The organism is Shewanella sp. SR44-4 (assembly GCF_014163715.1).
Classification (GTDB): Bacteria; Pseudomonadota; Gammaproteobacteria; order Enterobacterales; family Shewanellaceae; genus Shewanella.
In genome coordinates this window covers 57,672-103,180 of the sequence record NZ_JACJDU010000014.1, presented here as the reverse complement: position 1 = coordinate 103,180, position 45,509 = coordinate 57,672, and the positions used below count along the sequence as shown (strand labels likewise).

General features: G+C 42.7%; 39 protein-coding genes and 1 riboswitch (1 of these 40 only partly in view). Of the genes, 26 read left to right on the top strand and 13 right to left on the bottom strand.

Annotation, left to right across the window (positions count from 1 at the left end; genetic code table 11):
• The first annotated feature begins 189 nt into the window (after positions 1-189).
• The 3 genes from H5125_RS09185 (at position 190) to H5125_RS09175 (ending at position 4,195) form a co-directional block, all read left to right on the top strand.
• Positions 190-1,434, top strand: coding sequence for a hypothetical protein (locus tag H5125_RS09185; protein WP_182744079.1), 1,245 nt, complete (start codon positions 190-192; stop codon positions 1,432-1,434).
• 40 nt (positions 1,435-1,474) lie between these two features.
• Positions 1,475-2,602, top strand: coding sequence for a hypothetical protein (locus tag H5125_RS09180; protein ID WP_182744078.1), 1,128 nt, complete (start codon positions 1,475-1,477; stop codon positions 2,600-2,602).
• Between the two features lie 291 nt (positions 2,603-2,893).
• A complete protein-coding gene (locus H5125_RS09175; protein WP_182744077.1) occupies positions 2,894-4,195 on the top strand; it encodes an anaerobic C4-dicarboxylate transporter in 1,302 nt (433 codons plus the stop codon).
• 84 nt (positions 4,196-4,279) lie between these two features.
• Here H5125_RS09175 and H5125_RS09170 read toward each other — a convergent pair whose 3' ends face one another.
• The gene (locus H5125_RS09170) at positions 4,280-5,146 is read right to left on the bottom strand and encodes a LysR family transcriptional regulator (protein WP_162024128.1); all 867 of its coding nucleotides are present in this window, start codon (positions 5,144-5,146) and stop codon (positions 4,280-4,282) included.
• 121 nt (positions 5,147-5,267) lie between these two features.
• Here H5125_RS09170 and H5125_RS09165 point away from each other — a divergent pair, with 121 nt between their 5' ends.
• Positions 5,268-5,900, top strand: a complete 633-nt coding sequence (locus H5125_RS09165; protein ID WP_101088566.1) for a TetR/AcrR family transcriptional regulator — start codon at positions 5,268-5,270, stop codon at positions 5,898-5,900.
• 60 nt (positions 5,901-5,960) lie between these two features.
• On the opposite strand, the gene gorA is transcribed toward H5125_RS09165, so the two are convergent.
• The 3 genes from gorA to H5125_RS09150 all read right to left on the bottom strand — a co-directional run bounded on the left by gorA (position 5,961) and on the right by H5125_RS09150 (position 8,701).
• A complete protein-coding gene (gene gorA / locus H5125_RS09160; protein ID WP_182744076.1) occupies positions 5,961-7,316 on the bottom strand; it encodes a glutathione-disulfide reductase in 1,356 nt (451 codons plus the stop codon).
• Positions 7,317-7,392: 76 nt separating this feature from the next.
• Complete coding sequence (locus H5125_RS09155) at positions 7,393-7,938, bottom strand: hypothetical protein (protein ID WP_182744075.1); 546 nt, start codon at positions 7,936-7,938, stop codon at positions 7,393-7,395.
• A 79-nt stretch (positions 7,939-8,017) separates the two neighbouring features.
• Positions 8,018-8,701, bottom strand: coding sequence for a hypothetical protein (locus tag H5125_RS09150; RefSeq protein ID WP_259395426.1), 684 nt, complete (start codon positions 8,699-8,701; stop codon positions 8,018-8,020).
• A 449-nt stretch (positions 8,702-9,150) separates the two neighbouring features.
• Here H5125_RS09150 and prlC point away from each other — a divergent pair, with 449 nt between their 5' ends.
• The 4 genes from prlC to H5125_RS09130 all read left to right on the top strand — a co-directional run bounded on the left by prlC (position 9,151) and on the right by H5125_RS09130 (position 13,135).
• The gene (gene prlC, locus H5125_RS09145; RefSeq protein ID WP_182744073.1) at positions 9,151-11,190 is read left to right on the top strand and encodes an oligopeptidase A; all 2,040 of its coding nucleotides are present in this window, start codon (positions 9,151-9,153) and stop codon (positions 11,188-11,190) included.
• A gap of 281 nt (positions 11,191-11,471) precedes the next feature.
• Complete coding sequence (locus H5125_RS09140) at positions 11,472-12,047, top strand: DUF2975 domain-containing protein (protein ID WP_242445215.1); 576 nt, start codon at positions 11,472-11,474, stop codon at positions 12,045-12,047.
• Positions 12,047-12,256 (top strand): helix-turn-helix transcriptional regulator, encoded by a 210-nt coding sequence (locus H5125_RS09135; protein WP_011639279.1) that lies wholly within the window; start codon positions 12,047-12,049, stop codon positions 12,254-12,256. Before H5125_RS09140 ends, H5125_RS09135 begins: the two co-directional genes overlap by 1 nt.
• Before the next feature lie 15 nt (positions 12,257-12,271).
• Positions 12,272-13,135, top strand: coding sequence for an alpha/beta hydrolase (locus tag H5125_RS09130; protein WP_182744072.1), 864 nt, complete (start codon positions 12,272-12,274; stop codon positions 13,133-13,135).
• A 63-nt stretch (positions 13,136-13,198) separates the two neighbouring features.
• On the opposite strand, the gene H5125_RS09125 is transcribed toward H5125_RS09130, so the two are convergent.
• The 4 genes from H5125_RS09125 to ribB form a co-directional block, all read right to left on the bottom strand.
• Entirely contained in the window at positions 13,199-13,585 is a 387-nt protein-coding gene (locus H5125_RS09125; RefSeq protein ID WP_101088559.1) for a VOC family protein, read from the bottom strand.
• Between the two features lie 103 nt (positions 13,586-13,688).
• Positions 13,689-14,063: a DUF3703 domain-containing protein gene (locus tag H5125_RS09120; RefSeq protein WP_182744071.1), complete on the bottom strand. Its 375-nt coding sequence runs from the start codon at positions 14,061-14,063 to the stop codon at positions 13,689-13,691.
• A 2-nt stretch (positions 14,064-14,065) separates the two neighbouring features.
• On the bottom strand, positions 14,066-14,329 hold the full coding sequence (locus H5125_RS09115; protein ID WP_182744070.1) for a hypothetical protein: 264 nt from the start codon (positions 14,327-14,329) through the stop codon (positions 14,066-14,068).
• A gap of 358 nt (positions 14,330-14,687) precedes the next feature.
• Complete coding sequence (gene ribB / locus H5125_RS09110; RefSeq protein WP_182744069.1) at positions 14,688-15,344, bottom strand: 3,4-dihydroxy-2-butanone-4-phosphate synthase; 657 nt, start codon at positions 15,342-15,344, stop codon at positions 14,688-14,690.
• Between the two features lie 94 nt (positions 15,345-15,438).
• Positions 15,439-15,609: riboswitch (FMN riboswitch) on the bottom strand.
• Positions 15,610-15,884: 275 nt separating this feature from the next.
• Between ribB and H5125_RS09105 the strand changes: the two genes are divergently transcribed.
• Together H5125_RS09105 and H5125_RS09100 are read left to right on the top strand one after the other, a co-directional pair.
• Positions 15,885-16,415: a thioesterase family protein gene (locus H5125_RS09105; protein WP_101088556.1), complete on the top strand. Its 531-nt coding sequence runs from the start codon at positions 15,885-15,887 to the stop codon at positions 16,413-16,415.
• A gap of 97 nt (positions 16,416-16,512) precedes the next feature.
• Positions 16,513-17,199, top strand: coding sequence for a DNA-3-methyladenine glycosylase I (locus H5125_RS09100; protein WP_182744068.1), 687 nt, complete (start codon positions 16,513-16,515; stop codon positions 17,197-17,199).
• A gap of 17 nt (positions 17,200-17,216) precedes the next feature.
• Here the strand turns inward: H5125_RS09100 and H5125_RS09095 are convergent, their stop codons facing one another.
• Entirely contained in the window at positions 17,217-17,834 is a 618-nt protein-coding gene (locus tag H5125_RS09095; protein ID WP_182744067.1) for a TetR/AcrR family transcriptional regulator, read from the bottom strand.
• A 96-nt stretch (positions 17,835-17,930) separates the two neighbouring features.
• Between H5125_RS09095 and H5125_RS09090 the strand changes: the two genes are divergently transcribed.
• The 6 genes from H5125_RS09090 to H5125_RS09065 all read left to right on the top strand — a co-directional run bounded on the left by H5125_RS09090 (position 17,931) and on the right by H5125_RS09065 (position 27,086).
• On the top strand, positions 17,931-19,040 hold the full coding sequence (locus tag H5125_RS09090; RefSeq protein WP_182744066.1) for an MBL fold metallo-hydrolase: 1,110 nt from the start codon (positions 17,931-17,933) through the stop codon (positions 19,038-19,040).
• Positions 19,041-19,367: 327 nt separating this feature from the next.
• Complete coding sequence (locus tag H5125_RS09085) at positions 19,368-20,516, top strand: efflux RND transporter periplasmic adaptor subunit (protein ID WP_101088552.1); 1,149 nt, start codon at positions 19,368-19,370, stop codon at positions 20,514-20,516.
• A 9-nt stretch (positions 20,517-20,525) separates the two neighbouring features.
• A complete protein-coding gene (locus H5125_RS09080) occupies positions 20,526-23,681 on the top strand; it encodes an efflux RND transporter permease subunit (RefSeq protein ID WP_101088551.1) in 3,156 nt (1,051 codons plus the stop codon).
• Between the two features lie 418 nt (positions 23,682-24,099).
• Complete coding sequence (locus H5125_RS09075; RefSeq protein ID WP_162024116.1) at positions 24,100-24,639, top strand: hypothetical protein; 540 nt, start codon at positions 24,100-24,102, stop codon at positions 24,637-24,639.
• A gap of 337 nt (positions 24,640-24,976) precedes the next feature.
• Positions 24,977-25,633, top strand: coding sequence for a lytic transglycosylase domain-containing protein (locus tag H5125_RS09070; protein ID WP_310734192.1), 657 nt, complete (start codon positions 24,977-24,979; stop codon positions 25,631-25,633).
• A gap of 91 nt (positions 25,634-25,724) precedes the next feature.
• The gene (locus H5125_RS09065; protein WP_409085813.1) at positions 25,725-27,086 is read left to right on the top strand and encodes a M28 family peptidase; all 1,362 of its coding nucleotides are present in this window, start codon (positions 25,725-25,727) and stop codon (positions 27,084-27,086) included.
• Between the two features lie 355 nt (positions 27,087-27,441).
• Here H5125_RS09065 and H5125_RS09060 read toward each other — a convergent pair whose 3' ends face one another.
• Complete coding sequence (locus tag H5125_RS09060; RefSeq protein WP_101088548.1) at positions 27,442-28,287, bottom strand: 23S rRNA (adenine(2030)-N(6))-methyltransferase RlmJ; 846 nt, start codon at positions 28,285-28,287, stop codon at positions 27,442-27,444.
• Between the two features lie 130 nt (positions 28,288-28,417).
• Between H5125_RS09060 and H5125_RS09055 the strand changes: the two genes are divergently transcribed.
• The 3 genes from H5125_RS09055 (at position 28,418) to H5125_RS09045 (ending at position 30,839) form a co-directional block, all read left to right on the top strand.
• Positions 28,418-29,194: a class I SAM-dependent methyltransferase gene (locus H5125_RS09055; RefSeq protein WP_182744085.1), complete on the top strand. Its 777-nt coding sequence runs from the start codon at positions 28,418-28,420 to the stop codon at positions 29,192-29,194.
• An 11-nt stretch (positions 29,195-29,205) separates the two neighbouring features.
• Complete coding sequence (yddG, locus tag H5125_RS09050; RefSeq protein WP_182744063.1) at positions 29,206-30,114, top strand: aromatic amino acid DMT transporter YddG; 909 nt, start codon at positions 29,206-29,208, stop codon at positions 30,112-30,114.
• A gap of 176 nt (positions 30,115-30,290) precedes the next feature.
• Positions 30,291-30,839 carry an HPP family protein gene (locus H5125_RS09045; RefSeq protein ID WP_101088546.1) on the top strand — a complete coding sequence of 183 codons (549 nt, stop codon included), beginning with the start codon at positions 30,291-30,293 and terminating at the stop codon, positions 30,837-30,839.
• Between the two features lie 184 nt (positions 30,840-31,023).
• Here H5125_RS09045 and H5125_RS09040 read toward each other — a convergent pair whose 3' ends face one another.
• Positions 31,024-32,232: an MFS transporter gene (locus H5125_RS09040; RefSeq protein ID WP_182744062.1), complete on the bottom strand. Its 1,209-nt coding sequence runs from the start codon at positions 32,230-32,232 to the stop codon at positions 31,024-31,026.
• Positions 32,233-32,335: 103 nt separating this feature from the next.
• Between H5125_RS09040 and H5125_RS09035 the strand changes: the two genes are divergently transcribed.
• Positions 32,336-33,124, top strand: coding sequence for a helix-turn-helix domain-containing protein (locus H5125_RS09035; protein ID WP_162024111.1), 789 nt, complete (start codon positions 32,336-32,338; stop codon positions 33,122-33,124).
• Positions 33,125-33,334: 210 nt separating this feature from the next.
• Here the strand turns inward: H5125_RS09035 and H5125_RS09030 are convergent, their stop codons facing one another.
• Entirely contained in the window at positions 33,335-35,470 is a 2,136-nt protein-coding gene (locus tag H5125_RS09030; RefSeq protein WP_182744061.1) for a TonB-dependent siderophore receptor, read from the bottom strand.
• Positions 35,471-36,357: 887 nt separating this feature from the next.
• Between H5125_RS09030 and H5125_RS09025 the strand changes: the two genes are divergently transcribed.
• From H5125_RS09025 to H5125_RS09010, 4 genes are all read left to right on the top strand, one after another.
• Entirely contained in the window at positions 36,358-38,037 is a 1,680-nt protein-coding gene (locus tag H5125_RS09025) for a glucan biosynthesis protein G (protein ID WP_182744060.1), read from the top strand.
• An 11-nt stretch (positions 38,038-38,048) separates the two neighbouring features.
• Positions 38,049-40,232, top strand: coding sequence for a glucans biosynthesis glucosyltransferase MdoH (gene mdoH / locus H5125_RS09020; RefSeq protein WP_182744084.1), 2,184 nt, complete (start codon positions 38,049-38,051; stop codon positions 40,230-40,232).
• 172 nt (positions 40,233-40,404) lie between these two features.
• The gene (locus tag H5125_RS09015) at positions 40,405-40,668 is read left to right on the top strand and encodes a hypothetical protein (RefSeq protein ID WP_182744059.1); all 264 of its coding nucleotides are present in this window, start codon (positions 40,405-40,407) and stop codon (positions 40,666-40,668) included.
• Between the two features lie 48 nt (positions 40,669-40,716).
• Entirely contained in the window at positions 40,717-42,150 is a 1,434-nt protein-coding gene (locus H5125_RS09010) for an MFS transporter (RefSeq protein ID WP_182744058.1), read from the top strand.
• Between the two features lie 19 nt (positions 42,151-42,169).
• Here the strand turns inward: H5125_RS09010 and H5125_RS09005 are convergent, their stop codons facing one another.
• On the bottom strand, positions 42,170-42,970 hold the full coding sequence (locus tag H5125_RS09005; RefSeq protein WP_182744057.1) for a sulfotransferase family protein: 801 nt from the start codon (positions 42,968-42,970) through the stop codon (positions 42,170-42,172).
• Between the two features lie 233 nt (positions 42,971-43,203).
• Here H5125_RS09005 and H5125_RS09000 point away from each other — a divergent pair, with 233 nt between their 5' ends.
• Together H5125_RS09000 and H5125_RS08995 are read left to right on the top strand one after the other, a co-directional pair.
• Complete coding sequence (locus H5125_RS09000) at positions 43,204-44,310, top strand: Fic family protein (protein ID WP_182744056.1); 1,107 nt, start codon at positions 43,204-43,206, stop codon at positions 44,308-44,310.
• A gap of 115 nt (positions 44,311-44,425) precedes the next feature.
• On the top strand, positions 44,426-45,509 hold the 5' end (the start) of the coding sequence (locus tag H5125_RS08995; protein ID WP_182744083.1) for a DUF3427 domain-containing protein. The gene runs 2,072 nt beyond the window's last position; 1,084 of the gene's 3,156 nt are visible here — the first part of the coding sequence; the start codon lies at positions 44,426-44,428; the stop codon falls past the right edge of the window.

Sequence of the window (45,509 nt, the reverse complement as noted above, 5' to 3'; positions counted from 1 at the left end):
ATTTTAACTTATTAGGTTTTAAGTTATTAGAAATTTAAGGTTGAACGCCTACAGTTTTTTAATCACTTTTTAAGTATTAATTGTATTTTTGTTGTTTATATTTGTTGTAAGTATGTTGAATGTAATTTTTTGGAATTAATTCCAAGGGTAATATCCATCCGTCTTAAATAATAAAGAAAGATGGATGATATGAAATATAATACCTTGTTAGTTATGATGTTGTTATCTAGTTCTGCTATGGCGAGTGAAATACCTAGTTTTTTAGATAAGAACGATGTCGATAATGCTGAGATCACTTGTTTAGGAGCTGAATCTCAGTACGATAAAAATGATCAAAAATATGTCGATATTTTATGGAATGAAACACTGCAATATTTACAATCTTACGCGGTAGCATTAACCAATAGTGAAAATGGTCCATGTTTAAATTCAGACCAAGCAATGTACGATTCTACCGAAGGTGGTAAGAATATGTGCATCATGGATCGCAGAGACATGAAGCTATTAGTTAAAAACATTTATCAAGTTATTAATAATCCAGATAAAGCGAAAAAGTGTTTTGGTGCGCGCCAAGACGTCGATTGGATTTACAGTCCTGGTGGTCAATTAGCTGAAAAATCCCCAGTAGCTAAATGGCTTAAACGTGCAACATTCGATTCCTTTTTTGACACAAAAGTCACTAATAAAGACGTGCGTAAACTCGGCAAAGAGTTTACTAAAAACTTTACTAAAATGGTAACGGGCGATGAAGTGAAAATGCCCTCAGCTTTCCCAACAGATATTAGTGCCAACGCATTACCTAACTTATGGGCTGCAGCAGGTTGGTACCCAATGTATGCCGAAGAAAGTAAACGCAATGATAAAAACTTCAACAATATTCGTGGTGGTTATGCCTATGCCGAAATTTTTGGTCACTGGGGACTATTACGCATAGACGAAATTAACGGAGAAAAGGTTGGTGCAGAAGTCGGTATGACAGTGCAATCAGTCGATACCTTATATCCCTATCATAACCATGCAATATCTGAAATTTATTACAACATGCGCGTGCCTGCGTGTGCGAATGAGTTTAAGAGCTTTGCCGTGCGTGAAGATTCACCGTTAATTAACACCGTTAAAGACGACGACAACGTTAGACAAGTTCAGTTTGATGCAGGTCAACACAATGGGCAGACTATGTGGCTGTCGAGCAGTGCTGATATCGATCCGCTAATGTATTTTCATCAAAATACTATCCATGCCTTTGAAGTCGATGGCAGCTGCGAAGCTAAGCCAGAAGAGCGCGCTATCGTGTCTGTTTGGGCAAGAAGTAATGCCAACGACAAGCGTAATGACTATGGCACCACATTGCTTTGTGAGTCAGCTAAAAACCCCGGTACACCTGCTCATAAAGATGAAGTTATTCAATGTGACTTAACAAAAATCAAATGGTAACGGCCAAGTTATTAATTATCGAATTGGGAAATACAATAAAATGAAATTATTAAAGTTATCTTTATTATCTACTTTAGTATCGCTATGCATGGTGTCTTTTTACTCTACAGCACAAGATGTAGAAGATGGTATTAACGTGTCTGGTACGTTAAGAGCTAATTATTCATACAAACAATATAGCGAAAGTTCTAAAGATAAATCAGGTGATTTAACTTTTGAAATGGCATCCGTTAAATTTAATGGTAAATTAGATGGTTGGGGTTTATCTTCTGAATATCGCTTTTATGATGGTTGGGAAGCACTACGTTATGGTTATGCCTTTTATGATTACTCAGAGCAATTGCAAATTCAATTTGGTATAAATCAAGTACCATTTGGTAACCCGGGTTTTATTTCAAATAGTTTTTGGTTTGGCGTACCGTATTATTTAGGTTTTGAAGATGATTATGATGCAGGTATTAAAACGGTTTATTCAAATAATGGTTGGGGAACTGAGTTTGCGTTTTATAAAGGCGCTGAATATGGTGCCAGTCGTAATGAACGATATTCAACAGACTTATATTCTGGCCAAGTCAACGGCACTGACTATTACAATGAAGAAACTAACCAATTAAATTTACGCCAAACCTATGCGATGGAGTATGAAGGCGGTAAAACCGTGGTGGGTGCTTCGGTCGAGGTAGGGCAGATTTATAATAGTAATACTGGCAATAATGGTGACCGATATGCCGTCGCGTTACATCTCGACAGTAGTTATAAAGGTTGGGCGCTGCAGTTACAGGCAATGCAATATGAGTACAATGCTGCTGATGCGTTAGACGATAACAAGCTTGCGGTATCGGCTTACGATTGGCAGTACGAAATTGCAGCTAAAGCGCAAGCTTATAGCATAAACATTGCTAAAACGATCACTACCAGCTGGGGCAGTGCAAAAATCTATAATGACTTTGGCGTGGTAACCCCCGATGTTGACAATGAAGACTATGACAACAGCTATCAAAATGTTACTGGTGTTGCGTTATCTTCAGGACCAACATACACCATGATTGATTTTATTATGGGTAAAAATATGTATGCCTCTACGCGTGATAATGGTCATGTTGGCTTACCTGAAATGGGTGATAGCTGGGACCACCGCATCAATATCAACTTTGGTTACTATTTTTAATCGCTAGTTTATTCGTTAGATAGTCACGTTTCACTTTTATCTCCTCTTAAATGCCAATCCTTGGATTGGCATTTTTCTATTTTCATCCCCGTTAACATCTCTGCTCCATCACAGCTTTTTCAGTTAACTGGCCAATAAACCTGCAGACAAAACACCTCTTTTGGCTTGCAATGCAGTTAATTGATCCACGTCTACATTCGTAAAATCCCAACAGAGTACTATCACGATCTCTAAAGCAGTAATCCCTGCTATTTCATTCAAGACATTTAGGTTTTAAATAGAGTTAACACTATGATGATATTAGAAATAATTATTGTACTTGGGGCGATTTACCTCGGCGCAAGAATGGGCAGTATAGGGATAGGTTTTGCTGGAGGTGTAGGGGTATTAATTCTTACCGTTGGATTAGGGTTAACGCCAGGTGCTATCCCCATCGATGTAATGCTGATTATTATGTCGGTTATTACCGCCATCGCTGCGATGCAAGAAGCGGGTGGCATGGACTATTTGGTATCTATTGCTGAAAAATTACTGCGTAAGCACCCGAAACACATTACTTTTTTAGCACCAATAGTGACTTACACTATGACCTTATTTGCCGGAACTGGTCATACAGCATTTTCGACGCTGCCTGTGATTGCTGAAGTGGCTAAAGAGCAAGGTATTCGTCCATCTCGGCCTCTATCTATCGCAGTTGTCGCCTCACAAGTTGCCATTACAGCATCACCCATTTCTGCCGCTGTGGTGTTTTTTTCGGGTATTTTAGAACCCTTTGGTGTGGATTACTTAGTGTTATTGGCTGTGTGTATTCCATCGACGTTTATTGCTTGTTTGATGGGCGCTGCAGTTGCGTCGATACTCGGCAAGCCGCTAGCACAAGATCCTATTTATAAGCAGCGTTTAGCCAGTGGATTGGTGAAAACCCGTGGTGAAACTCAAGTGACGTTATTACCGGGTGCTAAGCGATCGGTTGCCATATTCTTGATTGCGATAGTGGCGGTGATGTCTTATGCCACTGCGATATCTGACAAAGTGGGCTTAATTACACATCCAGTGCTGTCGCGCGATGTGGCGATTATGCTGTTTATGCTATCTGCAGCGGCTGCAATAACGTGGTTTTGCCGTTTAGATGCCAGCAAGATTTCTAATGCATCAACATTTAAGTCAGGCATGTCGGCGTGTATTTGTGTGTTAGGGGTTGCATGGTTGGGCGACACTTTTGTCTCTAATCATATTGACGAAATTAAAAACGTTGCAGGAACCTTACTTCAAAGTCAGCCTTGGCTGTTATCGGTAGCGTTATTTTTTGCCTCAATGTTGTTGTATTCACAAGGGGCGACCACTAAAGCATTAATGCCAGCTGCATTAGCAATTGGGGTGAGTCCATTAACGGCTATAGCGTCATTTGCAGCGGTTAGCGCGTTATTTGTATTACCTACTTACCCAACGTTGTTGGCTGCAGTAGAGATGGACGACACTGGCTCAACGCGGATTGGCAAGGCGGTTTTTAACCACCCATTTTTGATTCCTGGCGTGGTGACAATTACGTCGAGTGTGTTATTGGCCTTTTTGTTTGGCAGCCTAATGCTGTAAGGCATAGTGGAAACGAGAGTAGATATGTAGATATGTAGATATGTAGATAGTAGAGCAGGCAGAGCTGGTTGATGTGAGAACTGGCTAGTCGAGTTGATAGCCCTTGTGCTCGACATTGGCTTTAATCAAATTAATCAGCTGTAACGTAGCGTAGGTTTGCGTATCTGGGTTGAGATAAAGCGATTCATTAAACATGGGCAGTATAGGTAATCCATGTTCAATCGGGTCTAGCACCTGCATTTGGTCGGTGATTCTAAATTCGGCTATTGGCGCAATCACTAAGTCGTTCTCGACAGCCATGCATAAGGCTTGTGGTGATGGGGTCGACAGCAATACATTAATGGGCCGCATCGAGAGTCGATGGTTAGCAAACACTTGCGCTCTAATCGGGCAATTTTCTGGATATAAACCCATCAGGATCGTCTTGCGCTTATGAGCGTTGCCTTCGACCGCCGCAACCCACTTAAAGCGACGAGTAAAGAGTAATTCGCCGTTAGTCGGTAGTTGCCAATGGGTTGCGACAATGACGTCAAATTCCCCTTGGTGTAAGCGTTTGTATAAGTTACCACTTACGTCAGTGTCGATAACAAGCTCTATGTTAGTAAATTCGCGGATAAATTCTAATAAACAGCTGCTTAAGTAGCACTTTATAAAGTCGGTGGGTACACCAAGGCGGATCACTTCACGGTTTTGGCAATCTTTTAACTCATCAATAGCTTGTGAATTAAGTTGCATCATTTTATAGGCGTAGTTAAGCAGCGTTTCACCAGACTCGGTCAAGGTCACGCCTTTGTTGTCTCTAATCAGCAAGGTTTGGCCGACACTTTCTTCAAGTTTTTTAACTTGTAGGCTAAGTGTTGATTGGGTTCGGCAAATTTTATCGGCTGCTTTAGACAAGTTGCCACATTCAGCAACAGCAATAAAACTTTCTAATAATTCTATTTTTAACATGGGCTATTGAATAAGTTCATAGTGGTATCAGTATTACTCAATAAAGGGTATCCACAAAGCTTGCTATAGTGTAAATGTGAACTGTTAACGCTTTATTAACCCAAATAAGATGAGGCCCGAAATGAGCAGCTGGGAACAACGTGGCAACTATCTGATAGAAGTATCACAACGTTGTTTAAAAGGGCATAAAACCTTTGATTTATGCCGCTCGCATTTAGTTCAAGCTAGCCAGATATCTAAAGGCACCATCTACAATCACTTTACTTCAGAGGCCGACTTAATTATTGCCGTTGCCTGTGCGGACTACCGCAATTGGCTGATGCAAGCTGAACAAGACACGCAGCAGTATAGCGACCCTTATTTACGGTTTATTTTTCATCATTGCCAACGTTTGTATCGTATTTTGTCTGAGCAAGCATTTGTCATTGCCCGAGTGGTTCCTAACGAGGCCGTTTTATCACAAGCGAGTGATTACTATCGTGAGCGCTTTGATCGCGTGCTTGAGCAATATAAACAGTGGAATGCACAAACCTTAACGGAAATTGGTGAGGTCAGTGGTTTTAACCGTAGTGAGTTACTGTGTGACTACTTACGCGGTGCGATGATCAATAGTGATGATGCGCAAAAGCACTATAACGATGCGGAAATGTACTATCAACATAGTTTTGCTATGACGCAACTTATGGGGCATTCACAAAAGCGTCCACCTAATATTAAGGTGTTTGTACAGTGGTTGGCTGACAAAAAGGCATAAAAAAACCGTGTTTAATAACACGGCTTTTTATTAACTATTAGTAACTTAACGCATAGTAACTTAACGCATAGTAACAAACTCTTCTGCGCCAGTAGGATGTATCGCAACAACTGAGTCAAAGTCTGCTTTGGTTGCGCCCATTTTCATTGCCACGCCAAAACCTTGCAGTATTTCATCCATGCCAAAACCGATACCGTGAATACCGACAACCACTTCATTATCACCCGCACAAACCAGTTTCATTTTGCAGGCTTGGCGATGTGCTGTAACAGCTGAGTACATAGAGGTAAACGTTGAGGCGTAAACCTTAATATTGTCTTGGCCATACTTTTCAGCGGCTTCTGGTTCAGTTAAGCCCATGGTGCCGATGGGTGGATGGCTAAATACCACTGTCGGAATTAAGCTGTAATCCATTTTGGCATCAGGTATGTTGCCGAATAAACGTTCTGACAATAAACGACCCGCTTTAATCGCGACGGGAGTTAATTCAACACCGCCCGCCATAATGTCGCCAACACAATAAACACCTTTCGCGGTGGTATTTTGCTGCTCATCAGTAATGACATAGCCTTTAGCATCTAACTGCACATCGGTATTTTCTAAGCCGATATTGCCCGTTGATGGTGAACGACCAATAGCCCAAATTAGGCAGTCAATCGTTAAGCTTTGGTCATTTTCTAATAGTAACGTCAGACTACCATCAGCATTTTTGGTGACCGATTTAGGTACGCTGTGAGTATGAAGCGTTGGGCCATCGGCGGCCATAGCATCAACTAATGCGTCGGTCAAAATTGGGTCAAAGTTACGTAGTGGTGCATGCTTACGTACTAATAAATGCGTTTCGCTGCCTAGTGCATGTAATACACCCGCCACTTCAACAGCTATATAACCGGCACCCACAACTGCGACACGCTTAGGTTGTTCACGTAATGCGAAGAAACCGTCTGAGTCGATACCGTATTGTGCACCAGGAATGTTAGGAATTGTTGGTGCTCCGCCAGTGGCAACCACAATATGGTCGGCAGTGTAGTGCTCGCCATCAACGTCAATGGTGTTGTTATTAATAAAGCGACCATAGCCATTTAATAAGGTGACCTTATTGCTCGAAAATCCACGGCTATAAGCATCATGAATGCGACTAATGTAGGCTTCACGATTGTCGACTAGTGTACTCCAATCGAATTTATTGACGGTAACATCAAAACCATAGTCTTTGGCGTAGAGGTTCAGCGCTTCAGCGACATGAGCGCCATACCACATGACTTTCTTAGGGACACAGCCGACGTTAACGCAAGTGCCGCCAACGTGTTTTGCTTCAATAATTAATACTTTTGCGCCACGCATTGCTGCACGGTTTGCTGAGGCGATGCCGCCACTGCCTGCGCCAAGCGCGATATAGTCAAAATGTTGAGCCATGATGATCTCCACTAGTTTAATGTATCCATTGTAGGGGGGATTGTGTTTGCAATCTAGTCGTTAAACCAATGCATTGTTAACGTTTATGTTGGCATTCACCACGGTCAACGTTATTAGGACCGCTGGTTGCGCACTTAAGACAGGTCCACTCGCTTTCCCTAATATCAATTTCATCTTGATAATGACTAAATTGACTGTTTTGGGTCTGACGTTGTTTTTTCTGAAGATGTTTTATGCGGTTATTGAGCCAGCGACAACTTGGATCATTGGCGATTGTTTTACTGGCTATAGCCGTGTTGGTTATGGTGGAGTGCTTTGAGATTGATGAGCGCGTGTTGTTTTGTTTGGTTGTTGGTTTTTTGTGGCTTGGTTTAAGGTAAATATCGTCGGCTCGATATTCTAACGCTGAGCGTTGCTCGGTGGGGATAATAATCACATTACCTTGATGATCGGTCGCGTATTGCGACGGGAGTGAGTTGGCATTGTCATTGGTTAATGGGGGGCGTTTATCGGGCTCTTTGATAATCAGTTTGGTGAGCTCGCTGGCAAGTAATGAGGTACTGAGTAGCATCATCAAAACCGCAAATAATACAAATAGCATATTGATAAGTCGAGTTAACATAAGCTTCCTTGCTTGAGTAAAGGTGGCGTCCAGTAGCCCCCTTTAGTCTAGTCTTGGATTGCTAAAATGCTAGCAAAGCTTAAAAACTCAGTTTGAAATGCACCCCTGCATAGGTTTGATCTAAGCTGCCTTGAATATCGTCGGCACTGGCTTGTTGCTTAATGTCTCCTTGAGCGATGCTGTGGCTAATGTGCGCAGACAATGCCATTGAATCATTAAGTTTCTGTTCGGCTTCTAGTCCAAATTGGAAATGGTTAGCACCGTTGTGTTCTTCACTGCTGTATTGAAAATCAAACCCCTGAACAATGTAAGGTGTCAAAGTGAAGTGTTGAGTGATTTCCCATGGACTATGTATGCTCAGTTCAATGAAATAGCCGCCAGCTTCGGTTGCATAAGTGTAGTTAACCGCGGGTACAAACCACGTTAATCCATTAACCGTTAACGCGCCGAAAAATTCATTATCAGAACAGCGCTCATCACCATAAAATTCTAAGCGCTGATAGCCTACTGTGGCATCAATATTATTAGTGAGATGTAAGGTATATTCTAACCCTAGGTTCCATTCCACATAGTTCACCTGGTCTGCTCGACCTACAATGGCATAAACAGCGAGGTCGTTTTGTTCAATATTGCCCACTGCCCATGCAATACCGCCATGATCTAAATTGTCACGACCTTGAGTGACGTAATTATTTTCCCAAGCAACATCAAACCCCGCAGTCGGCTGGTATTCTGCCGTGGCGAACGCTGACGAGGATGTCATCAAGCACATCATCGTAGCCATTGCACAACAAAAGGCGCGGGCATAATGGTTGCGGTTTGATAGGCAAAAATCAAAGGTCATGTTTATTGAACTCATAATAGAAAAATGGGAAAGTGCTTTTAATCAAGCGAATGTTAGCCCTTTTAGTGGGAAAATAAATGATAATCAGTCTCGTTTGGGATCTGCCTGTCAATATTAGTTGTGTAAATTAAGCGTAAAATTAAATTGGGATCTTAGTCACTCTATTTATTGAATAAACCAGCTAGGGGGTAGAGCTGGTTATACGTTGAATCAACGATAATATGGTCAAATTTGGCGATAAGAAGGTCAGATTGTCGCCTCGAAACCGAGGTTATATTTATTAGGATAAATTGTTTTTACGCTTGAAAACGGCAACATTTAACCCAATATAGGCTAAATACTCACGCGACATATTTCGAGGAATCTTTATGAGCAATCCATTGCTAAGTAGCGCAGAATTACCAGAATTTTCAAAAATTAAACCTGAACACATTCAGCCTGCAGTTGAGCAAGCCATTGCCAAATGTCGTGAGACTATTGAAGTACTATTAGCAAAAAATAGCCAATACACTTGGGACAATCTCATTGAGCCTCTTGAAGACGTTGATGATGAGTTAAGTAAAATGTGGTCGCCTGTGTCACACATGAACTCGGTTATCAGTAGTGATGAATTACGTGATGCTCACGATGCTTGTTTGCCGTTGTTGTCAGATTACGGCACCTATGTTGGCCAGCATCAAGGTTTGTACGAGGCGTATAAATCGATCCATGAATCGACAGACTTTGCCCTGTTAACTCAAGCGCAAAAAATGGTGATAGAGCAGAGCTTACGTGATTTTGAATTGTCGGGTATCGGTTTGGATGACAGTCAAAAAGCGCGCTATGGCGAAATGGTTAAACGCTTATCTGAACTCACCAGCAACTTTTCTAATCAACTGTTAGATGCCACCGAAGCGTGGACTAAGCTTATTACCGACGAAGCAGATTTAGCGGGTTTACCTGAGTCAGCCATCGCCGCAGCTAAAGCTATGGCCGACGCTAAAGAGCAAGAAGGTTGGTTATTCACTTTAGACTTTCCGTCTTATTTACCCGTAATGACCTATAGCGAAAACCGTGAGTTACGCGAAGAGTGTTACCGTGCATTTGTGACTCGCGCATCTGACCAGGGCCCGAATGCCGGTGAGTTTGATAACACCAAGAACATGAATGAAATTGTGGCATTGCGTCATGAGTTAGCCAATTTACTCGGTTTTGCCAGCTACGCAGATAAATCGTTAGCCACCAAAATGGCAGAAAATCCAGCACAAGTATTGGGCTTTTTAAACGAGTTAGGCGAACGGTCTAAAGACCAAGCGTCAACAGAATTAGCCGAACTGCGTGCCTTTGCCAAAGATCATTACAACGTGACCGAAATGGCCTCATGGGATTTGAGTTTTTACGCTGAAAAACTGCAGCAACACAAGTACGAAGTGTCGCAAGAAATATTGCGTCCGTATTTCCCAGAAGACAAAGTCTTGTCAGGCTTGTTCTATACCGTTAATCGCTTATTTGGTTTAACTATTAGCGAGCAAAAAGGCGTAGACACTTGGCATAAAGATGTTCGTTTCTTCCATATTCATGACGCCGATAAAGTACACCGTGGCAGCTTCTACCTAGATTTGTATGCTCGAAGCGGTAAACGTGGCGGCGCATGGATGGACGATTGTCGCGGTCGCCGGGTTACCTCTACTGGTTTGCAAAAGCCGGTGGCCTATTTAACCTGTAACTTTAATGGTCCTGTCGACGGCAAACCGGCATTGTTTACCCATGACGAAGTCACCACCATGTTCCATGAGTTTGGCCACGGAATTCACCACATGTTAACCAAAGTGGATGTGGGCGGAGTGTCGGGTATTAATGGTGTACCTTGGGATGCAGTAGAGCTACCAAGTCAGTTTATGGAGAACTGGTGCTGGCAAGAAGAAGCATTAGCGGAAATTTCTGGCCACTATGAAACGGGCGAACCATTACCAAAAGCATTGTTAGACAAAATGCTAGCGGCGAAAAACTTCCAGTCGGGCATGATGATGGTGCGCCAACTTGAGTTTTCACTGTTCGATTTTAGAATGCACCACGAGTTTGATCCCGCTAAAGGCGTCGATATTCAAGGTATTTTAGACCAAGTTCGCAGCCAAATTGCGGTATTAACCCCGCCAAGCTTTAACCGTTTTCAACACGGTTTTGCGCACATTTTTGCGGGTGGTTATGCCGCAGGTTATTACAGCTATAAATGGGCCGAAGTATTATCGGCAGATGCGTTCTCGCGTTTTGAAGCCGAAGGTATTTTTAATGCTGAAACAGGTAAAAGCTTCCTAAATAACATTCTTGAAATGGGTGGAAGTGAAGAGCCAATGGAGCTGTTTAAACGCTTCATGGGCCGTGAACCCAATACAGATGCTTTATTGCGTCACTGTGGTATTGCTGTGTAAACCAAGCAAAATACATGGTTAAAAAATTAACAGCATAAACGCGAGTTTATGCTTTTTTTTTGCTGTTCAATCGACAATAAATATACCCATTTCGCACTAAATTCATCACAGCCAGTAAACTACAGCATCTACTTTAGGTATTAAATTCAACAAACTAATCTTGCTGTTCACGTTATATATATCGTTACGACAAACTTAAAAGTATCGTTTATCGATAATTTATTGCTGATAAAAGGTTTGTGTGTTAACTTCAGTTTAACATTAACCAGTTTAGAATGATCATGGATAGAATTGTCTCGTTAAGTAAATGGATTAAATTGCTGATTGTATTTTTAGCTTTATTACAAGTCACTAGTTATAGCGGCACTATGGTGTTCGGAGAATTCCAAGCGGGTGAATATGTGTTAACCATCGATTGGTGGGGTTGGTTTAGCAGCTATCTAGCCGTCGACTTTGGTACACCTTGGCAAGCACTCGCTCAAAGCCTTTATGATGCGGGATTTCATCCTGGGATCATTCTGGGCAGTGTTGAAATTCTACCTTACCTGTTTATTTACTCTTTTCTCTACCAACTTTTTGGTCTGTATCAGCAAGGTCATGTGTTTACTCCACGTAACTTCCGCTGCTTGAGCCGTATTGCCTTAGTATTTTTAGTCTGGATTTTACTCAGCCTTTTCTACCCGATGATCATCGCATTTACATTGCACTTTAGTGGTACATCTAGTGCGGTACCTGTTTATTTTAGCCTTGGCAGCCAAGAATTAAAGTATGCACTTTTCGGAATGATTTTTTACTGTGTGGCATGGGTAATGAAGCATGCAACTGAGCTTCAAGAAGAGGCGGAGTTGACAATTTAATGGCCATAATTATTGAGCTGGATGTGATGTTGGCAAGGCGAAAAATGAAGTCCACTGAACTGGCTGAATTGATAGGTATAACCCCTCAAAATTTGTCGGTGCTTAGAAGTGGCCGCGCAAAAGCGATTCGATTTTCGACACTAGACGCTATTTGCCAGCATTTACAATGCTCGCCAGGTGACATTTTAGTCCACAAGGACGATGAATAAATTAAGGACAATAATATGCAAAATTTGCTTAAAAAAATAACCACAGTTGCAATGTTAGGCACCACAATGCTGGTTACTTCAGGGTGTACTATGCGCCTAAGTGAAAGCACCTTTATTGCCAGCGATGAAGTCCCCACAGCCTTTACCGCTGAGTTTACTCAACAATTACAGCAGGCGATGCCTAATCATTTGATTACCCCAGTCAGCTTAGAGTCAATTGATCACGTTAAGTTAAATGGTTTTTATATCGATAACCCCAATAGCCTTACAACCTTGGTATTTTATCAAGGCAACGGCATGAAAATCGAACCACATGGCCTGTCGGTACTGACCACATTATCAACGCTCAATACCGATATTTTAGTAATGGATCGTCGTGGATTAGGGGCAAGTGAGGGCCAACCAAGCATTAACAATATTATTGCAGATGCACAGCAACAACTGGATTATTTACATCAGCAATATCAGCCTAAGAAAGTGATATTGCACGGTTACTCATTAGGCAGTTTTATTGCCGCTGATTTAGCAAAAAATAATAAAATAGATGCGCTGGTTTTACACGGTTCAGCAACTAATGCCGACGACTGGGTTGATGAAAAAACACCGTGGTATATGGCACCGTTTATGACTTTGGAAATGTCAGAAGATTTTCGTAAAACAGATAATAAGCAAGTGGTAGCGCAATATTATCAAGGGCCATTATTGGTGATTGCGGCAGAAGATGATGAAGAAGTCCCGCCTGAACTGTCTGAAAAACTGTTTGTCGCTAGTCAGTCAGCCAATAAGCAGTTAATTATGGTGCCCAACGTTGGCCATCAAGGCATGTTAGACGATGCCAGTACCATGAGTCAGTATCAAACGTTTATTACTGCATTGTGATTTAGTTTGTCTCCAAGTTAATTTCACATGGATGTGAACAGATTCATTAAGCCACAATAGTTGCTATTGACCTAAAGGCGGCTGCCATAACTCGACTTTATTACCTTCAGGATCGATGACCCACGCAAACTTGCCGTATTCAGATTCATCTATTTTATCGAGGACATTACAGCCTTCTGCTTTGAGGGCTGCTATGACAGCGTGAAGGTCTTCAACGCGGTAGTTGATCATAAATGGGGCTTGGCTTGGGGAAAATTGGTCGCTTTTCTCTGAACTAACCGCCCATATAGTGGTTCCACCTACGGGCTTGTTATTTGAGTCGCTCCAAGAAAAAGCCGCGCCGCCCCATTCTTGAACATCAATGCCCAGATGACGCTTGTACCAAGCCTGCAATGCAGGTGCATCTTTTGCTTTAAAAAATATGCCGCCGATACCAGTGACGCGTTTCATGTGAACCTCCATATATCATGTTTAAAGCTGAAAACTAGTGATGGATTTAACACTCTTTAGGTCGTTATACCGGATGATTCAACTAAGGCATCTGTAAATCTTTCTAGTTCGTTGATATATCGTTTTTTACTTTCGCTATAATTACGGCATGCTCTGGCTTAATGGGCATAACTTTTACTGGGCTAACATTGCTACCGCCAGTATTTCCCGTTGGTACGCCTTTTATTGCAGTTAATAAAGCCGCCCCAATGATACGAATAATTTGACCGATGGCTTCGTTAATATCACGCTGTTTTATCGCCCAACGCAGCATTAAATAATGCACTTTTACATGCCAATAGGTTGATTCCTGCCCAAGCACGTGAGCATTCTCAAGGTATACAAATGAATCTGCAACATTACCTAAACGGTCGGATCGATCTGCTTCAGATAACTGCTCTTGCACGTATGGGGTGATGTTTTTGGTAAAATTATTCAATGTTATTTGCCCAATTTATTATCCTCAGTTGAATTTCTGTCGCTATTTTTTTGAACTTCAGGGTACAACCAGTTAAAAAATTGAGCAAAAAAATAATAAAGCGCTGTCATTAAGGCGGCATAGATACCGATATCAACAATACCCGGTAAGTCCGATAAACCAGTGAAGCTATCTTCCAAAGAATATTGCAGAAAACCTGCTACTGCACTGGAGCAAATTAGCGTTAAGTAAAGAGATAGTGTGCTAGTCGTATTCCATTTACTCATAATCGTCCTTTACTTCATGTTGACTAATTCTCAAGGGAATCCGTGAGGTAAATCTATGGAGGTTATTTATCCTGCTTTTTTTAGTCTGTAATGTAAAGTGTTGCATGCCCTAAGCATACTAGTTGAGTTCAAATTACAGGTGGTGTAGCGATGACTCCTGGATAGTGACAGGGGCAACAGGGCGGTTATGGATGGCGAATAGCGAGTCAAACAAGTGTTAACCCGCATGGTTTTATTGTCTACAACCAGCATGATTTCAAGCATAAAAAAAGAGGTGCTTTGCACCTCTTAATCGTGTTATTTCATATTCATTCACAGCAGATAAGTGGCTGGTTATGAATGACGTATTAGTAACATATTACGCCAGCTTTAAATCATACTGGTTACGGTACATCACCATGTCTTCGATGGTGAGTACAGGCATGTTGTGCTTAAGACCAAAGGCGATAATTTCTGGTGTTTTGGCCATGCTGCCATCTTCGTTGGCCAGTTCGCATAATACGCCAGCTGGCATTAAGCCTGCCATTTGCATTAAGTCGACAGTGCCTTCGGTATGACCGCGGCGAGACATCACTCCGCCAGCGCGAGCACGTAATGGGAATACGTGTCCAGGATGAGCTAAGTCAGATGCTTTGGCATCGCGGTTTGCGGCAGTTTTAATGGTGGTCACGCGATCTTGAGCGGAAACGCCAGTGGTAACACCGTGCTTTGCTTCAATGGAGATGGTAAACGCAGTTTGATTGGCGCTGTTGTTATTAATAACCATCGGCGGCAATTGTAATTTGTTGGCGTGTTCGTCAGTTAAGCATAAACACACAATACCGCTGCATTCGCGGATCATTAATGCCATTTGGGCTGTGGTTAAGTGCTCGACAGAATAAATTATGTCGCCTTCATTTTCACGATCTTCATCGTCTAGCAATAATACGCCTCGGCCTTCTCTTAGCGCGGCTAGTGCGAGTTCTACTCGGGTGATTGGATCGCCAAATTCGGCAAGTAGTGATAACTGATTCATGGTTGTACTCCTAAAATGACCAGAATCAGGGCTTGTAAAGAGGGATATAAATCCAAAACAAATTGCATCAACAAGCCGAGGCTAATTGATGTATCTCTATTCTCTCTCATCCGGACTGTAACCGTCGGCTCTGGACTGTTAGACATTACTCATGAGTAAATACCTAAGTCACCAGATCTGCTGACCTCGACGAATCGAGCGCTCGCGGGCTCACTTTTTCAAGTTTACCGCCGGTGGGGAATTGCGCCCCGCCCTGAGAATTATAAACAATGTGTTTGCGCTGATTTGGCTGTAATCGACTCAACGACTACGGCGTTATTATTAGTAAGTTACGTGAAACTCAGTTAACTCACTGTCAATTTAATCAAAACGCCTCGCTATGTTAATCAGTTAAGCCACAGATGAAAAGGGGGATAAGTCTCAAAAAGAGTAACAAATAAAGTGTAATGCCAATTTTGTGCTACCAAATACAGCTAAAGCCGCTTGCTCGCTGGTATGACCTTTGTTAGCCTGTCGCGCTTACATTAGGAGTAACCGTGCATGAATCTGTATTTTCGTATTATTTTGTTGTTTTTATGGCGAATAGGTCATTGTAAAAGTATTGGTTTTTTAGGCACTAGCCGAATTGATTATCGTGCTTTACCGTTAGATTGCGATATCAATATGCATTTAACTAACTCGCGTTATCCTGCTTTTATGGATTTAGCGCGCACCTATTTGATTGCCGAAATGGGTTTGATGAAACAGTTTCTAAAAAACAAATGGTTACCGATAGTGAATGCGGCAGAGTTTACTTATATCCGCGATATTAAGCCGTTTGAAAAGTTTACCATTGAAACTAAAATCGTTGGTTGGGACGAAAAATACTTTTATATTGAGCATCGTATGGTTACCGCCCGTGGTTTACATTGCATTGCGCATGTTCGTGGTGTGTTTGTATGTCGAGGTAAACAAGTGCCTATTGAAACCTTAATTGCTGCTGCCGGTTACACAGGTGACACACCTGAAATGCCTGCTGAAGTGGTTAAATGGAAACAGTTTTTACAACTTAAAAAAGAACGTAATATATAGCGTTAGTTGTTTTTGGTATCAATGTTAATGTTTAAAGATCAACAAGCCTTTATCTGCCGTATTGGCAGATTATCGATTGGGTTAAAGGAGCTACGCGGTGGCATTAGAAAAGTTCAGTGATATTTGGGCGCGAGCATGTGAGCGTAAAGGCGGGCCAGCGGCAGTTAAGTCATTGCTGCCTGGCACTCTCGATGCCGATGAAATCAGCGAATATACTGATGCGCAGTTATTGTCTGTTATGAGTAAACGCGTGTTTCAAAGTGGCTTTGTGTGGCGAGTGGTTGATAACAAATGGCCAGCTTATGAAAAAGCCTTTTTTGACTTTGAACCAATGAAGGTGCTGATGCTGTCACCCGATCAAATTCAACAGCGGGCAACCGACCCAGTGCTTATTCGGCATCAAAAGAAAACCCAGGCGATTGTTGATAACGCTTATATGATCCAGCAGATTAATGCTGAACACGGCAGTTTTGCGGAATTTATTGCTCATTGGCCAAGCGATGACATTACTGGTTTGTGGCAAGTGCTTAAAAAGCGCGGCACCCGTTTAGGTGGCAATACTGGACCTTATTTTTTACGTGCAATTGGTAAAGATACCTTTTTATTAAGCCAAGATGTGCAGTCATATTTGACAGGTCATAACGTTGTTGATGCTGGCTTTACTTCGAAAACCGCTTTACGCCAAACCCAAGCTGCGTTCAATCATTGGCAACAAGAATCTGGCATGAGTTTAGCGCATATCAGCCGTGTTATTTCGTTTGGTGTCGGCGATAACCGCGTGTAGCGTGGGAAATAATTTACTTATGCCTGATAACGACATAAAAACATAGTGACAATGTTTGCCGCAATTTCATCTTTTTGTTGTTCGTTTAATGGCTCTTCGACTTGAAATATTAAAGGCCAAAAACATTGGCCCTTGATCAAGCTTTGCACTTCTGTTTGAGCTTGTTCAACTTTCGTCACCGTTAAGCGTCCATCCAGCGTTGCTGCTTTAATCCAGCGCAAAATAGCCGTTTCTTCTTTAATTACCTTTTGCAATTCTTCTTGCATTTCAGTGGTATAAAAAAGATGACCAATTACCATTCGTGATACTTCAATGTGCTCTTCTGATTGAATGTAATCCATATCAAAACGCACCAACTGTTGCAGTTGTTCAGCCAAAGGTTGATGTGAGTCATATACCACAGAGGGTTGAGATAATGCTTGTTGCCATAAATCAGTCATCAAGGTCATCACCAAAGCTTCTTTGGTGGCAAAGTGGTTGTACACTGTTCGCTTAGACACTCCAGCTACTTCGGCTAATTTATCCATACTCGTTGCCGCAACCCCTAATTCTTTAAAGGTTGTTCTAGCTGCTTCAATAATCGCGGCGCGTTTAATCTGGCTGCGTGTTTGCTTTTCTGTGTTCATTGGTTTCATCTAATCAATCTTATTGTAATATTTTACACTGAGTAGTTTACTTTTCAACAAGGGATTATTAAACTACACCGTGTAGTTTACTTTTGGAAGCGATAGATGAAAATATTAATGAGTCTTTTAGTCGCGCTTGGTGCATTGATTGTGATTATTTTGATCAATAAATATTGGACTGAATCGCGTGGAAATAAGACACAAATCTTCAGCAATACCGATAAAGTCTATCAAGCGGGTATTAGCAGCTTATGGCCAATTGCCAAAGCCTATTGGTCGACAAAGCGTCAAGCGCCCATTCCCCAAGGTGTGATCCCTTTAGAAACATTAACCCCAGAGATATTGGCTCAATCGACACAAGATACCGTTTATCGTTTAGGTCATTCGACGTTATTGATGCGTCTTGATGGCGAATATTTATTGATTGATCCGGTATTTAGCGAGCGAGCATCACCGGTGCAGTGGGCAGGACCGAAACGTTTTCATCAATCGCCAATCAGTATTGCTGATTTACCGGCAATAAAGGCGGTGATTATTAGCCATGATCATTACGATCACCTCGATAGCGCTGCCATTGAGCAATTGGCTACCAAGGTGCAACATTTTGTTACCCCACTTAAAGTGGGTAAGTACTTAACGGCTTGGGGCGTTGATCCTATTCAAGTGACCGAACTGGAATGGTGGCAGTCTGTTGAATTAAATGGCTTGAGTATTACCGCGACACCAGCGCAACATTTTTCAGGCCGTGGCTTGCTTGATCGGAACCAAACCTTATGGGCGAGTTGGGTTATTCAAGGTTTACAACATAAGGTGTTTTTTAGCGGAGACAGCGGCTATTTTAATGGATTTAAAGAAATTGGTGAGCGTTATGGGCCATTTGATCTCAGCATGATTGAAACGGGCGCCTATAATGAATTGTGGAGTGATATTCATATGTTGCCAGAGCAAAGCCTACAGGCGCATATTGATGTTAAAGCAAAGGCAATGATGCCAGTACACAATGGCACTTTTGATTTAGCGTTACATGATTGGTTTGAGCCTTTTGAACGTATCAACCTGTTAGCTAAACAGCAAAATGTCACCTTGTTAACGCCAAAATTTGGTCAAGCGGTGATGTTAGCCAATCCGCAAGCTAGCGAGTTGTGGTGGCGTGCCATTATGCTTGAGCCACAAAAAACAGATGAATTAAATAAGGTTGTCATCAACAATAACTAAGTTAATGTATTAACAGCGAACGTAGGCATGGATAGTTAATCCATAAATTGACTTTACCAGCATGTTACCAGGTAGTGTATTTAATGACTTAATAGGTAATGTTTGTTTGATTACCTGCATATCGATTACAGTTTGATAACATATTCAATATATTTAACTGAAACTTATTATTTATTTACAATTTATTCGCATTAGCTTAGTTGTTTGAATTTTATACCTATGCGATAAAGTACACAGAAAATTTAACAGTTTAATTTTAGCTATTTTCAAATGAAATTCCTCAAGACTGAGGTGTCATATTGAAAATAAATTGGAGTAGGAGCACTCATGCACAAAGCATTGAAAGTCGCCGCAGTTATTTCTGCTGCATTATGGATTACCGCATGTGGTCAAGGGGATGAAAATGCCCAGTCACAGCAACCGCGACCACCTACCCCCGTTGGCGTGATGACAGTTGAAGCAATTTCGCAAGCGATTAAGGTTGAATTACCGGGTAGAAGCCGTGCCTTTTTAGAAGCTGAAGTGCGTCCACAAGTGTCAGGTATTATCACTAAGCGTGCTTTTACCGAAGGCACCGAAGTTAAACAAGGTCAATCTCTGTATCAAATTGATGCAGCCACTTATAAAGCGGCATTAGTGAGTGCTGAAGCCGATCTTGCTAGCGCAAATGCGGGTTTAGCCTCAGCAAAAGCCAAAGCGGCGCGTTATGCCAAATTAGTCAAAACCAATGCAGTCAGTAAGCAAGATTTTGACGAGACGGAAGCGTTATTTAAAGAAGCACAAGCTTCAGTAGCGGTAGCGAAAGCTGCTATTAATACCGCGACCATCAACACCGAATATACTGAAGTTAAAGCACCGATCTCTGGTCGTATTGGTAAGTCATCTGTTACTGCTGGCGCGTTAGTGACCGCTAATCAAAGTAATACCTTAGCGACAATTCAGCAGCTTGATCCGATTAACATCGACATCGTTCAGTCAAGTGCACAATTATTGCGTTTAAAAGCCAATTTACGTTCAGGCCAGTTATTGAAAAGTGACAATGCTAAAGTGACCTTAATTCTTGAAGACGGCAGAACATACGATCAACAAGGTATATTACAATTTGCTGAAGTGAATGTAGACGAAACTACCGGTTCAGTGACGTTACGTGCCGAGTTCCCTAACCCTGACGGTACCTTGTTACCCGGTATGTATGTGCGTGCGCTATTAAATGCTGGCCAAGACCCACAAGCTATTTTAGTGCCTCAACGTGCCATTACCCGTAATTCCAAAGGCCAAGCGGTTGCAATGATAGTAAACCAAGACAGTAATGTTGAAATGCGCGTGGTACAAACCGCTGAAGTGATTGGTCATCAATGGCGTATTGTCGATGGTTTGTCTGTTGGCGATAAGTTAATTGTCGAAGGATTACAAAAAATCCGCCCTGGTGCACCGGTTTCTGCACAGGTGTTAACGGCTGACCAACCACAAAAGTAGGGAATCATTATGGCTCGTTTTTTTATTGATCGCCCTATTTTTGCGTGGGTGATTGCACTATTAATTATGCTTGCAGGTGTGTTAGCCATTAGAGGCTTACCCATTGCGCAGTATCCAAGTATTGCACCGCCAACCGTAGTGATCAGTGCTTTCTATCCTGGTGCGTCTGCCAAAACCATGGAAGACACAGTCACTCAGGTGATTGAGCAGCGCATGACTGGGCTTGATCACTTACGCTATATTTCTTCAACCAGTGACAGTTTTGGTAATGCGAAGATTACCCTAACGTTTAATGCTGAGGCTGATCCAGATATTGCTCAAGTACAAGTTCAGAATAAGCTGCAAGCGGCTACGCCATTGTTGCCTACTGAAGTTCAACAGCAAGGTGTACAAGTTAACAAGTCCAGTTCTGGATTTTTAATGGTACTTGGTTTTGTGTCTTCTGACGGTTCGATGGGCAAAAGCGATATTTCTGATTATGTTGCTGCCAACGTTCAAGACCCAATGAGCCGTGTACCTGGTGTGGGTGAACTCACGCTTTTTGGTGCGCAGTATGCGATGCGTATTTGGTTAGACCCGTTTAAGTTAACTCAATACAAATTAACCAGTATTGATATTATTGCGGCAATACGTGAGCAAAATGCCCAGATATCAGCAGGACAATTAGGTGGTGCCCCCTCGGTTGCAGGTCAAGAACTTAACGCGACCGTATCAGCACAGAGCCGCTTACAAACCCCTGAGCAATTTAAGCAAATCATTGTTAAATCTGACTCATCAGGTGCCAATGTTTATTTAGGCGATGTCGCCAGAGTTGAGTTAGGTGCAGAAAGCTACGCAGTAGACTCATATTACAATGGTAAACCAGCGTCGGGCCTTGCATTCAAGCTGGCTACAGGCGCGAATGCGTTAGACACGGCAGAAGGCATTAAAGCCAAAGTTAATGAGATGAAAGAGTTTTTTCCTCAGGGACTTGAAGTCGTTTATCCCTATGATACAACGCCATTCGTAGAGCAATCGATAGAAGGTGTTGTGCACACATTGATAGAAGCCATTGTGTTGGTATTCTTGATTATGTATCTGTTCTTACAAAATTTTAGAGCAACGCTTATTCCTACCATCGCTGTACCAGTAGTATTGCTAGGTACGTTTGCGGTGCTATCAGCAGCAGGTTTCACCATCAACACCTTAACCATGTTTGCCATGGTGTTGGCCATTGGTTTGCTGGTGGACGATGCGATTGTGGTGGTGGAAAACGTCGAACGCGTGATGTCGGAAGAAGGCTTAAGTCCGCTGGAAGCCACCCGTAAATCGATGGACCAAATTACCAGTGCGTTAGTGGGTATTGGTTTGACCCTGTCAGCTGTATTTGTACCAATGGCATTTATGTCTGGGTCGACAGGGGTTATTTATCGTCAGTTCTCGATCACCATTGTATCGGCTATGGCCTTGTCGGTGTTTGTGGCAATTGTACTAACGCCTGCGTTATGTGCCACCATGCTAAAGCCTGTTAAAAAAGGCCATACTCATGCAGATACCGGTTTCTTCGGTTGGTTTAACCGTAAATTTGATGCCATGACATCACGTTATGAATCAAGTGTTGGCAGTATTTTAAAGCGTTCATTCCGTGTCATGTTGATCTACGTTGGTTTGGTTATCGCAGTGGCCTGGATTTTCTTACGCATGCCAACTGCATTTTTACCCGATGAAGACCAAGGTATCTTGTTTACCCAAGCTATTTTGCCAACCAACTCAACCCAAGAAAGCACGGTTAAGGTCTTAAAAGAGGTATCCGACTATTACCTTACCGAAGAAAAAGAACTCGTAAATTCAGTGTTTACTGTGGCGGGCTTTAGTTTTGCGGGTTCTGGTCAAAACATGGGTATTGCGTTTGTGAGCCTAAAAGATTGGTCCACACGTGAAGCGCCGGGTGAAGATGTTAAGTCGTTAGCGGGTCGAGCTATGGGTCGCTTTATGCAAATTAAAGAAGCCTTAGTGTTTGCCTTTGTGCCGCCATCAGTGATTGAACTTGGTACCGCAAATGGTTTTGACGTTTACTTAAAAGACTTAAACGGTCAAGGACATGCCAAGTTAATTGAGGCGCGTAATCAATTATTGGGCATGGCTGCGCAAAACGCTAATCTTGTAGGGGTTCGTCCAAATGGACAAGAAGATGCGCCTATCTATAAAATTAATGTTAATCACGCCAAATTACGTGCTTTAGACATTGATATTAATAGTGTGAACAGTGTCTTGGGTACCGCGTGGGGTGGGTCGTATGTGAATGACTTTATCGACCGTGGCCGAGTTAAGAAAGTTTATGTTCAGGGTGAGGCTAAATACCGTATGCAACCTGGCGACTTAGACTCTTGGTATGTGCGTAACAATAATGGTGAAATGGTGCCGTTTTCGGCATTCGCATCAGGTTCCTGGGAGTTTGGTTCACCTCAGTTACAACGTTTTAACGGTGTGCCTGCGGTTAACATTCAGGGCGCTACAGTCCCGGGCTACAGTACCGGTGCGGCGATGGATGCACTTGAAAAAATGGCTGAGAAGCTTCCACCTGGCTATGGCTTAGAGTGGAATGGTTTGTCGTACGAAGAGCGTTTATCGGGTAACCAAGCGCCTAGCTTATATGCGTTATCTATTTTAATCGTATTTTTAGTGTTAGCGGCATTGTATGAAAGCTGGTCGGTACCATTATCGGTCATTTTAGTTGTTCCACTCGGGATTATTGGTGCCTTACTGGCAATGAGTGCCCGTGGTCTGCCTAATGACGTATTTTTCCAAGTAGGCTTGCTAACCACGGTGGGCTTGGCGACTAAAAATGCCATTCTAATTGTCGAGTTTGCTAAGGAATACTACGAGAAAGGCTCAGGCTTAATTGAGGCAACCTTGCATGCTGTTAGAGTACGTTTACGCCCAATTCTAATGACCTCTTTAGCATTTGGTCTAGGTGTTGTGCCATTAGCGATTAGCTCAGGAGTAGGCTCTGGTAGCCAAAATGCCATCGGTACTGCGGTATTGGGCGGTATGATGACCTCCACCTTCTTAGGTATCTTCTTTGTGCCGTTATTCTTTGTGGTGGTTGAACGCATTTTCAGTAAGCGTGAAAAACCCACTGAAGAGGAAAATGAAAAAGTTGATAATGATAGAAAAGATATTTAATTTTTTACATTATTGATTGTTAAAAGCCCAGTTTTGCTGGGCTTTTTTGTGACTATTGTTTATCTATAGATGCAGCTGCTAATAAATAACCTTAATGGTGTTAAGTCAGCATTATTAAACGATATTTTGATTATTTGTGCAGGGGAAACTGTAAATGTGTTTAAAAAACACTCTTGTGCGAATGCTTTTAGGTAGTTGATAAAACTAAAGATTAAAATTTTAACTGTATAGTATTCAACCGTGCTAGTACTGTTTTTTGTGTTATAGTTAAGATCTGAATCAAAACAGTTTATTAACATCTATTGGTGTTTGGCTTACTCTTTTGTGGTTTATTTTTAGCAAAGGTATCGCCAATAAAGATGAACTTTTGATTAAATAATGATTATGATAGTGAATAACAATAATAAAGGATGTCACCATGCAGGCGCTGTTTATAAGCCTCACTTTAGCCGCTATTCTGGCTTATCTTTGGTATGCCAGTTTACTTAAAAAACGCACTTCAGCCATTGAAGCGCTGAAAGTGATCGACTCAAAAATTGATAAAAGACTGACATTGTTTACCGAGCTATGTCAGGAAAAACCATCTTATCCACGCCCTTTAACAGATGACCAACAAGCCCAGTTGGAGCAACTAAAACTGTTACAGCCCGAACATGATTGGGAACAACCGATTGAAGAGTCAAATATGGCTGGTGGCTCTTTGTCGGTATCGATAGCCGCTTGGCAGCAGATTGATCAAGGTTTAGAAGCGCTATTAGCTACAGTGAATAAAGACAAACTGAGTGCGGATCAGCTCGCTGAATATATACAGCTAGAGCTCGACTTTGTGCACGCAGAAGACTTTTACCGTAAAGCCGTAGATGAGTTAAACAGTGGGGTTAAAATTTTCCCAGGTTCGGCGGTGGCAAAATTCGCCCGTATCGCGCCGATGCCTATATTCGATCAAGTGCAGGAATAGTCACATGACATGGCGTAATCGGCAGACGCTATTGGGTATCGCTACCTTGTTGGCTTGTATTTGTGTCCCTATACAAGCCAAGCAAGTGGTTTATCCTGCCGTGGAAGACGTTGAAAAGCCGCAAATCAAAGCTAAGTATATTCCTCAGCAAGCCGCAGCAAAAAAGCAGTTATCGTTACAGCAATCTCAAACTACCACAGCTGAAAATCACCCCGCGCCGACTATAGAAACATATAACGTGTTGAGTCGCCGCAACACTAAGCCTGTCGATGAGCAATCAATTAATGATCAGCTGTCGTTGAATGCAGGCTATGTAGGAAACAAACAGAAACCGCGTATCTTAACCAATAATTATGCGTTAACGAAAGCGGGCACAGTATCGAGTAAGCCTCGTGTTAAAGCCAGTTACTCCGAAAATGGTATTGTCAGTGATTTAGGCGTTGAAAAGCGTAAAGTGTTTCAATACAAACAAACCAATGGGGTAATGGTATTTAGCGACCAACAACCGCTGGATGCAGACTATCAAGTGTTATTGTATGAATGTTTTGCATGCCGGGTCGATTCGGTTATCGATTGGTATAAGATCCCATTATTTACCTCACATTTCGCCGCCGACGTCGCTTTAGCCGCGCGGCAGTATCAGCTTGATCCTGCACTTATTCGAGCAGTGATCCATGCAGAATCAGCGTTTAAAATTGGCGCATTATCCAAAGCAGGTGCCAAAGGCCTAATGCAATTAATGCCAGGTACTGCTAGCGATATGGACGTCGATGATCCTTTCAATGCTCAACAGAATATTCGTGGTGGCAGTCGTTATCTTGCGCAGTTATTAAGCCAATTTAACGGCGACATTGACCTTGCGTGTGCGGCATACAATGCCGGCCCAACGACGGTGATGCAATACCGCGGTATACCGCCCTATCCTGAAACACAAGCTTATGTGAAGCGCGTAAAAATATTATTAAAACGCTACCAAAAAGCATTAGCCAGTTAATTTAAGGTATTTATTAATGAACCATGTAATTCATAAAGTACAACCTAAGCGGGTCAAACTCAGTCGTAACAACGGTTATTGTTTAGCGGGTATGGCCGGGTTGCTGATATTGGGTGCTGTAACAGTGCCAGCATTTGCTGCCGACAAATCAACGTTTGTTGCCCCATCACAAGAAGATGTGCGTTTATACGACATTGCTACCGCACCACAAGCTAAGCGGATTGAACAAGATATTCGCACCTTAGTCGGTTTTGGTACTCGGCACACTTTGTCGGATACCCAATCTGATATCCAAGGTATTGGTGCCGCTAGGCGCTGGATTGAAGCTGAGTTTAATCGTATATCCAAAGAGTGTGGTGGCTGTTTAGAAGTGGTAACGGTTAGTGACACTGTTCAAGGTAAACGAATCGAAAATCCAACCGAAGTGGTTAACGTTATCGCGATTCAGCGTGGTAAAACGGATCCTAAGCGTGTGGTGATGATGAGTGGCGACATTGATTCTCGCGTTAGCGATGTGTTGGATGCCACCTCAATTTCTCCTGGTGCTAACGACAATGCATCGGGTGTGGCTGGGGCGCTAGAAGCTGCACGAGTATTATCAAAATATCAATTTAACGGCACTATCGTTTATGCTGCATTGTCGGGCGAAGAGCAAGGTTTGTATGGCGGCAATATTTTAGCTGACTATGCCAAAACGCAAAATTGGCAGGTTCAAGCAGTATTAAATAATGACATGATTGGCAATATATCTGGCATTAATGGCGTGGTGAATAACAGCAGTGTACGGGTGTTTTCTGAAGGCGTACGTTTTGCCGAAACCGCAGATGAAGCCAAAGAACGCTATTTTAGTGGCGGCGAAAATGATTCTGCTTCACGCAATTTAGCTCGTAAAATTAAATCGCTAGCCGACCAGTACATGACTAATTTAGAGGTGATGTTGGTGTATCGACTCGATCGTTTTGGTCGTGGTGGGCATCATTTACCGTTTAATCAGGCTGGTTTGCCTGCCGTGCGGATTATGGAAACCAACGAGAACTATAATCGTCAGCATCAAGATATACGGGTAGAAAATGGTATTGCGTATGGTGATGTGATTGAAGGTGTTGATTTTGGATTTACCGCCAAACTGACCGCACTTAATGCGCTAAGTTTAGCGTCACAAGCATGGGCACCCGCGCCACCAACCAAGGTGACCATTGCAGGGCAAGTATCGCCGAGTACCACCTTAAGTTGGGCCAGTAGTGACGACAAAACCGTTGTCGGTTATCGCGTATATTGGCGCTCAACAACGGTAGCGGAATGGACTCATAGCCGCTATGTCGGCAAGGTTAATCAGTTCACGTTAGATAATATGGTTATCGACAACTATTTGTTTGGTGTCGCGAGTGTCGCCGCGAATGGCAATGTTAGCCCAGTGGTATTCCCTGGTGCGGCAGGCGCGTTTTTTAAGTAATGCTCAGTCATACGTCAATAAATAACATCAAGGTCGTGGCGCTTCGCCCACACCTGACCAAGAAGGGGGAAACTGCTTCCCCCTCTTGGATCTCCCCCACAGCTCCGACAAAGTGTTGATCCTCATAGCATAATAAAAATCGCCTAACGGCTCAGATGGTACATCCATGTACCCCTGAGCCTGTGCCATCATCCATGATGTCACTACGGCATTTTCATCACACTATTTCGGACACTTCGGACGGAGAACCATTGAGCCTGCAGGTTAATTCCATTTGAAATTTGTGTTTTATTTCAATAAAGATAGTTAGGATCTGATACGACAATAAACTCACATCTTTTGCGGGTAGAAAGTCTTACTCGTCCACTTCCCACTTCACAGTAGTATGACCGTCAGCACGGCCTAATAGTGGCGTCAAATAATCTAACGCCTCTTTAGCCAATACATCCAATTGCCAAGGTGGGTTTATTACCCATAAACCCGCGGCCGTCATACCAAACTCGTCACTGTCAGCACTCACCGCTTGTTCAATACGCAGTTGTCTCTTAATGCCACTATTTTTGAGTAGCGTTAACATTGCTTCTGTTTGCTCACGTTTAACCACTGGGTACCATAAAAGAAATGTCCCAGTTGCAAAGCGTTTGTGGGCTTTAATGATTGCTTGAGCAACATCTTGATAGTCGGTTTTCATTTCATAACTTGGGTCGATTAATATCACTCCACGACGTTCTAATGGCGGTACCGCGGCAATTAATCCCTGTAAACCATCACCTTTAATGACTTTGACTTGTTTGTCTTCAACAAAATAATCTGCTAGTAACTCATGGTCAGTACCGTGGAGTTCGTGTAACACCATACGATCTTGCGGACGAAGCTCAACATCTACAATAGCGGGTGAGCCAGGGTACACGGTTAACTCGCCATCAAACTCAGCGTTAAAGTGCTGCACAGTTTCAACATAGTTGGCCAATGCGGTGGGTAAATTAGCGTGGTCCCATAGCTTGGCAACCCCCTCTAGATACTCTCCGGTTTTTTGGGCGAACTCATCGGTTAATGAGTAGGCACCAGCGCCTGCATGAGTATCGATATACACATAAGGTTTATCTTTTTTCTGCATGGCTTTTAATACTTGAATAAGCATAGAGTGCTTAAGTACATCGGCATAATTGCCTGCATGATAACCGTGGCGATAACTGAGCATGGGCATTTCCATTTACTAAATGAGACAGCAAAAACTGTGTAATAACGACATTATAAGTTTTCTAGCGCGCGAGGTATAGGTGTTCACTGGTGATGGCTTTTGGCATAATGGCGTAGTTTCTTACATTGGCATGGTAATCATCTTGTTGCAGACACCTATCTTCTTTAATCAGCAGTATCCCTCATTAGTCGATATAGCCCAGCGCTGGCAGTTGGTGTGGGACAAAGACGCCGCGTTTGAATTGCGTTTCGAGCAAAACTGCTTGAGTTTGCATAAGCGAGATGAGCCTAAGCTTGACGGCATTAGCGTTGACTTTGTGTCTGGTGCTGTGGCGCATCGACGTAAGTTTGGTGGTGGACGCGGTCAATCGATTGCTAAAGCTGTCGGGCTAAAGCAAGGCGTAACGCCCACCGTAGTTGATGGCACCGCAGGGCTTGGTCGAGATGCTTTTGTACTGGCAAGCCTAGGCTGTAAAGTGATTATGGTTGAACGTCATCCTGTAGTGGCTGCATTGCTTGAAGATGGTTTACGCCGCGCTTATGAAGACGCTGAAATAGGCGAGTGGATGCGCGATTTGATGAGCTTATTTCACGGCTCAAGTATCAGCGCGTTAGCCGACGCCGCGAAGTCGTCTGGCACCGAGATCGATGTTGTTTATCTTGATCCTATGTACCCACACCGCGAAAAATCAGCACTGGTTAAAAAAGAAATGCGCGTGTTTCAAACTCTGGTCGGCGCAGACTTAGATGCCGATGGGCTGTTAACACCCGCAATAGCACTCGCCACTAAGCGCGTGGTAGTAAAGCGTCCTGATTACGCAGAAGACTTGAATGGTGTTAAACCGAGTATGGTGTTAGCGCAGAAAAAAAACCGCTTTGATGTCTATGTAAAATCCGCGATGAAATAACGGTGGGTTTGGTGTCTTATATTCGCGACAATAAGTATACATTTTATGGCGTTATTGCCATTTTGCTGTGGAGTACCGTCACGGCATTAATCCGCGATTTATCCGAATTATTTAGTCCCATTGCTGGTGCTGCAATGATGTATACCGTCAGTGCGCTATTTCTAATGTCGGTCATGGGAATACCCAAAATAAAAGATTACCCTAAACGATATTTATTTATCGGCGGCGGGTTATTTGTCACTTATGAAATCTGCCTCGCATTATCTTTAGGCATGGCCAATAGCCGACTTCAAGCAATGGAAATGTCGATTATTAACTACTTATGGCCTGCGCTGACGATATTGTTAAGCGTTATTATTAGTCGTAACAAAGTGAATGTTTTGGTTTACCCGAGTATTTTATTGGCATTTACAGGTGTTGCTTGGTGTATTGCTGGCGACCAGGGTATTTCACTTAGTCTGTTGTTAAGTAATATTTCGGACAACCCATTAACCTATTCTATGGCCTTTTCTGCGGCATTTATTTGGGCGATTTATTGCGTAGTCACTCAAAAAATCAGTAACGGAAAAAATGCCATTACACTGTTTTTTAGTGCGACAGCGGCAACGTTATGGATACAATATTTTTTAAGTAATGAACCCAGTTTACACTTCACCTTACCATCAACTTTTACACTATTACTTGCTGGTATGGTAATCGGCACCGGTTATGCTTTGTGGAACCAAGCCATTATTGGTGGAAATATTATATTGTTAGGCACCTTGTCATATTTTACCCCAGTGTTTTCGACCATGTTTGCTTCTGTTTATTTGTCGATTTCGCTCACGGGGTCATTTTGGCAGGGCGTAGCATTGGTCACGTTAGGCTCTCTTATTTGTTTTTTAGTCACTAGAACCAAAAAACCGTCTTTATCTCATTAATATTCACATCATTAGATCATCACGAGATCACTAAAGTAGCATTACCTTATTTCCAAGAGGATTTTGGTTAGGTGTAATTGCAATTGTGTTTCTTTAGCGCTAATTTGCTGCTCGCAACCGTATTCCGCAGATCACACACTAATAACGCATCACTCTATTTCACTCGGATTAACATAATGAGATTCTATTTTACTCGCATGCGATCAAAGGATATTTGTCCTCCCAGGCAACCGCTTAAGAAAATTATTTGGTCATGGATTGGCGCATTTTGTGGTATTTATTTAGTTGCAGGCTTAGCGTTTTATACGGCCGCGAATCCTATGGGGAGCATGTTTGTAATAGGGTCTTTTGGTGCGTCAGCAGTGTTGGTTTACGGTGCCCCCTTAGCGGAGTTTTCTCAGCCCCGTAATTTAATAGGTGGTAGCGTAATATCAGCGTTAATTGGTGTTGCAGTTTATCAAGTTTTTACTGATTATATCGTGCTTGCCTGCGCTTTGGCTGTATCACTATCTATTGCGTTAATGTACTTTACCAGAACCCTTCATCCGCCCGGCGGTGCCACAGCATTGATTGCTGTTATTGGTGGTGAAAACGTGCATCAGCTAGGCTTTCTTTATGCCTTAATGCCAGTTTTTTTAGGTACGGTATTACTCCTGATCGTCGCGTTAGTGGTCAATAACCTTTCCACAGACCCCAAGCGTCACTATCCTGTTTATTGGGTGTAAGCGTCCGGTGCGGTAGATACTCTGTCGTGACCGCAACTCGTTTATCTCAATGATTTATTTTTGAAGTGACCTACAACATTTTCGGCTTGACCTGATGTTGCTCAATATCGTTTTTCTCCAATGAAGTTTGCTTGATCGGGATAGTGATATTAAGTGTATAACTCAGTAATCAAGCCGTGTATTTCTAGTTAACCGACTTATGTAATGTGGTGTTTCTGCCGCCACCTAAACCACATAGTGCACACAGCACACCAGCAATCGCACATAACCATAATGGCGCATCCCAACTGCCTGTTGAAGTGTGCAACGCGCCCGCTACCATAGGCCCAACGGCTGCCAGTAAATAGCCCACACTTTGTGACATACCAGAAAGCGATGCGGCTTGGTGCGGATCATCGGTGCGTAAACTAATAAACGATAACCCCAAAATAAAACAGGCCCCAGAGCAAAACCCCAGCATTAGTGTCCATACAAAAGCAAAGTGAGGCATGTAAAGCAGCCCAAGTGCACTGCCTGCACTGAGTAGTGCCAAAATAAAACTTAGCGCGCTTTGATCTTTTAATTTAGCCAGTAACGGAATTAATATTAAGCCAGGAAGTGCTGTCGCAATTTGAAAGGCACCATGATACGCCCCCGCTTCAACGGCCGAGTGGCCTGTGTCGGTCAATATGCTTGGTAACCACGTAATGATGATGTAATTCAGAAATGAGTTTAGGCCTAATAACAAGCTAATTTGCCAGGCTAGTAGATAGCGCCATACACTTTTCGAGGGTGCCGATTGATGTGCAGAATAAGTTGGTTTCGTGTGTTTACCCAGCTGAGCGCTCCACACAATTAAGCTGGCAACTGTGATGATGGCTGCCGAGCCCAGTGCCAGTTGCCAGCCTAAGCCATTGAGTTGACTAAGCGGAAATACCAGAGCCGAAAACCCACCTGATACCACTCCCATCGTGAGCACGTAGGCTGAGGTCATGAGCGCAATTTTAGTGGCAAAATCTCGTTTTATCAGACTGGGTAGTAACACGTTTGCAATTGCGATACCGACGCCAATAATGGCAGTACCAATGAGTAACATGGCTGATGAGTCGACAAATCGAGCTCCAATACCGAGCAATATCAGTATTAGCGCGGCAAACAAGGCATGTTCTAATCCTTGTTTTCGAGCAAAAAAAGCCGCCATAGGTGAAACAATCGCAAAGGCAATTAGTGGCAGAGTGGTTAAAAATCCAGCTTGAGATCCGCTTAGGCCAAAGTGACTAATAATTTGCTCCAGCACAGGAGCAATGCCGGTAAAAGGCGCGCGTAAATTAGCTGCAATAAGCAAAATTCCTATGACGAGTAATGCGCCAGAGAATCGAGACTGTGGTTTAGTATTGTCAGTTTGTAACGTCATTAGCTGCTTTAGATTTCACTTAATAATGGTTGCTAGTATAAAGATTTGTCGAACGATATAATTTAGAGATAGTGACATTAAATAACGAAAAACTGACAAAATTATGTTTGAAGCAATTGGCTGGGATGAAATAAAGAATTTTGAATATATGCCGCAACCCATTATTGCCAAGATAGAGCACGCCTGTGCCAGCCATGAGATCCCTTTACATACTCACCCTAAAGGCCAGTTAATTTTAGCTTTGCATGGTTATGTTACCTGTGAGGTATCGGCAAAAATGTGGATGGTGCCAACCCATAGCGCTATCTGGATCCCTGCAAATAAAGTTCACAGTAATCGCGCCTCAGATAATGCTGAGCTCTGTCATGTATTTATTGATGGCAGCATGCAAGGAATGCCGCAAAATACCTGTACATTGGCTATTACGCCTTTAGTTAAAGAGTTGATGTGCACGCTTGCTGGTAGCGATCAGCATTATCGTGTAGACAGTAAAACCGCACGGCTTGCACAGGTACTATTTGAGCAACTCATTGAGATGCCTATTCAACATTTAGACTTTGTTCTGTCTAAAAATGTGGTGATTCAAGCGATGAGCCAGCAATTGATAAATCAGCCTAATGATAGAAAAACACTGCCGCAATGGGCCAAACAATTTGCCTTAACAGAGCGTACATTGGCGCGACTGATCACAAAAGAAACCGGGATGACATTTGGCAAATGGCGCACTCAACTGCATATCATTATTTCACTACAAGCGCTTTCAGATAAACAGAGTGTGCAACAGGTGTCTGAGTTATTAGGCTATGAGTCGGTAAGCGCATTTATTACCATGTTTAAAAAAGTAATGAAAATATCACCGATGAAATACATGAACGAGTTAAATGCTTACTAGCCTCAATGTAGGAGAATAAAAGCCTATCAAATAAGCTTATGTCCAGCAGAGCTGCTTCAATTTATTTGTGATGTTTTGGCGTAATATCGCATTTGAGTAACGGATAAATAAAGCCTCAACATTTGTGTTGAGGCTTTATTTATATAACAGTTTTGTATGCGATGAATATGCTAGTCGAGATAACAATACTCATCTTAGAAACGTTGTCTATTAGAAGGTGTAACCTATATCTAAGCTCAGTGATCTTCCTGATGCAGGCACTCGTCCTGCAGGAGACACATCTAAGCCTCTAAAGTAGTATTCGTTATCAAATAGATTATTGACGGATAATCCCACTTTTAGGCCGTGATTATCTTGTTTGAAAAACTCAGTCCCAATATTGAAGTTAACCACGGTGTACGCTGGCACTTCACCCGATGTACCAGATACATTCTCTTCAATTGTGTTAGCCAGGTCGGCAAATGATTTGCTGTAATAAAATGCCATTAATCCTAAATCGACATCCTTAATACTGTATAAAGCGCTGGCAGAAAGTTGATGTTTAGACACATAAGCCAATTCGTTACCGGCAAATTCTCCATCAAGTTGTTCAGTATCTAAATAGTTGTAGGCACCCGTTAGAACCAGATCTGGTAGCGACATCGGTGAGTAAGTGCCTTCTAGCTCAATACCTTGATTACGAGTTTGGCCAATATTGACGAACAGACTAACGTCACCGTCGTACTCGATTTTATTTTCAAAATCGATACGGTAAGCGGCAATACTTAAATTACTGCGTTCTGTTGGGGTAAAGCGTACGCCTGCTTCATAGTTCCAAGATAGCTCTGATTCTAGAGTTTGATCTTTAGGCCATAATTGCGAAATCTGCGGGGTTCTCAATGAGCGTTGAGCATTAGTATACGCAAACCAATTTGAACTGAACTCATAACCCAAGGTGATGCCAGGAAGCCACTCGGTTACGTGATTATCTTGGCTATAATCTTGGCCAACATTGGTGAAGGTCATGCGCACATCTTCATATCTTATGCCAGGGGTAACCGATAGTGTGTCGTCAAAGAATCCCACTTTATTACTCACATAATAGGCCATGGCATTGGTATCCATTTGCCAGTCACGCGGACGAGTTGCTGTTTGAGTCGATTTTTCTATGTGGTTGAGTTGGTAGCTAATGTCTTCATTAATATAACGAGCGCCAGCGATAATGTGCTGACTAATATCACCATCAATAAGCAAGCTTGCTGTTGGCTCAATGCCAAACACGGTAAAGTCGCGTGGAGAGTTACGCAGATGAGTAGCATCCTGGGTGGTATCACTCCAGCTAGTACCTAAATTACCGTCGGTGTCTTTGCTTGAGTCATAAAAATCCCACTGAAAATTACGTGAACTTTTATTACCAAATACTCTGAGATCAATCTCACCATAATCGATAACTTTCGAGTCATCGAGAACATGGCTGTATTTCAATGACACTCGTTTAGTATTGGCATTAAATTCATCATTAGGGCGTAGAGATTGCTCTCGATCAGCTTCATAAGCGGGAGTATTTAATGCACCCGGTAGCTCAGAAAAAGCATCGTAATATTGCAGCGTGGCATCTAAGCTGTTTTGCTCATCGATATTCCACAGGGTCTTTAACATTAGGTTTTTAATGTCAGTGTCGGAGTGTTCACGAAACGACTCCCCTTTGGTGATGTTGCCATCAAAACGCATCGAAAAATCTTCATTTACTGCGCCGCCAGTGCTGATGTTGGTATCAAATAAGGTATTACTGTCACCAAAGAAGGTCATGCGTTCATTAACGCTAGTTTCCCAGTCGGTTGGGATTGACTTTGAAATGAGGTTAATCACGCCGCCAACGTTATTAGGACCGTACTGAATCGATGCTCCGCCGCGTGCTACATCAATTCTATCTATCATGAATAAGGTGGCAGGGAATAATGACTGGCCGGTGTGCCCATATGGCGCAAGTGTCATTGGGATCCCATCGAGTAAGAGCTGGGCGTAGCCGCTGCGGCTGCTGTCTAGGCCTCGTACTGATATATTAGGTAAAACCCCTGTTCCGGTTTCATCTTTAATTTTAATGCCAGGGACTTGCTGTAATGCGGTGTCAATTGACCTCGCTGCAGTACGCTCTATTTGATCAGAGGTAATGATTGAGCGGTTACCGGTATACGTTTTTAAATCTGCAACTTCAGAATTGCCTAATAAGCTCCCCGTCACCACAATGACTTCAGGTTTGGCTTCAGTCTGACTTTTGTCGTCAGCAACTACTGCCGAGCTAGCAAAACTGGCTGCAATGGCCACAGCAATTGTGGTCAAAGTGAATCTGGACTTTTCAGTTAACATGCATATTCCCTATGTTTCGTTTGGTCTGTTTTAAAGTGATAAGTTGGCTGTAAACGTGCTAAAGACTATTCCCCCGATCTTCAGTAATCTCGATCGTCAGCAATCAAAGATGCTTTGGTGTAAACAAGTGCGATGTTTAAGCGTTTTATCGATGGCGCAATATGGGGTGTTTTTGGCGGGGGGGGAGAAAGGGCTGAATTTACGATTCCAAAAATAGTGTCTTGGTTACTTGGTGCTAACTTCAATGAGCTGGAGGTAAACATAATGGTCAAAACATATTTTTGGTATTGATTTTGATAATTATTCTCATTTGAGCTGTGGCCGTCAAGGTATGCACCAGTACTTATGGTGTTATTACTGTAGAACTCTCTGTTTCAATAAAGTTATTAAGGTATATTTTTTAATTTAATCAATTTGATGGGGTGTTTTCTATTGGTTGCTTTTGTGAATGTAAACTTTTAGTAAATAGTCAGTCAGTGTGAACTTGGCGTACTAAATGTCATTGATAGCAGGGCAATTCACTCATACTTGTTTTTATCCTAAATAGAGGGGATTCTCTTCGGCCTGTGTTTTAATAAATAATTGTATTTAAAGGTTATTAAATATTGAGGCTACAATTATTCTATTTGCTGTGACTTAAATCAATAACCTGTAAATGTAATGTATAACAACACGGTCGTTTTCGCTCTCCTTGTGTACTATTTGGATATATCAATAGATTAAAATGTTATAGCTGCTAATGAGATTTATTGATGAATACTTGTGCAAAATTTTGGCGTTCTGATATCGTTCGCGAAATAGAGCATAGGGTTGTGTACCAAGACATTTTGCCGCAATAACCGCTCTGAAACTTGCATATTAACGCTGTATTTTTTAGGTAGCCTATTATGGTTAGCTTACTGAGTTGTCGTACTTCGGTCTCATCTCACACTGTAAAAAAAGCGCTAACGCGTTTGTCGTTAGCCATGGCCGCAGGGCTTTGTTTTAATCTTGCTGCACAAGAACCCACTCCGCCTATTATTACACCCACATCGCCAAGTGTGACTATACCGCTGCAAACTTATGCAGATGAACAATCGACCGTTAAATCAGCTAATAATCTGAATACAGAAACCAAAGTACGTTTTGCCAAAACAGCTAACTTTGATTCTGATTCTGTGGTTAAGATTGCCCGCCGATTAGCGCAAAAACCGTATGTGGAACTTAAAGACCCATTACCGCCTGGGTTGGCTAAAATTTCCTACGATGAATATCGCGACATTCGCTTTAAGCCAGAAGCTTCTATTTGGAAAGCCGAAGGTTTGCCGTATCAAATGCAGCTCTTTCATCGGGGTTTTTATTTCCAAGACTTGATTGAAATTGCCCTAGTTGAAGGTAAGCAAGCCAACCATTTAGCCTATAACTCAGAGTTCTTTACTGCAGGTGATGTGTTAAGTCAGCGTTTACCGATCCAAGATATTGGCTATTCTGGTTTACGTATCCATTATCCACTCAATAACCCTGCATATTTTGACGAGCTTATGGTATTCCAAGGAGCGAGTTATTTCCGCGCTTTGGGTAAAGGCAGCGATTACGGCTTGTCTTCAAGGGGCTTAGCATTAAATACCGCTGAACCGGAAGGCGAAGAGTTTCCGATATTTCGTGCCTTTTGGGTTGAACGCCCAAACACCGACAGTAACTTAATTGTGGTGCACGCCTTGCTAGACAGCCCTAGCGTATCAGGAGCATATCGATTTTCTGTTAGACCCGGCGATAACACCCATATCGATGTGGAAGCGACCTTATTTCCACGCGTGGATTTAGTTAAAGTTGGCTTAGCGCCTAGCACCAGTATGTTTTTACATTCAATGAATGGTCGCCAAAACACCGATGATTTTAGACCCGAAGTGCATGATTCTGATGCGCTATTGATCTTAAATGGTCGCGGTGAACGTTTATGGCGTCCACTGGCTAATCCAAAGCAATTGCAAGTCAGTGCCTTTATGGACAACTCGCCTCAAGGGTTTGGCTTAATTCAGCGTGAACGTAGTTTTGATGCGTATCAAGATCTCGAAGCCCATTATGAGCGTCGCCCAAGTTTATGGGTTGAACCGGTCGGAAATTGGGGCGCGGGTGAGGTGGTGTTAACCGAAATTCCAACAGACTCTGAAATTCATGACAACATCGTCAGTTACTGGAAACCTAAACAACCTATCGCAGCCGGTAGCGAGTTTCATTTTACTTATCGGTTAATTTGGGGCAGCGAGCCCGAAGTTGATGATGGCACTGTGATTGTGGCCCGTACCGCCAGTGGCCGGGCTGAGATTGCTAAAGCCACACCGAGACGCTTGTTTGTTATCGACTATCAAGTTAAAGAAGGTAATAACGACGAAATCCCGGTCGCCAAAGTGCAGAGTTCAGCAGGCGTTGTGACCAATGTGGTGGTGTCTCGTCAACCTAAAACCAATGGCTATCGTTTGGCGTTTGAAATGGATCCACAAGATGCTGAATTGATCGAGCTACGTGCTGAGCTGAAGTTTACTGGCCCACGCGATGTCGAAACTTGGCTTTATCGTTGGACGCTTTAAGCATGAACATGATGCAGCCTGATGCTGATATTAGTGCCGTCGACCCTATGTTGGTCGGTGGTGCAGCAATGCCGTTGGAGCGACCAGGCCCAATGGAACCGCAAAGTTTACGTGCGTTGTCCGAAGGCATGCCACGTAAAAGTATTATTGCCAATGGCGTAAAGTCAGACGGATTACGCCGTCTGTTAGTGGTTGGCAGCGCTTTTATCATGTCGGTTATGGCTATTTACGAGATGGTGTCGGTGTTTAATGTCGGTGGAGTCACGCCACTTGAATACATCGTTTTAGTGTTGTTTGCGGTTAACTTTTGCTGGATTGCATTGGCATTTAGCGGCGGTATAGCCGGCTTTATTATGCTACTCAAAAAGCCCACGACAGAAACCGCCGAAAGCATAAAGCTGCATACCCGCACCGCGATATTAATGCCGACATATAACGAGTCACCCGATCGCGTTTTTGCTGCAGTTGAAGTGATGGCGATGGCATTGGTTGCATCCGGCGAAAGCCATGCGTTTGACTGGTTTATATTAAGCGATACTACCGACCCCGATATTGCGTTGGCAGAAGAACAAGCATTTTTAATATTGCGTCATCAAGTGAGTAAAGATGCGCGGGTGTATTACCGCCGTCGGCGTAAAAATGATGCTCGTAAAGCCGGTAATGTGGCCGACTTTTGTAAACGCTGGGGCGCTCGATACGACCATTTGTTGGTGCTAGACGCCGACAGTTTAATGGAAACCCACACTATCGTTAGTTTGGCGAGACGGATGCAGGCAGACCCTGATGCCGGGCTTATCCAAACTATTCCGTATTTAATCAATGGCAATACCTTAATGGCGCGACTACAGCAATTTGCTGCGCGAATTTATGGTCCGGTAATTGGTACAGGTTTATCTTGGTGGACCCACAAAGAAGGTAACTTTTGGGGCCACAATGCCATTATCCGCACCCAAGCTTTTATGAGCGCTGCAGGGTTACCCAACCTTGCAGGTAGACCGCCATTTGGTGGTCATATCATGAGCCACGACTTTGTTGAAGCAGCCTTGATTCGACGTGCTGGTTGGAGCGTGGTCATTGCCGCAGACCTTCCAGGGTCTTATGAAGAATGCCCACCGTCTATTGTCGATTTAGCGGTGCGCGATCGCCGTTGGTGCCAAGGCAATTTACAACACTCACGGGTGTTGTTTAGTAAAGGATTACATTGGGTTAGCCGCTTACACTTACTCACGGGGATAATGGCTTATTTATCATCGCCATTTTGGTTAATGCTGATTTTGTCGGGCTTAATGCTGGCATTACAAGCACACTTTATTCGCCCAGAGTATTTTACTGATCAATTCTCTTTGTTTCCCACCTGGCCAGTAATGGACTCAGACCGTGCACTACGGTTGTTTTATATCACCATGGGCATATTGTTTGGTCCTAAAATTCTTGGGATCATATTATTACTGAAAAATAGCATCATGAGTAAGCAGTTAGGTGGCAGAGGCAAAGCCATTATTAGCGTGGTAGTTGAAGTGATATTGTCGGCACTGATTGCGCCAATAATGATGCTTATCCACTGCGGTGCGGTGATGTCTATTTTAGCCGGACGCGACAGCGGTTGGGCGCCACAACGACGTGACGACGGCAGCTTACCTTGGCTAACACTGATTTATCGTCATCGTTGGCACATGTTAATTGGTGCGTTATTAGGTTACGCCGCAGTGCTTGATTCGCTTACCTTGTTGGCGTGGATGAGCCCAGCGCTAATTGGTTTGTGGCTTGCAGTGCCGCTTTCTGCCATGACAGGCTCAGAGCGATTTGGCTTATGGGTAAAAGGCCTAAAAATATTGGCAACACCGGAAGAGGTATGTGCGCCGAAGCTGAGCCTAGATTCACAACAACGCCGTAACGAATACGTTAACGCCATTGCAGAGCCGTGGACCTTATCAAGGCTATTGAAAGACTCAGAGCTAATGGATTTACATTTAGCCATTATTGACAAAAAACCGCATCGTTTGCCAGGTTCAGCGGTTGAATCACTCGAAGCCATTACTCGGGTTAAAGTACAAGAAGCACAATGTCAGCATGACATTGTAAAGCTGTTTACCCGTCAAGAATTGGCATATTTACTGGGCAATCCTTTACTGCTAAAACAATTACAAAAGCTGCCAGAGCAATATGTCACCGAAGGTATCGTGTCCTTCTGTTAGGTGGATTTAATTCAGATTGAAGAGCTAATAACAAACATGGCCTCTAAATTAAAAGTTAAATATCATGTTTGTTAGACGATATTTGTTATACAGTTATTTTTGATAATTTTGTTACAAGTTCGTGGATACATATTTAATTGTTTATATGTAAACCTACAACAGGGAGGGTGTGATGTTTGCTTATATTTTTTGGTCTGCTTTAGCCCTTGTTGGTGCTGTCAACATAGTTAATAAATCAAGTGGGAAAAATTTAAAAACAATAAAATCAACTTCTTATTTTGTTGTCGCTCACGCTATTTTATTGTCTGGATCTTGTGTGATGGCCCTCGGTTTATTCGATTTGACCTTAAGTTGGAGCAATAAATTTGTAATGTTTACTATCATACTTTTACATAATAGCTTTATTGCATGGGCGGAGTATAAAAAGTTAAGCTAGTTTGTTCCACGAATAGTTACTTAGCAATGGCGTGCATTCATACCTCTTATGGCTTTAGAACCTTCATCTAGCAGCAATAATCCTTGTTCGCGCAGTCGTGACAGACTGTCGTGGCTTCGATGTACCCTACGCCGTAGCCAGCAAGAGGCGGTTGCATCGTCAACCATGACCGCCACCAGTGATAATTTTTTTAATGCTTATGCCATATTCTTAGGGGCTAGTTTAGGCCAAATGGGTTGGGTAACTGGCTTACCTCAATTGTTTGGCTCACTGGCGCAACTGTTGTCTGTGTGGTTAGCAAGCCACTTTAGCCGTCGGCAATTTATTGTGGCATGTGCAGTTTTACAAGCCGTAGTCGTGTTAGGTATGGGCGCGTTAGCGGCATTTAGACCTGATAATGCAGTGTGGTTATTTATTGGCTTAGCGGTGTTGTATCAAGGGTTTATCAATCTTATTCAGCCGCATTGGCGTGCCTGGATGGGCATGATTGTACCGCAGCGCCGCCGAGGAGCCTTTTTTGCTTCACGTACTCGATTAACTATGATGGCCTCGCTGAGTGTGTTCTTTGTCGGTGGCGGTATTTTAACCTTAACCGACTCAATAGAAATGGCATGGTTGGGTTTTAGTTTACTGTTTTCGATTGCGGCAATGGGCCGGTTTACTTCAGCTTGGTTATTACTGCAAATGCACGACCCCGAACCTAGGCTCGCCAAAGCGTCTGGGGTGTTTAAACAAACATTTGGTAATTTTCGTGAAGCCTGGAAAGACAAAACCTTCCGCCATTACAGTTTATTTGTCGCGGGTATGCAGTGCATGGTCGCCATTTCGGCACCGTTTTTTGCAGTATACATGCTGGAAGAACTGCATTTTACCTATTTTGAATTTGTGCTTTCTAGTGTGGCCTCTATTTTTACGCAGTTTATTACCTTGCGATTCTGGGGCCGATTTAGCGACCTATACGGCAATAGATTAGTGATGATCATCACCAGCTGCTTAATTCCCAGCTTGCCGTTATTGTGGCTATTTTCCGACAACTATCTTTATATATTGGCGATTCAAGCCTTTTCCGGTTTAGCCTGGAGTGGCTTTACCTTAAGTACCGCCAATTACCTTTACGATATTCGACCTTTTCGCAGTGACTTTGCTATTTATGCTGCATTACAGGCAGCATTGAGTGCGGGTTTTGTATTTGTCGGCGCGATGGTGGGCGGTGTAATTGCCTCGTATGCAGCAGAGTTTCTCATCTTGACAGGTTTAAACGCTTGGTTAACCAACCCCATATTTTTGGTGTTTATGGTATCGACCACCATGCGATCGCTGGTGGCATTGTGGTTTATTCCGCGCTCAGTTGAACCCAAAGCGCGTCCAAGGCCACAATTGCTGACACTTATTTTCCGCATCCGTGGTTTTAATGCCATATCGGGGGTCAGTTTAGATTGGTTAACCGTTGCTAAGAAAAAGCGTTCTAAAAATAAAGACTAAGAAAGGATAACTAACAATACTAATCTAGGCGGTAATCAAAAAACTTACGTTTCTCTGGTCCAGAAACATTAGCGCTAATTTTGTTGTGGTGTTTATATTCATCCCAACTGGCCACATTACGGCCCATATTTAACTGTGGAAAGTTTAGTTGCGGAAAGTTAAGCTGTGGAAAGCTCAGCTGCGGAAAGTTTTGCGGCTGAGATTGAAGTTGTGGATATTGAAGCTGCCTAAATTTAGCCGTATCGGGCTTTGGTAAATTGATAAATTGCAGCAATTTAGCAAAGCTTCCTGTCACACTAATATCAATAGAGATAAAGTCATCTCGCCCTGCAAAATAACTCATTACTTGTTGCTGGTGGCGCTGATAACAGGCCGTTAAATGCGCTTCATCAAACACATCCTCAACCTGCCATATATCAAAGCTATGATTAAAGCTGCGCTTCATTACTGGATGAAAGCGGCCCTTGTCTTTATCTAAATGCACTAGCATTCTACCCAGTAACATTTGCATCGACGGCAACCACTTATCTAACGGCCTATCTAAATAGACAAACTTAGCGTTGGGAAATAACTTATCTAATTGCTGATAATCACTAAAACACGGCGCATCAGACACCGCATCGGCCAACATAAACGCCTGCTTAGTAAAGGCTTGGTGGGCAACCGTTAACCCTTGCTCAAGCAACGCCACACTTACACTGGTAGTGCCGGTACGCGGCAAACCGATAATAAATACTTTATTAGCCAACTTGTTCGTCAAAGTGGGTTTAGGCTTAGCGGCTTGTGGCGTTGTCGATACTTCAGTCTGCTTGGATGTCATTAATTACAATCGCATTGAGTTATAAAAATTGAAGGTTATTGAATCAGTAAATGATTATACCGAAATGCCAGCCAAGGTGTTATCGAGCTTGCTAGTAGGAGCCATGAGGCAATTAACCATGTTATTCGCCTCATTTTGTGAGGCGAATAAATTGCTATTTGCCTCATATGGTGAGTAGAATAGGTTATTGTTTGTATCAAAACAGTATTTAAGTCAGCTAAACAGAGGTTAATATGTGGATTTGGCAACAACAAGAATGGCCAGAGTTTGTATGGGATAATGCTCGTATAAGTGCACTATTGAGGCAAATTCAATTTAACCAGGGTTTGCTGCTGGGTAAAATAGGTTCTGAATCCGCTAGTCAATGGACACTCGATACCATGCTGGCCAATATCGTTTATTCAAGTGCTATTGAAGGAGAAAAGCTTAACGCATTTTCTGTACGTTCCTCTTTGGCCAATAAGCTTGGCGTGAGTGAAGAAAAACCTTATCCCACCACGACGCAAACTGATGGTTTAGCTGATATCACCTTAGATGCGCTACAAAACTGGCAACAGCCACTTAGCCTAACGCGTATTTTAGATTGGCATGCTCTGTTGTTTCCGAGTAACCAAGCCGTGTTTAATCCTGTTATTGGCGGTAAGCTACGCGGCGATGAGCCTATGCAGGTGGTATCGGGGCGTTTAGACAAACCGACAGTGCATTTTGAAGCGCCTCCACGCAATACACTAGATCTTAACTTAACGCAGTTTTTTGAGTGGTTTAATCAATCACGAAAACATGCTGACCTTGATCCGCTAGTACGAGCAGCCATCACTCATTTGTGGTTTGTCACCTTGCACCCGCTTGATGATGGTAATGGACGTATAACGCGTTTACTCACCGACTTAGCGCTCGCGCAAGCTGAGCATCGTTCTATTCATTTTTACACAATGTCAGTTAGTATTCTTGAGCGACGCAAAGCCTATTACGCAATATTAGAGTCTACCCAGCAAGGTGGCTTAGATATCACACCTTGGCTGCTGTGGTTTTTAGACACCTTAAATGACGCTATTCAACACACGCTCAATAGCATTGAGCAAACTACTGCTAAAACCCAATTTTGGCGTCGAGTGGACCAACGCTTACTCACTCCAGCGTTAACCACAGAACACGTGAAAGTGCTAAATAGATTACTTGATGGTGACTTTAATGATGGGATCAGTAGTAGCCAGTATCAAAAAGTCGCTAAAGTCAGCCGCGCCACCGCCACCCGACATTTGGCTCAATTAGTTGAGCAGCAATGTTTGGTCAAAACCGGCGCGGGCGGCAGAAGTACAAGGTATGTGTTAGTGCGCTAATTTAATCGTTGTTCTGTAAGCATTTTATTGATAAATAATATTATTCTTAGTCGTAATATGCACTTATTGCTATGGTATATTCTTAGTGTTTTCACTTTCAAAAGGCCTATCTGACATGGAACAAGTTGGTATTTATGAAAAGCTTATTACTCAACTGATAGATAAAAGCATCAATCGTGATGTGTTCTATTTAGGTGAGCGGCCATTAGAAAGCGCTGAGGCCAGTGTTTGGCTATCGAGGTTTTTGACCAAGATAATGGAGAGTGCCATTGGTGCAATCCCTAGCGGAGACAATCAACTCACAGAGCAAATCGGTTTGGCAAATAAGTTAGTGCTTTGGTTGAAAGATCATGTTCAAGATGATCAATTGATCACTGAAAACTTACTCGATAGTAAAGGCCGTATATTAACAGCGCTATTTGATAAAAAAAATCCCATATCGACGGACTTTCCTGCGTTTACTAAAGCCATTTATCCGCTAACAGGATTAAGCCAAAGCGAACTTTTTTGTGGCAGCAACGCCGGAATTTCTTTAGACACCGAATTAAAGCGCGAGATTCGCTCAGCAGACAAAATTTATTGGTTAGTGTCTTTTATTAAGTGGGCCGGCATTCGGATTTTTAAAAATGAACTTGAAGAGTTCACTCGAAGTGGAAAAACCCTGCGGATCATTACGACATCTTATATGGGGGCGACAGATGCTAAAGCAGTCGAGTTTTTAGCAAGCCTGCCAAATACTGAAGTTAAATTGAGTTACAACACCAAGCGCGAGCGCCTGCATGCGAAATCTTATTTATTTTTGCGCAATACAGGATTTCATACCGGTTATATTGGGTCATCGAATTTATCGCATTCTGCGTTGACGAGTGGTCTTGAATGGAATTTAAAAATAACCACTCAAGAAATTCCTCACATAATCGATAAATCCCTCAACACCTTTGAGTCATATTGGCAATCGAGTGAATTTGAATTATTTGATGGCAATATTGAAGCGAAAAACAAACTTCATGAAGCATTGCGTGAGGCTAAAGGTAGCTATAGCGAAAGCAGTACCTTTCATTTTGATATAAAACCTTTTGCACATCAGCGAGAGATTCTTGAGCAGTTAAATGTTGAGCGTAGTATTCATCAGCGGTATAAAAATCTAGTAGTTGCAGCTACGGGCACTGGTAAAACGCTTATTTCAGCGTTTGATTTTG

Bases quoted from the DNA above. Each gene is read 5' to 3' on its own strand.
- H5125_RS09185 (WP_182744079.1), top strand. From the start codon at position 190: ATGAAATATAATACCTTGTTAGTTATGATGTTGTTATCTAGTTCTGCT.
- H5125_RS09180 (WP_182744078.1), top strand. From the start codon at position 1,475: ATGAAATTATTAAAGTTATCTTTATTATCTACTTTAGTATCGCTATGC.
- H5125_RS09175 (WP_182744077.1), top strand. From the start codon at position 2,894: ATGATGATATTAGAAATAATTATTGTACTTGGGGCGATTTACCTCGGC.
- H5125_RS09170 (WP_162024128.1), bottom strand. From the start codon at position 5,146: ATGTTAAAAATAGAATTATTAGAAAGTTTTATTGCTGTTGCTGAATGT.
- H5125_RS09165 (WP_101088566.1), top strand. From the start codon at position 5,268: ATGAGCAGCTGGGAACAACGTGGCAACTATCTGATAGAAGTATCACAA.
- gorA (WP_182744076.1), bottom strand. From the start codon at position 7,316: ATGGCTCAACATTTTGACTATATCGCGCTTGGCGCAGGCAGTGGCGGC.
- H5125_RS09155 (WP_182744075.1), bottom strand. From the start codon at position 7,938: ATGTTAACTCGACTTATCAATATGCTATTTGTATTATTTGCGGTTTTG.
- H5125_RS09150 (WP_259395426.1), bottom strand. From the start codon at position 8,701: ATGACATCCTCGTCAGCGTTCGCCACGGCAGAATACCAGCCGACTGCG.
- prlC (WP_182744073.1), top strand. From the start codon at position 9,151: ATGAGCAATCCATTGCTAAGTAGCGCAGAATTACCAGAATTTTCAAAA.
- H5125_RS09140 (WP_242445215.1), top strand. From the start codon at position 11,472: ATGGATAGAATTGTCTCGTTAAGTAAATGGATTAAATTGCTGATTGTA.
- H5125_RS09135 (WP_011639279.1), top strand. From the start codon at position 12,047: ATGGCCATAATTATTGAGCTGGATGTGATGTTGGCAAGGCGAAAAATG.
- H5125_RS09130 (WP_182744072.1), top strand. From the start codon at position 12,272: ATGCAAAATTTGCTTAAAAAAATAACCACAGTTGCAATGTTAGGCACC.
- H5125_RS09125 (WP_101088559.1), bottom strand. From the start codon at position 13,585: ATGAAACGCGTCACTGGTATCGGCGGCATATTTTTTAAAGCAAAAGAT.
- H5125_RS09115 (WP_182744070.1), bottom strand. From the start codon at position 14,329: ATGAGTAAATGGAATACGACTAGCACACTATCTCTTTACTTAACGCTA.
- ribB (WP_182744069.1), bottom strand. From the start codon at position 15,344: ATGAATCAGTTATCACTACTTGCCGAATTTGGCGATCCAATCACCCGA.
- H5125_RS09105 (WP_101088556.1), top strand. From the start codon at position 15,885: ATGAATCTGTATTTTCGTATTATTTTGTTGTTTTTATGGCGAATAGGT.
- H5125_RS09095 (WP_182744067.1), bottom strand. From the start codon at position 17,834: ATGAAACCAATGAACACAGAAAAGCAAACACGCAGCCAGATTAAACGC.
- H5125_RS09090 (WP_182744066.1), top strand. From the start codon at position 17,931: ATGAAAATATTAATGAGTCTTTTAGTCGCGCTTGGTGCATTGATTGTG.
- H5125_RS09085 (WP_101088552.1), top strand. From the start codon at position 19,368: ATGCACAAAGCATTGAAAGTCGCCGCAGTTATTTCTGCTGCATTATGG.
- H5125_RS09080 (WP_101088551.1), top strand. From the start codon at position 20,526: ATGGCTCGTTTTTTTATTGATCGCCCTATTTTTGCGTGGGTGATTGCA.
- H5125_RS09075 (WP_162024116.1), top strand. From the start codon at position 24,100: ATGCAGGCGCTGTTTATAAGCCTCACTTTAGCCGCTATTCTGGCTTAT.
- H5125_RS09065 (WP_409085813.1), top strand. From the start codon at position 25,725: ATGGCCGGGTTGCTGATATTGGGTGCTGTAACAGTGCCAGCATTTGCT.
- H5125_RS09060 (WP_101088548.1), bottom strand. From the start codon at position 28,287: ATGCTCAGTTATCGCCACGGTTATCATGCAGGCAATTATGCCGATGTA.
- H5125_RS09055 (WP_182744085.1), top strand. From the start codon at position 28,418: ATGGTAATCATCTTGTTGCAGACACCTATCTTCTTTAATCAGCAGTAT.
- H5125_RS09045 (WP_101088546.1), top strand. From the start codon at position 30,291: ATGAGATTCTATTTTACTCGCATGCGATCAAAGGATATTTGTCCTCCC.
- H5125_RS09040 (WP_182744062.1), bottom strand. From the start codon at position 32,232: ATGACGTTACAAACTGACAATACTAAACCACAGTCTCGATTCTCTGGC.
- H5125_RS09035 (WP_162024111.1), top strand. From the start codon at position 32,336: ATGTTTGAAGCAATTGGCTGGGATGAAATAAAGAATTTTGAATATATG.
- H5125_RS09030 (WP_182744061.1), bottom strand. From the start codon at position 35,470: ATGTTAACTGAAAAGTCCAGATTCACTTTGACCACAATTGCTGTGGCC.
- H5125_RS09025 (WP_182744060.1), top strand. From the start codon at position 36,358: ATGGTTAGCTTACTGAGTTGTCGTACTTCGGTCTCATCTCACACTGTA.
- mdoH (WP_182744084.1), top strand. From the start codon at position 38,049: ATGCAGCCTGATGCTGATATTAGTGCCGTCGACCCTATGTTGGTCGGT.
- H5125_RS09015 (WP_182744059.1), top strand. From the start codon at position 40,405: ATGTTTGCTTATATTTTTTGGTCTGCTTTAGCCCTTGTTGGTGCTGTC.
- H5125_RS09010 (WP_182744058.1), top strand. From the start codon at position 40,717: ATGGCTTTAGAACCTTCATCTAGCAGCAATAATCCTTGTTCGCGCAGT.
- H5125_RS09005 (WP_182744057.1), bottom strand. From the start codon at position 42,970: ATGACATCCAAGCAGACTGAAGTATCGACAACGCCACAAGCCGCTAAG.
- H5125_RS09000 (WP_182744056.1), top strand. From the start codon at position 43,204: ATGTGGATTTGGCAACAACAAGAATGGCCAGAGTTTGTATGGGATAAT.